Origin of the sequence: Shewanella sp. AC34-MNA-CIBAN-0136 (genome assembly GCF_040309945.1) — a bacterium.
Taxonomy (GTDB): domain Bacteria; phylum Pseudomonadota; class Gammaproteobacteria; order Enterobacterales; family Shewanellaceae; genus Shewanella.
On sequence record NZ_JBEOPJ010000026.1, the window covers coordinates 1 to 46437 of the forward strand.

55 protein-coding genes and 4 tRNA genes are annotated in these 46437 nt (G+C 42.8%); 52 read left to right on the forward strand and 7 right to left on the reverse strand.

Translation table 11 applies throughout. The features are described from left to right. Positions 1 to 540 precede the first annotated feature (540 nt). Together murB and birA are read left to right on the forward strand one after the other, a co-directional pair. On the forward strand, positions 541 to 1557 hold the full coding sequence (gene murB / locus AAEY94_RS19145) for a UDP-N-acetylmuramate dehydrogenase (RefSeq protein WP_101084796.1): 1017 nt from the start codon (positions 541 to 543) through the stop codon (positions 1555 to 1557). Continuing rightward, positions 1554 to 2516 carry a bifunctional biotin--[acetyl-CoA-carboxylase] ligase/biotin operon repressor BirA gene (gene birA / locus AAEY94_RS19150; RefSeq protein ID WP_350979671.1) on the forward strand — a complete coding sequence of 321 codons (963 nt, stop codon included), beginning with the start codon at positions 1554 to 1556 and terminating at the stop codon, positions 2514 to 2516. Before murB ends, birA begins: the two co-directional genes overlap by 4 nt. A gap of 37 nt (positions 2517 to 2553) precedes the next feature. Here the strand turns inward: birA and coaA are convergent, their stop codons facing one another. Next, positions 2554 to 3504: a type I pantothenate kinase gene (gene coaA, locus AAEY94_RS19155; protein WP_101084798.1), complete on the reverse strand. Its 951-nt coding sequence runs from the start codon at positions 3502 to 3504 to the stop codon at positions 2554 to 2556. 223 nt (positions 3505 to 3727) lie between these two features. Between coaA and AAEY94_RS19160 the strand changes: the two genes are divergently transcribed. The 45 genes from AAEY94_RS19160 (at position 3728) to rplQ (ending at position 36130) form a co-directional block, all read left to right on the forward strand. Beyond that, positions 3728 to 3803: transfer RNA gene (locus tag AAEY94_RS19160), tRNA-Thr, on the forward strand. Positions 3804 to 3810: 7 nt separating this feature from the next. Beyond that, positions 3811 to 3895 (forward strand) — tRNA-Tyr (locus tag AAEY94_RS19165). Positions 3896 to 3930: 35 nt separating this feature from the next. Beyond that, a tRNA-Gly gene (locus AAEY94_RS19170) sits at positions 3931 to 4004 on the forward strand. A gap of 9 nt (positions 4005 to 4013) precedes the next feature. Next, positions 4014 to 4086: transfer RNA gene (locus AAEY94_RS19175), tRNA-Ile, on the forward strand. 116 nt (positions 4087 to 4202) lie between these two features. Continuing rightward, a complete protein-coding gene (tuf, locus tag AAEY94_RS19180; RefSeq protein WP_101084799.1) occupies positions 4203 to 5387 on the forward strand; it encodes an elongation factor Tu in 1185 nt (394 codons plus the stop codon). Positions 5388 to 5654: 267 nt separating this feature from the next. Next, positions 5655 to 6026, forward strand: a complete 372-nt coding sequence (gene secE, locus AAEY94_RS19185) for a preprotein translocase subunit SecE (RefSeq protein WP_011635627.1) — start codon at positions 5655 to 5657, stop codon at positions 6024 to 6026. A 10-nt stretch (positions 6027 to 6036) separates the two neighbouring features. Further along, the gene (nusG, locus tag AAEY94_RS19190; protein ID WP_011635628.1) at positions 6037 to 6588 is read left to right on the forward strand and encodes a transcription termination/antitermination protein NusG; all 552 of its coding nucleotides are present in this window, start codon (positions 6037 to 6039) and stop codon (positions 6586 to 6588) included. Between the two features lie 129 nt (positions 6589 to 6717). Beyond that, complete coding sequence (gene rplK / locus AAEY94_RS19195; RefSeq protein WP_011635629.1) at positions 6718 to 7146, forward strand: 50S ribosomal protein L11; 429 nt, start codon at positions 6718 to 6720, stop codon at positions 7144 to 7146. 4 nt (positions 7147 to 7150) lie between these two features. Continuing rightward, a complete protein-coding gene (rplA, locus tag AAEY94_RS19200) occupies positions 7151 to 7852 on the forward strand; it encodes a 50S ribosomal protein L1 (protein ID WP_059746618.1) in 702 nt (233 codons plus the stop codon). 276 nt (positions 7853 to 8128) lie between these two features. After that, entirely contained in the window at positions 8129 to 8629 is a 501-nt protein-coding gene (rplJ, locus tag AAEY94_RS19205) for a 50S ribosomal protein L10 (protein ID WP_011635631.1), read from the forward strand. A 54-nt stretch (positions 8630 to 8683) separates the two neighbouring features. Then, a complete protein-coding gene (rplL, locus tag AAEY94_RS19210) occupies positions 8684 to 9049 on the forward strand; it encodes a 50S ribosomal protein L7/L12 (RefSeq protein ID WP_101084800.1) in 366 nt (121 codons plus the stop codon). A gap of 235 nt (positions 9050 to 9284) precedes the next feature. Next, positions 9285 to 13316, forward strand: a complete 4032-nt coding sequence (gene rpoB, locus AAEY94_RS19215) for a DNA-directed RNA polymerase subunit beta (protein ID WP_101084801.1) — start codon at positions 9285 to 9287, stop codon at positions 13314 to 13316. Positions 13317 to 13398: 82 nt separating this feature from the next. Beyond that, the gene (rpoC, locus tag AAEY94_RS19220) at positions 13399 to 17625 is read left to right on the forward strand and encodes a DNA-directed RNA polymerase subunit beta' (protein ID WP_101084802.1); all 4227 of its coding nucleotides are present in this window, start codon (positions 13399 to 13401) and stop codon (positions 17623 to 17625) included. 177 nt (positions 17626 to 17802) lie between these two features. Then, on the forward strand, positions 17803 to 18177 hold the full coding sequence (gene rpsL / locus AAEY94_RS19225; RefSeq protein WP_059746616.1) for a 30S ribosomal protein S12: 375 nt from the start codon (positions 17803 to 17805) through the stop codon (positions 18175 to 18177). Positions 18178 to 18259: 82 nt separating this feature from the next. Further along, the gene (rpsG, locus tag AAEY94_RS19230; protein ID WP_011635636.1) at positions 18260 to 18730 is read left to right on the forward strand and encodes a 30S ribosomal protein S7; all 471 of its coding nucleotides are present in this window, start codon (positions 18260 to 18262) and stop codon (positions 18728 to 18730) included. 79 nt (positions 18731 to 18809) lie between these two features. Continuing rightward, positions 18810 to 20906 (forward strand): elongation factor G, encoded by a 2097-nt coding sequence (gene fusA, locus AAEY94_RS19235; protein ID WP_101084803.1) that lies wholly within the window; start codon positions 18810 to 18812, stop codon positions 20904 to 20906. A gap of 69 nt (positions 20907 to 20975) precedes the next feature. Continuing rightward, complete coding sequence (gene tuf, locus AAEY94_RS19240) at positions 20976 to 22160, forward strand: elongation factor Tu (protein WP_011635638.1); 1185 nt, start codon at positions 20976 to 20978, stop codon at positions 22158 to 22160. 353 nt (positions 22161 to 22513) lie between these two features. Further along, positions 22514 to 22825 carry a 30S ribosomal protein S10 gene (gene rpsJ, locus AAEY94_RS19245; protein ID WP_011635639.1) on the forward strand — a complete coding sequence of 104 codons (312 nt, stop codon included), beginning with the start codon at positions 22514 to 22516 and terminating at the stop codon, positions 22823 to 22825. Between the two features lie 27 nt (positions 22826 to 22852). After that, the gene (gene rplC / locus AAEY94_RS19250) at positions 22853 to 23491 is read left to right on the forward strand and encodes a 50S ribosomal protein L3 (protein ID WP_101033710.1); all 639 of its coding nucleotides are present in this window, start codon (positions 22853 to 22855) and stop codon (positions 23489 to 23491) included. A 17-nt stretch (positions 23492 to 23508) separates the two neighbouring features. Beyond that, the gene (gene rplD, locus AAEY94_RS19255; RefSeq protein WP_011635641.1) at positions 23509 to 24114 is read left to right on the forward strand and encodes a 50S ribosomal protein L4; all 606 of its coding nucleotides are present in this window, start codon (positions 23509 to 23511) and stop codon (positions 24112 to 24114) included. Then, the gene (rplW, locus tag AAEY94_RS19260) at positions 24111 to 24413 is read left to right on the forward strand and encodes a 50S ribosomal protein L23 (RefSeq protein WP_011635642.1); all 303 of its coding nucleotides are present in this window, start codon (positions 24111 to 24113) and stop codon (positions 24411 to 24413) included. The genes rplD and rplW overlap by 4 nt, the downstream gene beginning before the upstream one ends. 16 nt (positions 24414 to 24429) lie before the next feature. Continuing rightward, the gene (rplB, locus tag AAEY94_RS19265; RefSeq protein WP_011635643.1) at positions 24430 to 25254 is read left to right on the forward strand and encodes a 50S ribosomal protein L2; all 825 of its coding nucleotides are present in this window, start codon (positions 24430 to 24432) and stop codon (positions 25252 to 25254) included. 14 nt (positions 25255 to 25268) lie between these two features. Beyond that, positions 25269 to 25547 (forward strand): 30S ribosomal protein S19, encoded by a 279-nt coding sequence (gene rpsS, locus AAEY94_RS19270; RefSeq protein WP_006083596.1) that lies wholly within the window; start codon positions 25269 to 25271, stop codon positions 25545 to 25547. 15 nt (positions 25548 to 25562) lie between these two features. After that, a complete protein-coding gene (gene rplV, locus AAEY94_RS19275) occupies positions 25563 to 25895 on the forward strand; it encodes a 50S ribosomal protein L22 (RefSeq protein WP_011635644.1) in 333 nt (110 codons plus the stop codon). 12 nt (positions 25896 to 25907) lie between these two features. Then, positions 25908 to 26597, forward strand: coding sequence for a 30S ribosomal protein S3 (rpsC, locus tag AAEY94_RS19280; RefSeq protein ID WP_011635645.1), 690 nt, complete (start codon positions 25908 to 25910; stop codon positions 26595 to 26597). 11 nt (positions 26598 to 26608) lie between these two features. Then, positions 26609 to 27019 (forward strand): 50S ribosomal protein L16, encoded by a 411-nt coding sequence (rplP, locus tag AAEY94_RS19285; RefSeq protein ID WP_011635646.1) that lies wholly within the window; start codon positions 26609 to 26611, stop codon positions 27017 to 27019. Then, positions 27019 to 27210, forward strand: coding sequence for a 50S ribosomal protein L29 (gene rpmC, locus AAEY94_RS19290; RefSeq protein ID WP_011635647.1), 192 nt, complete (start codon positions 27019 to 27021; stop codon positions 27208 to 27210). Before rplP ends, rpmC begins: the two co-directional genes overlap by 1 nt. Next, positions 27210 to 27458: a 30S ribosomal protein S17 gene (rpsQ, locus tag AAEY94_RS19295; RefSeq protein WP_011635648.1), complete on the forward strand. Its 249-nt coding sequence runs from the start codon at positions 27210 to 27212 to the stop codon at positions 27456 to 27458. The genes rpmC and rpsQ overlap by 1 nt, the downstream gene beginning before the upstream one ends. Before the next feature lie 176 nt (positions 27459 to 27634). Further along, a complete protein-coding gene (gene rplN, locus AAEY94_RS19300; protein WP_011635649.1) occupies positions 27635 to 28003 on the forward strand; it encodes a 50S ribosomal protein L14 in 369 nt (122 codons plus the stop codon). Between the two features lie 10 nt (positions 28004 to 28013). After that, the gene (gene rplX / locus AAEY94_RS19305) at positions 28014 to 28328 is read left to right on the forward strand and encodes a 50S ribosomal protein L24 (protein ID WP_101084804.1); all 315 of its coding nucleotides are present in this window, start codon (positions 28014 to 28016) and stop codon (positions 28326 to 28328) included. A gap of 13 nt (positions 28329 to 28341) precedes the next feature. After that, the gene (gene rplE, locus AAEY94_RS19310) at positions 28342 to 28881 is read left to right on the forward strand and encodes a 50S ribosomal protein L5 (RefSeq protein ID WP_011635651.1); all 540 of its coding nucleotides are present in this window, start codon (positions 28342 to 28344) and stop codon (positions 28879 to 28881) included. A gap of 10 nt (positions 28882 to 28891) precedes the next feature. Continuing rightward, a complete protein-coding gene (rpsN, locus tag AAEY94_RS19315) occupies positions 28892 to 29197 on the forward strand; it encodes a 30S ribosomal protein S14 (RefSeq protein WP_011635652.1) in 306 nt (101 codons plus the stop codon). Positions 29198 to 29221: 24 nt separating this feature from the next. After that, positions 29222 to 29614 (forward strand): 30S ribosomal protein S8, encoded by a 393-nt coding sequence (gene rpsH / locus AAEY94_RS19320; RefSeq protein ID WP_124017686.1) that lies wholly within the window; start codon positions 29222 to 29224, stop codon positions 29612 to 29614. Between the two features lie 10 nt (positions 29615 to 29624). Further along, on the forward strand, positions 29625 to 30158 hold the full coding sequence (gene rplF, locus AAEY94_RS19325; protein ID WP_011635654.1) for a 50S ribosomal protein L6: 534 nt from the start codon (positions 29625 to 29627) through the stop codon (positions 30156 to 30158). A 10-nt stretch (positions 30159 to 30168) separates the two neighbouring features. Then, positions 30169 to 30519, forward strand: a complete 351-nt coding sequence (gene rplR, locus AAEY94_RS19330; RefSeq protein ID WP_011635655.1) for a 50S ribosomal protein L18 — start codon at positions 30169 to 30171, stop codon at positions 30517 to 30519. 12 nt (positions 30520 to 30531) lie between these two features. After that, complete coding sequence (rpsE, locus tag AAEY94_RS19335) at positions 30532 to 31035, forward strand: 30S ribosomal protein S5 (protein WP_011494651.1); 504 nt, start codon at positions 30532 to 30534, stop codon at positions 31033 to 31035. Between the two features lie 6 nt (positions 31036 to 31041). Next, positions 31042 to 31230, forward strand: coding sequence for a 50S ribosomal protein L30 (gene rpmD / locus AAEY94_RS19340; protein WP_011635656.1), 189 nt, complete (start codon positions 31042 to 31044; stop codon positions 31228 to 31230). Continuing rightward, positions 31230 to 31664 (forward strand): 50S ribosomal protein L15, encoded by a 435-nt coding sequence (gene rplO / locus AAEY94_RS19345; RefSeq protein ID WP_011635657.1) that lies wholly within the window; start codon positions 31230 to 31232, stop codon positions 31662 to 31664. The genes rpmD and rplO overlap by 1 nt, the downstream gene beginning before the upstream one ends. Before the next feature lie 7 nt (positions 31665 to 31671). Next, positions 31672 to 33012 carry a preprotein translocase subunit SecY gene (gene secY / locus AAEY94_RS19350; protein WP_101084805.1) on the forward strand — a complete coding sequence of 447 codons (1341 nt, stop codon included), beginning with the start codon at positions 31672 to 31674 and terminating at the stop codon, positions 33010 to 33012. Between the two features lie 23 nt (positions 33013 to 33035). Next, the gene (gene rpmJ / locus AAEY94_RS19355; protein ID WP_006083579.1) at positions 33036 to 33149 is read left to right on the forward strand and encodes a 50S ribosomal protein L36; all 114 of its coding nucleotides are present in this window, start codon (positions 33036 to 33038) and stop codon (positions 33147 to 33149) included. Between the two features lie 117 nt (positions 33150 to 33266). Next, a complete protein-coding gene (rpsM, locus tag AAEY94_RS19360) occupies positions 33267 to 33623 on the forward strand; it encodes a 30S ribosomal protein S13 (RefSeq protein WP_011635660.1) in 357 nt (118 codons plus the stop codon). 17 nt (positions 33624 to 33640) lie between these two features. Next, positions 33641 to 34033: a 30S ribosomal protein S11 gene (gene rpsK, locus AAEY94_RS19365; RefSeq protein WP_011635661.1), complete on the forward strand. Its 393-nt coding sequence runs from the start codon at positions 33641 to 33643 to the stop codon at positions 34031 to 34033. Between the two features lie 32 nt (positions 34034 to 34065). Continuing rightward, on the forward strand, positions 34066 to 34686 hold the full coding sequence (gene rpsD, locus AAEY94_RS19370; RefSeq protein WP_011635662.1) for a 30S ribosomal protein S4: 621 nt from the start codon (positions 34066 to 34068) through the stop codon (positions 34684 to 34686). A gap of 24 nt (positions 34687 to 34710) precedes the next feature. Continuing rightward, positions 34711 to 35694 (forward strand): DNA-directed RNA polymerase subunit alpha, encoded by a 984-nt coding sequence (locus tag AAEY94_RS19375; protein WP_350979692.1) that lies wholly within the window; start codon positions 34711 to 34713, stop codon positions 35692 to 35694. A 40-nt stretch (positions 35695 to 35734) separates the two neighbouring features. After that, entirely contained in the window at positions 35735 to 36130 is a 396-nt protein-coding gene (gene rplQ, locus AAEY94_RS19380) for a 50S ribosomal protein L17 (RefSeq protein ID WP_011635664.1), read from the forward strand. A gap of 1326 nt (positions 36131 to 37456) precedes the next feature. Here rplQ and ccmE read toward each other — a convergent pair. The 5 genes from ccmE to ccmA are packed head-to-tail and all read right to left on the reverse strand — an operon-like array spanning position 37457 to position 40230. Beyond that, positions 37457 to 37942 (reverse strand): cytochrome c maturation protein CcmE, encoded by a 486-nt coding sequence (ccmE, locus tag AAEY94_RS19385; RefSeq protein WP_101084806.1) that lies wholly within the window; start codon positions 37940 to 37942, stop codon positions 37457 to 37459. Further along, positions 37926 to 38138, reverse strand: coding sequence for a heme exporter protein CcmD (ccmD, locus tag AAEY94_RS19390; RefSeq protein ID WP_011635666.1), 213 nt, complete (start codon positions 38136 to 38138; stop codon positions 37926 to 37928). Before ccmD ends, ccmE begins: the two co-directional genes overlap by 17 nt. Next, positions 38138 to 38884 carry a heme ABC transporter permease gene (locus AAEY94_RS19395; protein WP_101084807.1) on the reverse strand — a complete coding sequence of 249 codons (747 nt, stop codon included), beginning with the start codon at positions 38882 to 38884 and terminating at the stop codon, positions 38138 to 38140. The genes ccmD and AAEY94_RS19395 overlap by 1 nt, the downstream gene beginning before the upstream one ends. Next, complete coding sequence (gene ccmB, locus AAEY94_RS19400) at positions 38884 to 39570, reverse strand: heme exporter protein CcmB (RefSeq protein ID WP_011635668.1); 687 nt, start codon at positions 39568 to 39570, stop codon at positions 38884 to 38886. Before ccmB ends, AAEY94_RS19395 begins: the two co-directional genes overlap by 1 nt. 9 nt (positions 39571 to 39579) lie before the next feature. Beyond that, positions 39580 to 40230, reverse strand: a complete 651-nt coding sequence (gene ccmA, locus AAEY94_RS19405) for a cytochrome c biogenesis heme-transporting ATPase CcmA (RefSeq protein WP_101084808.1) — start codon at positions 40228 to 40230, stop codon at positions 39580 to 39582. Positions 40231 to 40554: 324 nt separating this feature from the next. Here ccmA and AAEY94_RS19410 point away from each other — a divergent pair, with 324 nt between their 5' ends. After that, positions 40555 to 40848 (forward strand): c-type cytochrome, encoded by a 294-nt coding sequence (locus AAEY94_RS19410; protein ID WP_101084809.1) that lies wholly within the window; start codon positions 40555 to 40557, stop codon positions 40846 to 40848. 96 nt (positions 40849 to 40944) lie between these two features. On the opposite strand, the gene ccmI is transcribed toward AAEY94_RS19410, so the two are convergent. Then, on the reverse strand, positions 40945 to 42198 hold the full coding sequence (gene ccmI, locus AAEY94_RS19415; protein WP_101084810.1) for a c-type cytochrome biogenesis protein CcmI: 1254 nt from the start codon (positions 42196 to 42198) through the stop codon (positions 40945 to 40947). A gap of 418 nt (positions 42199 to 42616) precedes the next feature. Between ccmI and AAEY94_RS19420 the strand changes: the two genes are divergently transcribed. From AAEY94_RS19420 to AAEY94_RS19435, 4 genes are read left to right on the forward strand one after another with little or no spacing between them, the layout of a single operon-like run. Then, the gene (locus AAEY94_RS19420) at positions 42617 to 44587 is read left to right on the forward strand and encodes a heme lyase CcmF/NrfE family subunit (protein WP_101084811.1); all 1971 of its coding nucleotides are present in this window, start codon (positions 42617 to 42619) and stop codon (positions 44585 to 44587) included. A gap of 16 nt (positions 44588 to 44603) precedes the next feature. After that, a complete protein-coding gene (locus AAEY94_RS19425; RefSeq protein ID WP_011635673.1) occupies positions 44604 to 45158 on the forward strand; it encodes a DsbE family thiol:disulfide interchange protein in 555 nt (184 codons plus the stop codon). After that, the gene (gene nrfF / locus AAEY94_RS19430) at positions 45158 to 45640 is read left to right on the forward strand and encodes a heme lyase NrfEFG subunit NrfF (RefSeq protein ID WP_350979697.1); all 483 of its coding nucleotides are present in this window, start codon (positions 45158 to 45160) and stop codon (positions 45638 to 45640) included. Before AAEY94_RS19425 ends, nrfF begins: the two co-directional genes overlap by 1 nt. A gap of 60 nt (positions 45641 to 45700) precedes the next feature. Further along, positions 45701 to 46240, forward strand: a complete 540-nt coding sequence (locus tag AAEY94_RS19435; RefSeq protein WP_182745079.1) for a TlpA family protein disulfide reductase — start codon at positions 45701 to 45703, stop codon at positions 46238 to 46240. The last annotated feature ends 197 nt before the right edge of the window (positions 46241 to 46437 follow it).

Genomic DNA, 46437 nt, shown 5'->3' on the forward strand with positions numbered 1-46437 from the left:
TGGCCAAAACATGACAGCAGTTTGTCGAATATGCCCATGCGTCCCCTTCGGGGATAAAAGAGTAGGTCATTTCCAGGGGCCTGATGGACTTGCAATAGTCGCGAAACAGCCGGTTATCATATAGCGGTTTTTTTTGTTCAAAATTTGAGGGTATGGTGATTGATAGCATCCATCATAATGCAAACGATATACCCATGCGTCACCTTCGGGGATAATCAAGAGTAGGTCATTTCCAGACGCCTAATTGACTCGAAAGAATAGTGATAAGCCCGTTACTAACGTAACGGTTTTTTTTACGTCTATAATTTGTGGCCAAATTGGTAGAATCAGTCGAGCGAGGCTTGATAAAATAAGCTGGATTTTTACGTAAGCAATTAGCACTGTATCAGTTAATTTCGACTGATGTATCTCAGAGTATGTAGCGGCATTAATCGATACAACGTTTTAGATTGTGATCTTTTTTAGCGGTAATCATGCTAATTTGTTAGCTATTCCCTGCTACAATAACAATATATTTCTGAATACGATGCCTTTCTATCTATGCCTATTTTGCTTACTTCATTAAACACATTTGGCCTTAATCAGTATTGCGACTCTTTAGTTGAAGTGACTAGCAAAGAGGAGTTAATAAAGATAAGTTTTGAGTTGTATCAACAACAAAAGAACATGCTTATTCTCGGAGGAGGCAGTAACGTCGTATTTACTGACAATTTTCAGGGAACTGTGGTTAAAGTGAGTACCAAGGGCATTACGATTATTGAAGATGATGATTTTTATTATCTCACGGTTCAAGCCGGTGAAAATTGGCATCAATTAGTTAAATATTGCTTAACTAAACATATTTATGGTTTAGAAAATATGGCTCTGATCCCTGGAACTGTAGGCGCAGCGCCAATACAAAATATCGGTGCTTATGGTGTTGAGTTTAATCGTTATTGTCACAAGATTGAATTTTTACAACTCGATACTGGTAACTTGGTACATTATAATAACGAACAATGTCACTTTGGTTATCGTGAATCCATTTTTAAACAACAACTTATGAACTTAGTCGTTATTACTGAGGTGACCCTAAAATTGGCTAAAAAGTGGGTGCCGGTGATAAGTTATGGACCTCTTCAACACTTAGACGCTATAGATGTATCGGCGCAACAAATATTTGATTGTGTTTGTATGGTTCGTCAATCCAAGCTGCCTGATCCTAAAATATTGGGTAATGTAGGAAGTTTCTTTAAGAACCCAGTTGTATCAATAGATGACTATGACTCACTTAAAAGTCGTTATGGATCCTTAGTGGGTTATCGACAGGTTGATAACCATTACAAACTTGCTGCAGGTTGGCTAATTGAACATGCTGGCTTGAAGGGCGTTAATATCGGTGGTGCAGCAGTCCATCAAGATCAAGCTTTGGTTTTAGTTAACCTAGGTTATGCAACTGGTAATGAAGTATGCCAATTAGCGAAACATATTATTCAGATGGTTTTTGATAAATTTGCGGTTACATTACAACCTGAGCCTAGGATTATTGGCTCTGTTGGGGAGATTGAAATAAAATGAATGAGCATTGGTCACGTAAACGCCAAATTTTAGCGTGTTTACATCATGAACGTTTTGTTTCTGGTGAGGTAATTGCGCAATCTTTATCGCTTACTCGCGCGGCAATTAATCAGCATATAGATGCATTAAAAGATTATGGTATCGAAATTTATAGTGTGAAAGGAAGAGGCTACAAATTAGCAAATCCAGTGTCGTTGATAAATGAGTCTCATCTTGTTAATGGAATTGATGGCCGTTGTTTTTATTTTGATGAAACGACCAGTACTAATGCTTTTATGCTTGGACATGCCTCTGAATTAAAATCAGGAGATATTTGCATTGCTGAATATCAATCCGCTGGTCGAGGTCGAAGAGGGCGTCAGTGGTTGTCTCCTTATGCTCATCATATTTATGCTTCAATGTTTTGGCGTTTAAATAATGATATTAGTCATGCCAGTGGTTTAAGTTTAGTTGTTGGTTGTTCCATTGTTAAATCTCTAGCTGACTTTGGGGTTGAGGGGTTAGGGCTGAAATGGCCAAATGATATCTACCTTGATCATAAAAAATTGGCTGGAATTTTAGTTGAGGTTTGTAATTCATCCGCTAATAAAACAGAATTAGTCATTGGTTTTGGTATCAATATGAGTATGTCTGTAGAGCAGGGGGAGCTAATAGACCAGCCATGGAACGATCTATCTAGTTTGGTGAATATGCCAGATAAAACGGAGCTATTAATTAAATTACATCAAACCCTTAAGAGTGATTTACAGCTGTTTGAGCTGAAAGGGTTGGGTGCATTCTTAGAACGTTGGAATGAATTTGATTTATTTATTGGCCGTGAAGTATCACTGCTAATGGCACCTAATTCAGTTAACGGTACTTGTCGAGGTATTGATGAGCAAGGGGCTTTATTGCTTGAAAACGAGCAAGGGCTTACACGTTATCTTGGCGGTGAAATTAGCCTTAGAGCAGTAATGTAGATGCCAGAAATGAGCCTAGGAATAGGCTCATATGTTATTATTTTCTAAGTAAAACTCGGTCCATTAAATGGTTGGGACCTTTTTGCAAAATGAGGTGGGCCCGCTCTCGTGTTGGTTGAATGTTTAATGATAAATTTGGGCCATTAATGGTATCCCAAATATTAGCAGCAATCACATTCGCCTCATCATCGGTTAAAGATGAATAGTGATGAAAAAATGAGTTTGGATCACTAAATGCACCAGTTCTAAATTGCAAAAACCGCTGTTTATACCAATCTTTTAACAACGACTCATCAGCATCGACGTAAATTGAAAAATCAACAAAATCTGATACAAATGGCCTTCTTGTGTCTATTGGGGTATCTAAACCCGTTTGCAGCACATTTAGCCCTTCTAAAATTAAAATATCAGGCTGACGGATGGCTTGATGCTCGTCGTGACATCTATCGTATGTAACATGTGAATAAAGCGGTGCAAGAATCTCTTTCTGTCCCGCTTTAACTGCCGAAATGAATTCTACCAACATTTTCATGTCGTAACTTTCAGGAAAACCTTTACGTTGGAGTAACCCTTTACGTTTAAGGTCTGCCAAGGGATATAAAAAACCATCTGTGGTGACTAAATCAACTTTAGGATGCTCAGGCCAACGTTGCAATAACGTTTGTAATATACGCGCTGTGGTACTCTTACCAACGGCGACACTTCCTGCGATACTAATGATATAAGGACCAGGGGAAGCTTTTTGCTCCAGAAACTTATCAAGAACAAGTCCACGCTGTTGTTTTGAGCCGACAAATAAATTCAGTAAACGGCTGAGAGGAAGGTAAATGTCAGTGACTTCGTCTAAAGACAGCTTTTCATTCATACCACGCAGGTTTTCTAATTCAGCCTGACTCAATGTGAGCGGCACTGATTTACGTAATTCAGCCCAATGCTCGCGCTGAAAAGCAAAGTAGAGTGCATCTTGTATTGAGTTAATTGGATTCATAACCATTCCTCTAGGTTGGTCAGGCACATTACACTATCGAATAAATGGCGACAATAGTTTGCTCCTCATTTGTCTTCATCGCCCATTACATTTGCTTATAAATCACACTTTCTAAGTGAAACGAGTGTAAAAAAACGTCATTTGAAACTTTTTTTTGGTTTTTTATCATTTTCCTATTGCACTCCGAGGCACATTTACCTAATATCCGAACCCGAAATGACACGCCGGCATAGCTCAGTTGGTAGAGCAACTGACTTGTAATCAGTAGGTCCCGAGTTCGACTCTTGGTGCCGGCACCATTTTTCTGGAGGGGTTCCCGAGTGGCCAAAGGGATCAGACTGTAAATCTGACGGCTCAGCCTTCGAAGGTTCGAATCCTTCTCCCTCCACCACTTTCTAGGTAGTTAGGTAGCCTAAAATAGGTTGCGCGGATGTCGTATAATGGTATTACTCCAGCCTTCCAAGCTGATAACGCGGGTTCGATTCCCGCCATCCGCTCCAAATTTGTTCGCTGATATGGCTCAGTTGGTAGAGCGCACCCTTAATGAGGGTGAGGTCGGCAGTACGAATCTGCCTATCAACATCCCATGTCATGAATAAACTTCCTAACCCTAAATAATCGATTCGATGTCATTTTTATGCATCGGATTTTTACTATATGTGTTTTCATCACCAAGATAATTGGACTGAGGCAATACCATGGCAAAAGCTAAATTTGAACGTAAAAAGCCCCATGTAAACGTGGGCACCATCGGTCACGTTGACCATGGTAAAACAACTTTAACAGCAGCAATCTCTGCCGTTTTGTCTAAAACTTATGGTGGTGAAGTTAAAAACTTCGCTCAAATCGATAACGCTCCAGAAGAGCGTGAGCGCGGTATTACAATTAATACTTCTCACATCGAATATGACACACCAATTCGTCACTACGCACACGTAGATTGTCCAGGTCACGCGGATTATGTTAAAAACATGATTACCGGTGCTGCACAGATGGACGGCGCAATCTTAGTAGTTGCTGCTACAGACGGCCCAATGCCACAGACACGTGAGCACATCTTGCTTTCACGTCAAGTAGGCGTACCTTTCATCATCGTATTCATGAACAAATGTGACATGGTAGATGACGAAGAATTACTAGAATTAGTAGAAATGGAAGTGCGTGAGCTTCTTTCAGAATACGACTTCCCAGGTGATGATTTACCAGTAATTCAAGGTTCAGCTCTTAAGGCACTAGAAGGCCAGCCAGAGTGGGAAGCAAAAATTCTTGAGCTTGCAGAAGCACTAGATACTTATATTCCAGAACCAGCTCGTGACATCGATAAGCCATTCCTACTACCAATCGAAGATGTATTCTCGATTTCAGGTCGTGGTACAGTGGTAACAGGTCGTGTTGAACGTGGTATCGTTCGCGTATCAGACGAAGTTGAAATTGTTGGTGTTCGTCCAACAACTAAAACAACGTGTACTGGTGTAGAAATGTTCCGCAAGCTACTTGACGAAGGTCGTGCTGGCGAAAACTGTGGTGTGTTATTACGTGGTACTAAGCGTGATGACGTAGAACGTGGTCAAGTACTAGCTAAGCCTGGTTCAATTAACCCACACACAACTTTCGAATCAGAAGTTTACGTGTTGTCAAAAGAAGAAGGCGGACGTCATACTCCATTCTTCAAAGGCTACCGTCCACAGTTCTTCTTCCGTACAACAGACGTAACAGGCACAATTGAGTTACCAGAAGGCGTAGAAATGGTTATGCCTGGTGATAACATCAAGATGGTCGTTACTCTGATTTACCCAATCGCGATGGACGACGGTTTACGTTTCGCTATCCGTGAAGGTGGCCGTACAGTTGGTGCAGGTGTTGTAGCTAAAATTATCGCGTAATAGCGAGTTTAGTGAACACTTAAAAAGGAAGCTTAGGCTTCCTTTTTTATTTTTAGGGTGAGGTTAGTAACAAAAATCGATTTTTGATTGATTTATTGCTCTTACTTTGCCTGTATTGTTGCGAATAAAGCTGAATAAGAATACAATCTATGGCCGATTTTTGACCCTGTGCTTATGCATTTTCTGGGAAAGTTCGGAAATGCGGATTTGGTAAATATGTTGTTTACCAAGCTAAGCCCAGGTCGTAGTGAGTAACGGAATTAACCGATGACAACAAATACTGAAAACCAGAGTAATTCTTTGGATATCGTTAAGTGGGGCATAGCTGCATTGCTAATTGCTACTGCTGTTATAGGCAATCAATTTTATGCAGACGCTAATGTTGTAGCTCGTGTTGCTGGGGTAATTATTGCCTTCGCTATTGCAGGCATCATTGCACTGCAGACAAGCAAGGGTAAGCAGGCACAATCTTTTGCTAGAGAAGCCCATATTGAAGTGCGTAAAGTCGTTTGGCCAACTCGCCAAGAGGCGCTAAACACTACCTTTATAGTACTTGCAGCTACTGCAGTAATGGCATTAATCCTTTGGGGATTAGATGCTATATTGTTACGAGTAGTCAATTTAATTACTGGCGTATAGGCATCTGAAAATGACTGAAGTTACAGAAGCGAAAAAAAGATGGTATGTGATCCAAGCCTTTTCGGGCTATGAAGGCCGTGTACTTAAAACACTGCTTGAACATATCAAAATGCACAATATGGAAGAATACTTCGGTGAGATTTTAGTTCCTACCGAAGAAGTTGTTGAAATGCGTGCAGGTCAACGTCGTAAGAGTGAGCGTAAGTTTTTCCCTGGTTATGTATTAGTCCAGATGGAAATGAACGACGATAGCTGGCACTTAGTCAAAAGTATTCCACGTGTAATGGGCTTTATTGGTGGTACATCAGATCGCCCTGCACCGATTTCTGACAAGGAAGCTGACGCTATTCTTCAACGCCTTCAAGACACTGTTGAATCACCAACTCATCGTATTATGTACGAGCCAGGTGAAGTTGTCCGTGTTTGTGACGGTCCATTTGCTGACTTTAACGGTACTATTGAAGAAGTCGATTATGAAAAGAACCGTATTAAAGTTTCGGTGATGATTTTCGGTCGTTCAACACCAGTAGAATTAGATTTTAATCAAGTTGAAAAAAGCTGATTAAAATAACTACAAAATAAACATTGTTTGCGGGTGCGTATTTTTATATAATTCGCACCCGTTGTTTTCAGGGGAGCGTATTGGCATGTCGCCAACATGCGTTTGAACCCAAATTGAGGAAATGTCGACATGGCAAAGAAAATTGAAGCTTATATTAAGCTACAAGTAGCAGCTGGCGCTGCAAACCCGTCTCCACCAGTTGGACCTGCTTTAGGTCAAAAAGGTGTGAACATCATGGAATTCTGTAAAGCATTCAACGCTCGTACTGAAAAGTTCGAAAAAGGTATGCCAATTCCTGTTGTTATCACTGTATATAATGACCGTTCTTTCACTTTTGAAACTAAGACTCCACCTGCATCTTTCTTACTGCTTAAAGCAGTTGGTCTGAAATCAGGTTCTGGCCGTCCTAATACTCAAAAAGTAGGTACTATCAAGCGTAGCGCAGTTCAGGAAATTGCTGAAACTAAAGCTGCTGATATGACTGGTGCTGATATTGAAGCGATGACTCGCTCAATTGAAGGTACTGCACGTTCAATGGGTTTGGTAGTAGAGGATTAATATAATGGCAAAGCTAACTAAGCGTGCTCGCGTTATCCGCGAAAAAGTTGATGCAACAAAATTGTATGACATCAACGAAGCCGTAGTACTTTTACAAGAATTAGCGACTGCTAAATTTGTTGAGAGTGTTGACGTAGCTGTTAATCTAGGTATCGATCCTCGTAAATCAGATCAAAACGTGCGTGGTGCTACTGTACTTCCACATGGTACTGGTCGTGATGTTCGTGTTGCTGTATTCACACAAGGTGCAAACGCTGAAGCTGCTATCGCTGCTGGCGCTGAACTAGTGGGTATGGAAGATTTAGCTGAAAAAGTTAAAGCTGGCGAAATGAACTTTGACGTTGTTATCGCATCTCCAGATGCAATGCGCGTTGTTGGTATGTTAGGTCAAATCTTAGGCCCACGTGGTTTAATGCCTAACCCTAAAACTGGTACAGTAACGCCAAACGTTGCTGAAGCAGTTAAGAATGCCAAAGCGGGTCAAGTTCGTTACAGAAACGACAAAAACGGTATTATTCATACAACTATCGGTAAAGTAACTTTTACAACTGAGCAGTTGAGAGAAAACTTAGAATCGTTAGTGTCAGCACTGAAAAAGGCTAAGCCTGCAGTTGCTAAAGGCATTTACGTGAAAAAGATTAGCATCTCTACCACTATGGGTGCAGGTGTTGCTATCGACCAGAGTTCTCTGGAAGAAGCGAAGTAATATACAAAGCGCGCGTATTAGTCTATAATGCGCGCACTTTGTGGGTTGAAGCCGCTTTTATGCATTAGTTTTTAAATTTTTGCATATTAGAGTCGGTTTCCGTCCAAGACCGCAGGTGTTAATCGTAAGATTAACTTAATTTCCAGCGTAGACGGTGTCAGGCCCCAGCTAAATTTTTTTACTGGAAAATCTGCACCGTAAGTAATTAAACACATAAGTGTTTAATTTGGTAAATACTAGGGAAAATTCCCTAGGTAGAATCCAGGAGTAAAGCCAATGGCATTAAGACTCGAAGACAAACAGGCAATTGTTGCTGAAGTCAACGAAGCTGCCAAAGGTGCACTTTCTGCAGTTGTTGCCGATTCACGTGGCGTAACTGTAGGTGCTATGACCGGTCTGCGTAAAGCTGCTCGCGAAAATGGTGTGTTTGTACGTGTAGTACGTAACACCCTTGCTCGTCGTGCAGTTCAAGGTACAGCTTTTGAGTGCCTAGCAGAAACGTTCACTGGCCCAACTTTAATAGCTTTCTCTAACGAGCACCCAGGTGCTGCAGCGCGTCTTTTAAAAGACTTCGCTAAGGGTCAAGCAAAATTTGAAGTTAAAGGTGCAGCTTTCGAAGGGATGTTTATCCCTGCAGCTGATATTGATCGTTTAGCGAAACTACCAACATACGAAGAAGCACTAGCTCAGTTGATGATGACTATGAAAGAAGCATCTGCTGGCAAGTTCGTTCGTACATTGGCCGCCCTTCGCGATCAAAAACAAGACGCCGCTTAATTTTAGGCTGGCAGCTTAATAAAATTGAATTCAGAACAATAGGAAATATTTCTAATGTCTATCACTAAAGACCAAATGTTAGAAGCTTTTGCAGCAATGTCTGTAATGGAAGTAGTTGAACTAATCGAAGCTATGGAAGAGAAATTCGGCGTTTCTGCTGCTGCTGCAGTAGTTTCAGGCGGCGGCGATGCTGTTGTTGCTGAAGAGCAAACAGAATTTGACGTAGTACTTACTTCATTCGGCGAAAACAAAGTAGCTGTTATTAAAGCTCTTCGTAGCGCTACAGGTTTAGGCCTGAAAGAAGCTAAGACTATGGCTGAATCTTCTCCAATCGCAGTTAAAGAAGCTGTGTCTAAAGAAGAAGCTGCAACTCTTAAAGCTGATCTAGAAGCCGCTGGTGCTTCTGTTGAAGTTAAGTAAGCTATAATTTAGCTTGCATCACCCAAGTGATTGGGTGAAGGCTGACGGTTTTTTAACCGTTGGCCTTTTTTGCGCTTTATGCGCAGGCGATTTTTTTCACCTTTTGTCGCCAGTTTTAACAGTCCCTAGCAGAGATTACTGGTTAGGTTCTTGTCAACAAGGGTGATAGGCAAACGTGCTGATTTAATTAATATTAATTTCAGTCTTGGTCACATCTCGTAAGCAGAGGAAACCCATGGTTTACTCCTATTCTGAAAAGAAGCGTATTCGCAAAGACTTTGGTAAGCGTCCAAAAGTTTTGGACATCCCTTATTTATTGTCTATCCAGTTAGACTCTTTTAAGAAGTTCACCGATCATGACCCTACGGGTGAGCGTGGCTTAGAAGCCGCATTCCGTAGCGTTTTTCCTATCAAGAGCTTTTCTGGCTATTCTGAGCTGCAATATGTCAGCTACAAGCTAGGTGAGCCAGTTTTTGATGTGAAAGAATGTCAGATCCGCGGTGTAACTTATTCGGCACCACTACGCGTTAAATTACGCATGGTGTTGTTTGACCGTGAAGCTGCTGCTGGCACTGTTAAAGACATTAAAGAGCAAGAAGTCTACATGGGTGATATTCCTATGATGACGAATAACGGTACTTTCGTTATTAACGGTACTGAGCGTGTAATCGTGTCTCAGTTACACCGTTCTCCAGGTGTGTTCTTTGATCATGACCGTGGTAAAACCCACTCTTCTGGTAAGGTGCTGTATAACGCACGTATTATTCCTTACCGTGGTTCATGGCTTGACTTTGAATTTGATCCTAAAGATGCTCTATTCGTTCGTATCGACCGTCGTCGTAAATTACCGGCAACGATCATTTTACGTGCGCTTGAATATTCTACTCAAGATATCCTCGATTTATTCTTCGAGCGTATTGAGTTTAAGATTAAAAAAGAATCATTAGTCATGGCACTTGTGCCTGACCGCCTACGTGGTGAAACTGCTGGCTATGACATTAAAGATGCTGAAGGCGCTTTATTGGTTGAAGCTGGTCGTCGCATTACTGCACGTCACATTAAGCAACTTGAAAAAACCAACACTACTGAACTAGAAGTGCCAGTAGATTATATTGTTGGTAAGTATGCTGCTCAAGACTACATCGATGAAGATACCGGTGAAGTGTTAGTGACTGCAAACAGCGAGATTACCTTAGAAGATTTAGCTAAGCTATCACTTGCTGGTATTAAGAATATTGATACATTATTTATCAATGATCTTGATCACGGTGCTTACATTGCTGACACATTACGAATTGATTCAACAACTAACCGCTTAGAAGCGCTAGTTGAAATCTATCGTATGATGCGTCCTGGTGAGCCACCAACCAAAGATGCAGCTGAAGGTTTATTCCAAAACCTATTCTTTAGTGAAGAACGTTATGACTTATCTAAAGTAGGTCGTATGAAGTTCAACCGTCGTCTTGAGATTGCTGAAGACGAAGGTAACGGTGTGTTGTCTAAAGAAGACATCGTATCTGTTATGAAGAAAATCATCGAAATCCGTAACGGTTATGATGAAGTCGACGATATTGACCACTTAGGTAACCGTCGTATTCGTAGCGTTGGTGAAATGGCTGAAAACCAGTTCCGTGTTGGTTTAGTCCGTGTTGAGCGTGCTGTTCGTGAACGTCTATCTTTAGGCGATTTAAACGAGCTTATGCCACAAGACTTAATTAACGCTAAGCCAATTTCTGCGGCAGTGAAAGAATTCTTTGGTTCTTCACAGTTGTCACAGTTTATGGATCAAAACAACCCGCTATCAGAAGTAACGCATAAGCGTCGTATTTCTGCGCTTGGCCCAGGTGGTTTGACTCGTGAGCGTGCTGGTTTCGAAGTTCGTGACGTACATCCAACTCACTACGGTCGTTTATGTCCAATTGAGACCCCTGAAGGTCCAAACATTGGTCTAATCAACTCGTTAGCAAGTTTTGCACGTACTAACTCTTACGGCTTCTTAGAAACACCTTACCGCAAAGTGGTTGATGGTGTGATTACTGATGATGTTGAATACTTATCAGCAATCGAAGAAGGTCGTTACGTTATTGCTCAGGCTAACATCGAAGTTGATGCTGATGGCCGTATGGCAGAAGAACAAATTGCTTGTCGTCACAAAGGTGAATCTACCTTTATGCGCGCAGCTGATGTTCAGTATATGGACGTATCTCCACAACAGATTATTTCTGTTGCAGCATCATTAATTCCGTTCTTAGAACACGATGATGCTAACCGCGCATTGATGGGTGCAAACATGCAACGTCAAGCAGTACCAACTTTACGTGCTGATAAGCCGTTAGTCGGAACGGGTATTGAACGTACTCTTGCTGTTGACTCTGGTGTGGTTGTAGCTGCTAAACGTGGCGGTGTGGTTGATTATGTTGATGCTAGCCGTATCGTAGTTAAAGTAAATGAAGATGAGCTACACGCAGGTGAAGCCGGCATCGACATTTATAACCTAACTAAATATACCCGTTCAAACCAAAACACTTGTATTAACCAACGTCCTTGTTGTTCTGTTGGTGAGCCAGTGGTTCGTGGTGACGTATTGGCAGATGGTCCATCTACCGATTTAGGTGATTTGGCTCTTGGTCAGAACATGCGTATCGCGTTCATGCCTTGGAACGGTTATAACTTCGAAGATTCGATCTTAATTTCTGAGCGCGTAGCGCAAGAAGATCGTTTCACTACTATCCATATCCAAGAGCTTTCTTGTATTGCTCGTGATACTAAATTGGGTAGCGAAGAAATCACTGCTGATATTCCAAACGTAGGTGAGTCTGCTTTATCTAAATTAGATGAATCAGGTATCGTTTATATTGGTGCAGAAGTGAAGGGTGGCGACATTCTAGTGGGTAAAGTGACACCTAAGGGTGAAACACAGTTAACCCCTGAAGAGAAACTACTCCGAGCTATTTTTGGTGAAAAAGCGTCTGACGTTAAGGACAGCTCATTACGTGTTCCTAACTCAGTTAAAGGCACCATCATCGACGTACAGGTATTTACCCGTGACGGCGTTGAGAAAGACAAACGTGCGCTTGAAATTGAAGACATGCATGTTCGCCAAGCTCGTAAAGACTTAGGCGAAGAGTTCAAGATCCTTGAAGAAGGCGTATTGGGCCGTGCACGTAACTTGTTACTGTCTGTGGGTTATTCTGAAGCTAAGTTAGCTGAGATACCACGTAAAGACGTATTGATTCAAGTTATCGACGATGAAACCAAACAAACTGAATTAGAGCAGTTAGCTGAACAGCACGAAGAGCTAAAAGCTGACTTTGATAAGACATTTGAAATCAAGCGTCGTAAGATCACCCAAGGTGATGACTTGGCTCCTGGTGTATTGAAGATTGTTAAGGTTTACCTTGCAGTTAAACGTACTATCCAGCCTGGTGACAAGATGGCAGGTCGTCATGGTAACAAAGGTGTTATCTCGAAGATTTGTCCTGTTGAAGACATGCCATACGATGAAGAAGGTAACCCTGTAGACATCGTACTTAACCCATTGGGCGTACCATCGCGTATGAACATCGGTCAGGTACTTGAAGTCCACATGGGCGCAGCAGCTAAGGGTATCGGTAATAAGATTACTGCTATGCTTGAAGAGCAGCGTGAAATTGCCGAACTTCGTGGTTACATCAAGCAAGTGTACGAATTAGGTGATGACGTGCTTCAGCGCGTTGATATCGATTCGTTTACTGATGATGAAGTTGTGCGCTTGGCGACCAACCTTAAAGGTGGTATTCCAATTGCTACACCAGCATTCGACGGTGCTAAAGAGAAAGAGATCAAGCAAATGCTTGCTCTTGCAGGCTTACCTGAGTCTGGTCAGTTGACATTATGTGACGGCCGTACCGGTAACGAATTTGAGCGTAAAGTAACCGTTGGTTACATGTATATGCTTAAATTGAACCACTTAGTTGATGACAAGATGCATGCTCGTTCTACGGGTTCATACAGCTTAGTGACTCAACAACCATTGGGCGGTAAAGCTCAATTCGGTGGTCAGCGTTTCGGTGAGATGGAAGTGTGGGCACTTGAAGCATATGGTGCTGCTTATACTCTACAAGAAATGCTAACAGTTAAGTCAGATGACGTTAACGGTCGTACTCAGATGTATAAAAACATCGTCGACGGTAACCATCAGATGCAACCAGGCATGCCTGAGTCTTTCAACGTATTGTTGAAGGAAATTCGTTCACTTGGTATTAATATCGAGTTGGACCAAGAGTAAGCATCGCACTTAAGCAATGTTTGGTAACCAAGGGTGCTTTGCAGCAGCAAAGCACCTGGTTTAACTCCTTCAGGAGAGAAACGTGAAAGACTTATTAAAGTTTCTTAAACAGCAAAGTAAGACTGAAGAATTTAACGGTATAAAAATTGGTTTGGCCTCGCCAGACCTAATCCGTTCTTGGTCTTTTGGTGAAGTAAAGAAGCCAGAAACCATTAACTACCGTACATTCAAGCCTGAACGTGAAGGTTTGTTCTGTGCGCGTATCTTTGGTCCAGTTAAAGATTACGAATGTTTGTGTGGTAAATACAAGCGTTTGAAGCATCGTGGTGTTATTTGTGAAAAGTGTGGCGTAGAAGTTACCCAGACTAAAGTGCGTCGTGAGCGCATGGGTCACATTGATCTGGCTAGCCCAGTTGCCCACATTTGGTTCTTAAAATCACTTCCGTCACGTATCGGCTTAATGCTAGATATGACGTTACGTGATATTGAACGCGTACTGTATTTCGAATCATTTGTTGTGATCGAGCCTGGCATGACCACGCTTGAACGCGGCCAAATGCTAACCGAAGAAACGTATCTTGATGCGTTAGAAGAATACGGTGACGAGTTTGAAGCTAAGATGGGTGCTGAAGCAGTTCTTGAATTGCTACGTGCTATCAACTTAGCTGAACAGATCGAGCAAATGCGTGAAGAGTTGCCTTCAATTAACTCTGAAACCCGTCGCAAGAAGGTCACTAAGCGCCTTAAGCTGATGGAAGCATTCTTCACATCTGGCAACAAGCCAGAGTGGATGATCTTAAAAGTATTACCGGTTCTTCCACCTGATCTACGTCCATTAGTGCCGTTAGATGGTGGTCGTTTCGCGACATCTGATCTTAACGATCTTTATCGTCGTGTGATTAACCGTAACAACCGCTTAAAGCGTCTGTTAGATTTAGCTGCGCCTGACATTATCGTACGTAACGAAAAACGTATGTTACAAGAGTCAGTTGATGCGCTATTAGACAACGGTCGTCGCGGTCGTGCTATTACCGGTTCTAACAAGCGTCCGCTTAAATCTCTTGCTGATATGATCAAGGGTAAGCAAGGTCGTTTCCGTCAGAACTTACTTGGTAAGCGTGTTGACTATTCAGGCCGTTCGGTAATTACCGTAGGTCCTACTTTACGTCTGCATCAGTGTGGTCTTCCTAAGAAGATGGCGCTTGAGCTATTCAAACCATTCATTTACGGTAAATTAGAAGCGCGTGGTTTAGCGACTACTATTAAAGCTGCTAAGAAAATGGTTGAACGCGAACAGGCTGAAGTATGGGATGTGTTAGACGAAGTAATTCGTGAACATCCAGTCATGCTTAACCGTGCACCAACACTTCACAGACTGGGTATTCAAGCATTTGAACCTGTACTGATTGAAGGTAAAGCAATTCAATTGCATCCGTTAGTTTGTGCGGCATACAACGCCGACTTCGACGGTGACCAAATGGCGGTTCACGTACCATTAACGCTTGAAGCTCAGTTAGAAGCTCGTGCGCTAATGATGTCTACCAACAACATTTTGTCACCAGCTAACGGTGAGCCAGTAATTACTCCGTCTCAGGACGTTGTATTAGGCTTGTACTACACCAGCCGTGAATGTATTAACGGTCGCGGTGAAGGTATGGCATTCGCTGATGTGTCAGAAGTAGAAAAAGCTTACGCTACTGGTGTTGCTGAACTACATGCTCGCGTTAAAGTGCGTATTACTGAAACGAACATCGCAGAAGATGGCGAAAGAACGAAAGCAACTCGTATCATTGATACGACTGTGGGTCGTGCTCTTTTATCATTAATTTTGCCTGAAGGCTTATCGTATGATTTGGTTAACCAAAACATGGGTAAGAAACAGATTTCTAAGCTGTTGAACACTTGTTATCGTCAACTAGGTCTTAAAGATACCGTTATCTTTGCTGACCAATTGATGTATACAGGTTTCCGTTTTGCAACCATTTCTGGTGCCTCTGTTGGTATCGATGACATGGTTATTCCAGACGAGAAATACACCTTAGTAGCAGACGCTGAAGCTGAAGTACTTGAAATTCAAGAGCAGTTCCAGTCAGGTCTTGTTACTGCCGGTGAGCGTTACAACAAAGTTATCGATATCTGGGCAAGCGCGAACGAAAAAGTTTCAAAAGCGATGATGGAAAACCTGTCAACTGAGACAGTGATTAACCGTGATGGCGTACCTGAGCAACAAGCTTCGTTTAACAGCATCTATATGATGGCTGACTCGGGCGCTCGTGGTAGTGCTGCACAGATCCGTCAGTTAGCGGGTATGCGTGGTTTGATGGCTAAGCCAGATGGCTCAATCATCGAAACCCCAATTACGGCTAACTTCCGTGAAGGTCTAAACGTACTTCAGTACTTTATTTCTACTCACGGTGCGCGTAAAGGTCTTGCCGATACAGCATTGAAGACAGCTAACTCGGGTTATCTAACTCGTCGTTTAGTAGACGTTGCACAAGACTTAGTGGTTATCGAAGATGACTGTGGTGTTGAGCATGGTCTTACAATGAAACCGCTTATTGAAGGTGGTGATGTTGTTGAGCCATTACGTGAACGTGTTCTAGGTCGTGTGGTTGCTCTTGACGTAATGAAGCCTGGTACTGATGAAGTGCTTGCTCCACGCAACACACTTCTTGATGAAGCATGGTGTAATACGTTAGAAGAACACAGTATTGATGAAGTGATTGTACGTTCTGTAATTACCTGTGACACAGACTTCGGTGTGTGTGCAGCGTGTTATGGTCGTGACTTGGCGCGTGGTCATATTATTAACCACGGTGAAGCTATTGGTGTTGTTGCAGCACAGTCTATCGGTGAGCCTGGTACACAGTTAACCATGCGTACCTTCCACATTGGTGGTGCGGCATCTCGAGCTTCTGCAGAAAACAACGTTCAAGTTAAGAACGCCGGTTCTCTGAAGTTACACAATGCTAAGCATGTTTCTAACATCGACGGTAAGCTCGTTATCGTATCGCGTTCTTCTGAGTTAGCCATCATCGATGAGCTAGGTCGTGAGAAAGAGCGTTATAAAGTGCCTTACGGTACAGTTTTAGAGAAGTTGGAAGAGAGTGAAGTTGCAGCTGGCGAAATCATCGCTAACTGGGATCCACATACTCACCCAATTATTTCTGAAGTTGCTGGTAGTGTGAAGTTCGTTGACATGATTGACGGTGTCACTATGACGCGTCAAACAGATGAGTTAACGGGTCTATCTTCTGTCGTTGTGCTCGATGTTGGTGCGCGTACTTCAGCCGGTAAAGAATTGCGTCCAGCAATTCGCTTAGTTGATGCCGATGGTAATGACTTAATGATCCCTGGTACTGAAGTACCAGCTCAATACTTCTTACCGGGTAACGCGATTGTATCGAAAGATGATAACGCGAAAATCAACGTTGGTGACCCATTAGCACGTATTCCACAAGAATCGTCTAAAACTCGCGACATCACCGGTGGTCTACCACGTGTTGCTGACCTATTCGAAGCGCGTAAACCAAAAGAGCCTGCAATTCTTGCAGAAATCTCTGGTACTATCTCGTTCGGTAAGGAAACTAAGGGTAAACGTCGTCTAGTGATCACTCCTGCAGATGGTAGTGAACATTATGAAGAGATGATCCCTAAGTGGCGTAACTTGAACGTGTTCGAAGGTGAAAAAGTCGAACGTGGTGAAGTTATTGCAGACGGTCCAGAAGCGGCTCATGATATCTTGCGTCTTCGTGGTATCCACAACGTAGCAAACTACATTGTGAACGAAGTACAGGACGTTTACCGTCTACAGGGCGTTAAGATCAACGATAAGCACATCGAAGTTATCATTCGTCAAATGTTACGTAAGTGTCTAATCACTTCAACAGGCGACACTGAGTTCTTAGAAGGTGAGCAAGCAGAAGTATCACGCGTGAAGATTGCTAACCGTGAGCTAATCGCTCAAGGTAAAACACCTGCAACGTTTGAACGTGAATTACTCGGTATTACCAAAGCTTCTTTGGCAACTGAATCATTCATCTCTGCTGCATCGTTCCAGGAAACCACTCGTGTGTTAACTGAAGCGGCCGTTGGCGGTAAGAGCGATCCACTACGTGGTTTGAAAGAAAACGTAATCGTAGGTCGTTTGATCCCAGCAGGTACAGGTTATGCTTATCACAAAACCCGTAACGAAGAACGTGCTAAAGTATTAAGCTCTCGTGGCAAAGTGGAAACTACTACAGTAACCGCAAGCGAAGCTGAAAAGAACCTAGCAGATCTACTAAATCTGGCCGGTAGCCAAGATTAAGTTAGTATTTTGTTAAAAAAAGGCGCCAATGGCGCCTTTTTTATTGGAATTTGCACGAAAAGTTGTCTATTTCTTGACAGGCAGCCATTACCTTTCTAAAATTCCGCGTCCCACCATTGTGGGATATAGATTTTTCACACCTAATTGTTGAGCTTAAATCAACTTTCGGAGCTATACATGGCAACTGTTAACCAGTTGGTACGTAAGCCACGCTCGCCAAAAGTCGAAAAGACTAATGTGCCTGCGTTGAATGCGTGTCCACAAAAACGTGGTGTTTGTACTCGTGTGTACACTACAACACCTAAAAAACCTAACTCTGCACTACGTAAAGTAGCTCGTGTGCGTCTAACTAACGGTTTCGAAGTAACTTCGTATATCGGTGGTGAAGGCCATAACTTGCAAGAGCACAGTGTAATCCTAATCCGTGGTGGTCGTGTTAAAGACTTACCTGGTGTGCGTTACCACACTGTTCGTGGCGCATTAGACTGTGCTGGCGTGACTTCACGTCGCCAAGGCCGTTCTAAGTACGGTGCTAAGCGTCCTAAGTCTTAACGTATCCCGTTTAAGTAAGGCCAAGCTAGTATTTATTTGACATTCCAGTTTTGGAAATACCTGAAGCATACGGAGAATTAATATGCCAAGACGTCGCGTTGTAGGACAACGTAAAATCCTACCAGATCCAAAGTTTCACAGTGAGTTGTTGGCTAAGTTCATCAACGTCATTATGCAGGACGGCAAAAAGTCGACTGCAGAAAAAATTATCTACAAGGCACTAGATGTTGTCGCTGAAAAGAAAAGCGAAAATCATTTAAGTATCCTTGAAGCAGCCCTTGATAACGTTCGCCCATCAGTCGAAGTTAAATCTCGTCGTGTTGGTGGTTCTACTTATCAAGTACCATGTGAAGTTCGTCCAGTGCGTCGTAACGCACTAGCGATGCGCTGGTTAGTTGAAGCTGCTCGCAAGCGTGGTGAAAAATCTATGGCTCTACGTCTAGCAGGTGAAATGCTAGATGCGTCTGAAAACAAAGGTACTGCGGTTAAGAAGCGTGAAGACGTGCATCGCATGGCTGAAGCTAACAAAGCCTTTGCCCATTACCGTTGGTAATATGATGGAGCGGACTTCGGTCCGCTCCATATTGTTGATATTGCTAAAGCCAAAAGCTTTAGTTGAGAGGGTATAAATAGTGGCTCGTACAACCCCAATTGAGCGTTATCGTAATATCGGTATTGTAGCTCATGTGGATGCAGGTAAAACTACCACAACAGAACGTGTTCTGTTCTATACCGGTATGTCTCATAAAATCGGTGAGGTGCATGACGGCGCCGCCACGACAGATTGGATGGTACAAGAGCAAGAGCGTGGTATTACTATCACCTCAGCTGCTGTAACCACATTTTGGCGCGGAATGGAGGCTCAATTCGCTGAACACCGAATTAATATCATCGATACCCCAGGTCACGTAGACTTCACTATTGAAGTCGAGCGTTCATTACGCGTACTCGATGGCGCTGTAGTAGTTTTTTGCGGCTCGTCAGGCGTTGAACCACAATCTGAAACAGTATGGCGTCAAGCTGACAAATACCACGTTCCGCGTTTGGTGTTTGTTAATAAGATGGACCGTGCAGGTGCAGATTTTGACCGTGTAATAAATCAAATTCGTAACCGCCTTGGCGCGACTTGTGTGCCGATTCAATTGAACATTGGTACAGAAGAAAACTTCAAGGGTGTTATTGATTTAATTAAGATGAAAGCCATTAACTGGTCTGAAACAGATCAGGGTATGACCTTCACTTATGAAGACATTCCTGCAAATCTAGCGGCAAAAGCTGCAGAAATGCATGAGTATCTCGTGGAAGCAGCAGCTGAAGCCTCAGATGAACTGATGAACAAATACCTTGAAGAAGGTGAGTTGTCAGAAGTCGAGATCAAAACAGCGTTGCGTCAGCGCACAATTAACAATGAGATCGTGTTAGCCACTTGCGGTTCTGCATTTAAGAACAAAGGTGTGCAAGCGGTACTCGATGCGGTAGTTGACTTCTTACCCGCGCCTATTGATGTTCCTGCAATTACAGGTATCGATGAAAGCGAAAATGAAGTAAAACGCCCACCAGATGACAATGCCCCTTTTGCGGCTTTAGCATTTAAAATTGCGACTGATCCATTTGTTGGTACACTGACCTTTATCCGCGTGTATTCAGGTGTACTTGAATCAGGTGCTGGTGTTTATAATTCTGTTAAACAGAAACGTGAACGAGTAGGTCGAATTGTGCAAATGCACGCAAATGACCGAACAGAACTGAAAGAAGTACGTGCTGGCGATATTGCAGCTGCTATCGGTCTTAAAGATGTAACAACCGGTGATACTCTTTGCGATAATAATCACAGAGTGATTCTTGAGCGCATGGATTTCCCTGAACCCGTAATTACCATAGCCGTTGAGCCACGTTCAAAAGCAGACCAAGATAAAATGGGAATTGCGCTGCAAAAATTAGCAGCAGAAGATCCATCATTCAAAGTTGAGACTGATGAAGAGTCGGCACAAACACTAATATCTGGTATGGGCGAATTGCATCTAGACATTATCGTTGACCGTATGCGTCGCGAATTTGGTGTAGAGTGTAACGTAGGTAAACCTCAGGTTGCTTACCGTGAAACAATTCGTTCTAAAGTAGAAGTGGAAGGTAAATTCGTACGTCAATCTGGCGGACGTGGCCAATTTGGTCATGTTTGGTTAAGAATTGAACCACTCGAAGAGGGTGCGGGCTACGAATTTGTTAACGAGATTGTAGGTGGTGTAGTTCCTCGTGAATTCATTCCTGCCGTTGACAAAGGTATTCAAGAACAGATGAAGAATGGCGTATTAGCCGGCTATCCTGTACTTGATGTGAGAGTCAGTTTGTTTGATGGTTCATATCATGATGTGGACTCGAACGAAATGGCGTTCAAAATTGCAGGTTCTATGGGCTTCAAAAAGGGTGCGCTAGAAGCGACCCCTGTGTTGCTCGAACCTTGTATGAAAGTAGAAGTAACTACACCTGAAGATTATATGGGCGATGTTGTGGGTGATTTAAACCGCCGTCGTGGCATAATTGAAGGTATGGACGATGGCATCGCAGGTGTTAAACTTGTCCATGCAGTAGTGCCTCTATCTGAAATGTTTGGTTATGCGACTGATTTGCGCTCTGCATCTCAGGGTCGTGCCTCATACTCTATGGAGTTTTTGAAGTACGCAGATGCACCGCAAAACATTGCAAAAGCGATTATAGAATCTCGTAACTAATATTGGTTACGGCATCAATGTTATATTGCTCGAATTAATCGAGCACTTCTGAAAAGAAAGGAATATATCGTGGCAAAAGCTAAATTTGAACGTATTAAGCCTCACGTAAACGTGGGCACCATTGGTCACGTTGACCATGGTAAAACAACTTTAACAGCAGCAATCTCTGCCGTTTTGTCTAAAACTTATGGTGGTGAAGTTAAAAACTTCGCTCAAATCGATAACGCTCCAGAAGAGCGTGAGCGCGGTATTACAATTAATACTTCTCACATCGAATATGACACACCAATTCGTCACTACGCACACGTAGATTGTCCAGGTCACGCGGATTATGTTAAAAACATGATTACCGGTGCTGCACAGATGGACGGCGCAATCTTAGTAGTTGCTGCTACAGACGGCCCAATGCCACAGACACGTGAGCACATCTTGCTTTCACGTCAAGTAGGCGTACCTTTCATCATCGTATTCATGAACAAATGTGACATGGTAGATGACGAAGAATTACTAGAATTAGTAGAAATGGAAGTGCGTGAGCTTCTTTCAGAATACGACTTCCCAGGTGATGATTTACCAGTAATTCAAGGTTCAGCTCTTAAGGCACTAGAAGGCCAGCCAGAGTGGGAAGCAAAAATTCTTGAGCTTGCAGAAGCACTAGATACTTATATTCCAGAACCAGCTCGTGACATCGATAAGCCATTCCTACTACCAATCGAAGATGTATTCTCGATTTCAGGTCGTGGTACAGTGGTAACAGGTCGTGTTGAACGTGGTATCGTTCGCGTATCAGACGAAGTTGAAATTGTTGGTGTTCGTCCAACAACTAAAACAACGTGTACTGGTGTAGAAATGTTCCGCAAGCTACTTGACGAAGGTCGTGCTGGCGAAAACTGTGGTGTGTTATTACGTGGTACTAAGCGTGATGACGTAGAACGTGGTCAAGTACTAGCTAAGCCTGGTTCAATTAACCCACACACAACTTTCGAATCAGAAGTTTACGTGTTGTCAAAAGAAGAAGGCGGACGTCATACTCCATTCTTCAAAGGCTACCGTCCACAGTTCTTCTTCCGTACAACAGACGTAACAGGCACAATTGAGTTACCAGAAGGCGTAGAAATGGTTATGCCTGGTGATAACATCAAGATGGTCGTTACTCTGATTTACCCAATCGCGATGGACGACGGTTTACGTTTCGCTATCCGTGAAGGTGGCCGTACAGTTGGTGCAGGTGTTGTAGCTAAAATTATCGCGTAATAGCGAGTTTAGTGAACACTGAAAAAGGAAGCTTAGGCTTCCTTTTTTATTTCCAAAAAGTAGCAATCATTAGTAGCATTAACACATAAAATGTGTAAAATGCGCGGCAGTTGATTGTAAGAAGACTTTTAGAAGACTATTTACACAATGGGCTTGATCTTAGAAAGAAGATCTGTATAATTGCCCACTCGCTGACTAGTGCAGCGTAAATTATAATGTTTAACCAAGTAGGTTACTCATTTTCACAGCGACTCCGATTGGGAGTCGAACGGTTAAATCATCTCGCTCTGCTTTTCCATTAGGAAGAAGCTAGAGGGTGATTTTTTATATGTCCATTTTAGGAGCTCTGGTCAATGCAGAACCAAAGAATCCGTATCCGCTTGAAAGGCTTTGATCATCGTTTAATTGATCAGTCTACAGCGGAAATCGTTGAAACTGCTAAGCGTACAGGCGCGCAGGTTCGTGGTCCAATTCCACTACCTACTCGCAAAGAGCGTTATACCGTTTTGATCTCTCCGCACGTTAATAAAGATGCTCGTGATCAGTACGAAATTCGTACCCACAAGCGTTTAGTTGACATCGTAGAGCCAACAGAAAAGACTGTAGACGCATTAATGCGTTTAGATCTTGCGGCTGGTGTCGACGTTCAGATTAGCTTAGGTTAATTGAGATCCTTAGAAGAGGTTTGAGAGATGGCTATCGGTCTTATTGGTCGTAAAGTGGGTATGACTCGCATCTTCACTGAAGATGGTACGTCAATCCCTGTAACAGTAATCGAGATTGCAGGCAACCGCGTTACTCAAGTGAAAACTTTAGAAACAGACGGTTATCGTGCACTTCAAGTGACTACTGGTACCAAAAAAGCCAATCGCATCACTAAAGCAGAAGCAGGTCACTTTGCCAAGGGCGGCGTAGAAGCTGGTCGTGGTTTGTGGGAAATGCGTTTAGCAGATGGTGAAGGCGAAGGCATTGAAGTTGGTGCTGAAATTAATGTTGATATTTTCGCTGAGACAGTGAAAGTAGATGTTACTGGTCAATCAAAGGGTAAAGGTTTCCAAGGCGGCGTTAAGCGTTGGAACTTCCGTACTCAAGATATGACACATGGTAACTCTTTGGCACACCGTTCGAATGGTTCTATCGGTCAGAACCAAACGCCTGGTCGTGTATTCAAAGGCAAGAAAATGTCAGGCCATATGGGTGCTGAGCAAGTAACAACTCAAAATCTACACGTAGTACGTGTTGATGCAGAGCGTAACTTGTTGTTAGTACGCGGCGCAGTTCCAGGCGCTACCAATGGTGACTTGATTATCAAGCCAGCAGTTAAAGCTTAAGGTCTGAGGAGATAGTAATGGAATTGGTATTGAAAGACGCCCAGAGCGCTCTTGAAGTTTCCGAAACTACCTTCGGCCGTGACTTTAACGAGGCATTGGTTCATCAGGTAGTTGTAGCATATGCTGCAAACGCGCGTCAGGGCACTCGTGCTCAAAAGACTCGTGCGGAAGTAACTGGCTCAGGCAAAAAGCCTTGGCGCCAGAAAGGCACAGGCCGCGCTCGTGCCGGTAGTGTTAAAGGCCCAATCTGGCGTGGCGGTGGCGTAACATTCGCTGCTAAAACACAAGATCACAGCCAAAAAGTTAACAAGAAGATGTACCGTGGTGCTCTAAAGAGCATATTCTCTGAATTGGTACGTCAAGAGCGTCTAGTTGTTGTTGAATCGTTTGGTGTTGAAGCTCCTAAAACTAAAGAGCTGAAAGCTAAATTAAAAGCAATGAACTTAGAAGATGTTCTAATTGTTACAGCTGAAGTTGATGAGAATTTATTCTTAGCAGCTCGCAACTTATACAAAGTTGACGTGCGTGACGTAGCGGGTCTTGACCCAGTTAGTCTAATTGCGTTCAACACTGTTCTTGTTACTGCTGATGCAGTGAAGCAAATCGAGGAGATGCTAGCATGATCCGCGAAGAACGTTTGCTAAAAGTTATTCTTGGTCCACATATCTCTGAAAAGAGTACTGTGCTTGCTGAGAAAAACAACACTGTAGTTTTCCGCGTAGCCATCGATGCAACTAAAGCAGAGATTAAAGCTGCAGTAGCGAAGCTATTTGAAGTTGAAGTTGATTCTGTTCGCACTTTAGTTAATAAAGGCAAAACCAAGCGTACCGGTGGCCGTGTAGGTCGTCGTATCGATTGGAAAAAAGCTTATGTTACTTTAGCTGCTGGTGCTGAAATCGATTTCGTCGGCGGCGCTGAATAAGCAAAGGAGAATTATCATGGCAGTTATTAAGTGTAAGCCAACCTCTCCAGGTCGTCGCCACGTAGTTAAAGTGGTGAATACGGACCTGCATAAGGGTAAACCTTTTGCTGGCCTGTTGGCGAAAAAAACTAAAAGTGGTGGCCGTAATAATACTGGCCGTATCACTGTACGCCACGTAGGTGGTGGACATAAGCAGCACTATCGTATTGTTGACTTCAAACGCAACAAAGATGGTATCCCTGCGAAAGTTGAACGTCTTGAATACGATCCAAACCGTACAGCGCACATCGCGCTAGTACTGTATGCAGATGGTGAGCGTCGTTATATTCTTGCTGCAAAAGGCATGAAAGCTGGCGACCCAATCCAATCTGGCTTGGATGCAGAAATCAAGACTGGTAACGCTAGACCGTTACGCAACATTCCAGTAGGTAGTGTTGTACACGCTGTCGAAATGAAGCCTGGTAAAGGCGCTCAAATCGCACGTTCAGCTGGTGCTTATGTACAAGTTGTTGCTCGTGATGGTGCTTATGCAACTCTACGTCTTCGCTCTGGCGAAATGCGTAAAGTTCCAGTAGATTGCCGCGCGACATTTGGTGAAGTTGGTAATGCCGAGCACATGCTACGCCAGTTAGGCAAAGCAGGTGCTAAGCGCTGGAGAGGCGTACGCCCTACAGTTCGAGGTGTTGCAATGAACCCAGTAGACCATCCACATGGTGGTGGTGAAGGCCGTACTTCTGGTGGACGTCATCCAGTGAGTCCATGGGGTGTGCCGACTAAGGGTTATAAAACTCGTAGCAACAAGCGCACTGATAAGTACATCGTACGTCGTCGTAATAAATAGTAAGAGGATTCGCCATGCCACGTTCTCTCAAGAAAGGTCCCTTCATTGACCTGCACTTGCTGAAGAAGGTAGAGAAAGCGATGGAAGCGGGAGACAAAAAGCCAATTAAGACTTGGTCTCGTCGCTCAATGATCATCCCTAATATGATTGGGTTGACCATCGCTGTCCATAATGGTCGTCAGCACGTACCTGTGTTCGTAACTGACGAAATGATCGGCCACAAGCTTGGTGAATTTTCACCAACTCGCACTTATCGCGGCCATGCTGCAGATAAGAAAGCGAAGAAGCGTTAATACGGGAGGAATAAGATGGAAGTTTTAGCTAAACATCGTTTTGCTCGTACGTCTGCGCAGAAGGCCCGTCTAGTTGCTGATCAAATTCGCGGATTGCCTGTTTCTAAGGCACTCGAGATTTTGACATTCAGCCCCAAGAAAGCCGCCGTACTAGTAAAAAAAGTACTTGACTCAGCTATCGCAAACGCCGAACACAACGAAGGTGCTGACATTGATGAGCTTAAAGTTGGAGCCGTCTTCGTAGATGAAGGCCCAACAATGAAGCGTATCATGCCACGTGCTAAAGGCCGCGCTGATCGTATCATGAAGCGTACCAGTCACATCACTGTGGTTGTAGCAGATCGCTAGGAGAAGAGAGCAATGGGACAGAAAGTACATCCTAATGGTATCCGTCTGGGTATCACTAAGCCTTGGATCTCTACCTGGTACGCAGATAAGTCAGACTATGCAAATAATCTGAACAGCGACTGGGAAGTGCGTCAATATTTAACTGAAAAGTTAAAGGCCGCATCAGTATCTAAGATTGTTATTGAACGCCCAGCGAAAAGCATCCGCGTTACTATTCACACTGCCCGTCCAGGTATTGTGATTGGTAAGAAAGGTGAAGACGTTGAAGTATTACGTGCCTATGTGTCTAAAATCACTGGTACTACTGCTCAAATCAACATCGCTGAGATCCGTAAGCCTGAATTAGACGCTAAGCTCGTTGCTGACTCTATTGCTCAGCAGTTAGAGCGTCGTGTTATGTTCCGTCGTGCTATGAAGCGCGCTGTACAAAACGCAATGCGCATTGGTGCTCAAGGTATCAAAGTTCAAGTGAGCGGCCGTTTAGGCGGCGCTGAAATTGCGCGTGCAGAATGGTATCGTGAAGGTCGTGTACCTTTGCATACTTTGCGTGCTGATATCGACTATTCAACCGCAGAAAGTCACACTCAATACGGTGTGATTGGTATTAAAGTTTGGATCTTCAAAGGCGAAGTTCTAGACGGTTTAGTACCTGCTATTGAAGAGCCTAAGCAGCAACCTAAGCGTAAGCCTCGTGGTAAATAGGAGAAACTTTTATGCTGCAACCTAAACGTATGAAGTTTCGCAAGATGTTCAAGGGCCGCAACCGTGGTCTAGCGAACGGTACTGAAGTTAGCTTTGGTACTTTCGGTTTGAAAGCAGTCGGCCGTGGCCGTTTAACTGCACGTCAAATTGAATCTGCACGTCGTGCCATGACACGTCATGTTAAACGTCAAGGACAAATTTGGATTCGAGTTTTCCCTGACAAGCCAATTACCTCTAAGCCTCTTGAAGTGCGTATGGGTAAAGGTAAAGGTAACGTTGAATACTGGGTATGTCAGATTCAACCTGGTAAGGTTCTTTACGAGATGGATGGTGTTCCTGAGTCGTTGGCTCGTGAAGCCTTCGCTTTGGCTTCTGCCAAACTTCCTCTGAAGACTACCTTCGTAACTAAGACGGTGATGTAATGAAAGCGAGCGAACTAAGAGAAAAGAGCGTTGAAGAACTTAACGCTGAATTACTTGGTCTGCTGCGTGAGCAGTTTAACCTGCGTATGCAACACGCTACTGGTCAGTTGACTCAAACGAATCAGTTGAAACTAGTGCGTCGTAACATTGCACGTGTTAAGACCATTATTACTTCTAAGGCAGGTGTGTAATGTCTGATAAAGCCCGTACTTTGCAAGGTAAAGTAATTAGCAACAAAATGGATAAGTCTATTACTGTTGCTATTGAGCGCCAAGTGAAACATCCTATTTATGGGAAGTACATTAAGCGTACAACTAAGATCCATGCACATGACGAAACTAATCAGTGTAATGAAGGGGATTTCGTGGCTATTAGCCAGTGTCGTCCTCTATCTAAGACTAAGTCTTGGACACTAGCTGAAGTAGTAACAAAAGCCTAATCTCGATTAGGTTAACGTAAACGGCCCCAGTATTTGGGGCCGTTTGTTTTTTTTGCTATGCATTCCAAAAATGTGTGTTATACTTGCGCGCCAATTTTGAGTAAATTATTACTTGAATTTGGTTCAAATATACTCCCATAGTGGGATTGTGTAGTAACGATAGCGGAGCACTTGAAATGATCCAAATGCAATCGACTCTAGACGTCGCATGTAACAGCGGCGCACGCAGAGTTCAGTGTATTAAGGTCTTGGGTGGCTCTCATCGTCGTTATGCCGGTATCGGCGACATTATCAAAGTTTCTGTTAAAGAAGCGATTCCTCGCGCTAAAGCGAAGAAAGGTGATGTATATAACGCGGTGGTAGTCCGTACTAAGAAAGGCGTACGTCGTCCAGACGGTTCTGTCATTCGCTTCGATCGGAATGCAGCGGTATTGCTTAACGCAAACCTTGCACCGATTGGTACTCGTATCTTTGGCCCAGTGACACGTGAATTGCGTAATGATAAATTCATGAAAATTGTCTCGCTGGCACCAGAAGTACTGTAAGGAGCTTCAAATGGCAGCTAAAATCCGTCGTGAAGACGAAGTAATTATATTAGCAGGTAAAGACAAGGGTAGCCGCGGTAAGGTTTCTCAAGTTCTACCTACTGGTAAGTTAATTGTTGAAGGCTTTAATCTTGTTAAAAAGCACCAGAAACCTAACCCTCAATTGGGTGTGACTGGCGGCGTTATCGAGAAAGAAGCACCGATGCAAGCATCAAACGTTGCGATCTTTAACCAAGCCACAGGCAAGGCAGATCGTGTTGGTTTCCGATTTGAAGACGGCAAAAAAGTCCGTTTCTTTAAATCGAACAGCGAACTCGTTAAGTAATTTGGAGTAAACGATGGCGAAACTGCATGATAAATATCAAGAGACTGTAGTTGCTGAACTAGCTAAAAAGTTCGGCTACAGCAGTGTCATGCAAGTCCCTCGGATTGAAAAAATCACCCTAAACATGGGTGTGGGCGAAGCTGTTGCAGATAAGAAAGTTATGGAGCATGCGCTCCGTGACATGACTGCAATCGCTGGCCAGAAGCCAATTGTAACTGTTGCTCGTAAATCAGTTGCTGGTTTTAAAATCCGTGAAGGCTACCCTATTGGCTGTAAAGTTACCCTACGCGGTGAGCGTATGTGGGAATTTTTAGAGCGTTTAGTTGACATTGCAATACCACGTATTCGTGATTTCCGAGGCTTAAGCGCTAAAGCGTTTGACGGCCGTGGTAATTACGCAATGGGCGTGCGTGAGCAGATCATCTTCCCAGAAATCGATTATGATAAAATCGATAAAATTCGTGGTATGGATATTGTTATCACTACTACTGCGAAGAATGATGAAGAAGGTCGTGCTTTGTTAGACGCTTTTAACTTCCCATTCAAGAAATAAGGGTAGCATAATGGCAAAAACATCTATGAAAGCACGTGAAGCAAAACGTGCGCAGCTCGTAGCTAAATATGCTGAAAAGCGTTTAGCACTTAAGGCTATAATCAGCAGCCCTGCAACTTCTGAAGAAGATCGCTGGGATGCCGTACTTAAGTTACAAGCTCTACCACGTGATTCTAGCGCTGCGCGTCAACGCAACCGCTGTAATCAAACTGGTCGCCCACATGGTTTTCTACGTAAATTCGGCTTAAGCCGTATTAAATTACGTGAAGCAACCATGCGTGGTGAAGTTCCTGGTCTGCGTAAGGCCAGCTGGTAAGCACTTGTCACGGAGTAAGCTAATATGAGCATGCAAGATCCTATTGCGGATATGTTAACCCGTATTCGTAACGGCCAAGCTGCTAACCACGTATCTGTTAAGATGCCTTCAGCTAAGTTAAAAGTAGCAATTGCGAAATTACTTAAAGATGAAGGTTTCATTACTGAATACGCCGTAGCAGATGAAGCTAAGCCTGAATTAGAAATTACGTTAAAGTACTTTCAAGGCAAACCAGTCGTTGAGACTATCCAGCGTGTAAGTCGCCCTGGTCTTCGTATTTACAAAGGTAAAGACGAGTTACCAAAGGTGATGGGCGGTCTGGGTATCGCAATTGTGTCCACTTCTAAAGGCTTGATGACTGATCGCGCCGCCCGCCAAAATGGCACGGGTGGCGAGGTTATCTGCTACGTAGCGTAAGGAGCTAGAAATGTCTCGTGTTGCAAAAGCACCAGTCACTGTTCCTGCTGGCGTAGAGGTGACTTTAAACGAACAGACCTTAACTGTTAAAGGCAGTAAAGGAAGTCTGACTCGAGTAATCAACAATGCGGTAAATGTTGTTATCGAAGATGCACAAGTAAAGTTTCTTCCTGTCGATGGCGTTTCTAACGCTTGGGCTCAGGCTGGTACTGCACGTGCACTAGTAAACAACATGGTTGTTGGTGTATCTCAAGGTTTTGTGAAAAAACTTAAATTAGTTGGTGTAGGTTACCGTGCAAAGATTGCTGGTAGTGACTTAGATTTAACATTAGGTTTCTCACATCCATTAGTACACAAACTGCCCGCAGGCGTTACTGCAGAGTGTCCTAGCCAAACTGAAATCGTGCTTTCGGGCGTTGATAAACAAGTTGTTGGTCAGGTTGCTGCTGAAATTCGCGGATATCGTCCACCAGAGCCTTATAAAGGCAAAGGTGTTCGTTATGATGACGAAATAGTACGCCGTAAAGAGGCTAAGAAGAAGTAGGTAACGCGATATGGATAAGAAAACATCTCGCTTACGTCGCGCGTTACGTGCACGTAAGAAGATCCAAGAGCTGGGCGTGAATCGTCTGGTTGTACATCGTACACCGCGTCACATTTATGCTCAGGTGATCAATCCTGAAGCTCAGGTGTTGGCAGTTGCTTCAACCGTTGAAAAAGCGGTTAAAGAGCTACTAAAGAGTACCGGTAACGTTGATGCGGCTAAAGCAGTAGGTAAAATTGTTGCTGAGCGTGCGATCGAGAAGGGCGTAGCAACAGTTGCGTTCGACCGTTCTGGTTTCAAGTATCATGGTCGTGTAGCTGCACTAGCAGATGCCGCTCGTGAAGCTGGCCTGAAGTTCTAAGGGGTTATAAAAATGGCTAAATTAGAAGCTCAGCAAAAAGACGATCTGCAAGAGAAATTGATTGCAGTTAATCGTGTTTCTAAAGTAGTTAAGGGCGGTCGTATCTTTAGCTTCACAGCACTAACAGTAGTGGGTGACGGTAACGGTAAGATTGGCTATGGCTATGGTAAAGCGCGTGAAGTTCCAGCTGCTATTCAAAAAGCAATGGAAAAAGCCCGTCGTAATATGGTAACAGTGGAGTTGAATGCAGGTACTTTGCATCACCCAGTTAAAGGTCGCCATACTGGTTCAAAAGTTTATATGCAACCAGCATCACAGGGTACCGGTATTATTGCCGGTGGCGCAATGCGTGCCGTATTGGAAGTAGCAGGCGTTCATAACGTTCTGTCAAAAGCATACGGTTCTACTAACCCGATCAACATCGTTCGCGCAACTGTCGATGCGTTGGTGCACATGAAGTCACCAGCTCAAATCGCAGCAAAACGTGGCCTGAATGTTGATGAGATTCGGGGGTAATGCACCATGGCTACTAAAACTTTAAAAGTCACACAGACTAAAAGCAGCATTGGTCGTTTACCAAAACACCGTGCAACCTTAACCGGTTTAGGCCTACGCCGCATTAATCACACTGTTGAAGTTGAAGATACACCTTCAGTTCGCGGTATGATTAACAAGGTGTACTACATGGTTTCGGTGGAGGAATTAGGATAATGCGTCTAAATACTCTATCTCCAGCAGCAGGTTCTAAATCTGCTCCTAAGCGTGTAGGCCGTGGTATCGGTTCAGGTTTAGGTAAAACAGCGGGACGTGGCCATAAAGGTCAGAAGTCTCGTTCAGGCGGCGGTGTTCGCGTCGGTTTCGAAGGTGGTCAAATGCCACTTAAGATTCGTTTACCTAAGTTTGGCTTTACTTCGCGTCGCGCTTTGGTAACAGCTGAAGTTCGTTTACTCGAACTAGCAAAAGTTAACGGTGATGTTGTCGATTTGAATGCACTGAAAGATGCGAACGTTATTACTCGCAACATCCAGTTTGCGAAAATCGTTCTTTCAGGTACCATTGACCGCCCAGTGACTGTAAAAGGTCTCAAGGTAACCAAAGGTGCTCGTGCAGCTATTGAAGCTGCCGGTGGCAAGATCGAGGAATAATACGTCGATGGCAAAACCAGGACTTGATTTAAAAAGCGCGAAAGGCGGTTTATCTGAACTGAAAACTCGTCTTCTGTTCGTGATTGGTGCGATTATCGTCTTTAGAGCCGGTTCGTTCGTGCCAATTCCTGGTATTGACGCAGCTGTATTGGCAGAGCTATTTGCTCAGCAAAAAGATACCATCCTTGGCATGTTTAACATGTTCTCGGGTGGTGCCTTAGAGCGTGCTTCTATCTTCGCATTGGGTATTATGCCGTATATTTCGGCATCTATCATTATGCAGTTATTGACTGTTGTGCATCCTGCACTCGCTGAATTGAAAAAGGAAGGCGAATCAGGACGTAAGAAAATCAGTCAATATACTAGATATGGCACACTCGTGTTGGGTACGCTGCAATCTGTCGGTATTGCAACGGGTTTACCAAATCTGATGCCTGGTCTTGTGGCCAATCCTGGATTTGGTTTCTACTTTGTTGCAGTTGTGAGCTTAGTAACAGGAACAATGTTCCTTATGTGGCTAGGTGAGCAAATTACCGAACGTGGTATTGGTAATGGTATCTCGATTTTAATTTTCGCAGGTATTGTTGCTGGTCTACCATCGGCCATCGGCTCAACGGCTGAGCAGGCGCGTCAAGGTGACATGAATGTATTAGTACTACTGTTGCTCGCAGTGATTGTATTTGCTGTAACTTATTTAGTGGTATTTGTGGAACGTGGTCAACGTCGTATCGTCGTTAACTACGCTAAACGTCAACAAGGCCGTAAGGTCTTTGCAGCGCAAAGCACACATTTACCATTAAAAATAAATATGGCAGGTGTGATTCCACCAATCTTTGCTTCCAGCATTATTTTGTTTCCAGGTACACTGGCTCAGTGGTTTGGACAAAATGAGTCTATGTCATGGTTAAGCGATTTCGCTTTAGCTGTGTCACCAGGACAACCGCTGTATTCATTATTGTATGCGACAGCAATCATCTTTTTCTGTTTCTTCTATACTGCGTTGGTTTTTAACCCTCGTGAAACAGCAGATAACTTGAAAAAGAGTGGTGCATTCATTCCTGGGATCCGTCCCGGAGAACAGACTTCGCGTTACATTGATAAAGTAATGACACGTTTAACCTTAGCGGGTGCGTTGTATATTACCTTTATCTGCTTAATTCCGGAGTTCATGTTAATTGCGTGGAAAGTACAGTTCTATTTTGGCGGTACTTCGCTACTAATTATAGTAGTCGTAATCATGGACTTCATGGCTCAGGTTCAGACCCATATGATGTCCCATCAATATGAGTCTGTGATGAAGAAAGCTAATCTTGTTAACAAAGCCAATTTAGACCGCTTTGGAAAATAAGATTGCTTTTACGGAGTGATGAAATGAAAGTTCGAGCTTCCGTGAAGAAGATCTGCCGTAATTGCAAGATCGTCAAGCGTAGTGGTGTTGTACGCGTTATATGTGTTGAACCAAAACACAAACAGCGTCAAGGCTAAGAAAGAAGTTTGGTCAGCTCAATAATGGGCTGACCAAAATATTGTTTGCAAATCTGTCGTCTGTCGAGTATCCTTTCGGGCTTTTCGCAGATGGCCTTTAACTTTAAGGAGTGCATAGTGGCCCGTATCGCTGGCATTAACATTCCTGATCAAAAGCATACAGTCATTGCGTTGACTGCTATTTTTGGTATTGGACGTACACGCGCTAGAGCAATCTGCGCATCTACTTCAATTGCTGAAGATGCTAAGATCAAGGAATTGAGCGAAGCTCAAATAGATATCCTACGCGAAGAAGTCGCCAAATACACTGTAGAAGGTGACTTGCGTCGTGAGATTTCAATGAACATCAAGCGTCTTATGGATCTTGGTTGTTATCGTGGTCTCCGCCATCGTCGTAGCCTGCCCCTTCGTGGGCAACGTACTAAGACCAATGCGCGTACGCGTAAAGGTCCACGTAAGCCAATAAGAAAGTAACGGGAAGGTAAACCAAAATGGCTAAAGTTCCGTCACGTTCTCCGCGTAAGCGCGTACGTAAACAGGTTGCAGATGGCATGGCTCATATCCATGCGTCTTTCAACAACACAATTGTCACCATTACGGATCGTCAAGGTAATGCGTTGTCATGGGCTACCTCAGGTGGTTCTGGTTTCCGTGGTTCACGTAAATCAACACCATTCGCTGCGCAGGTTGCTGCTGAGCGTGCAGGTATTGCTGCTCAAGACTACGGTGTTAAAAACCTTGAAGTTTTCGTGAAGGGTCCTGGTCCAGGTCGTGAATCAGCCATTCGTGCGCTGAACGCTGTTGGTTATAAAATTACCAACATTACCGATGTGACGCCTATCCCTCATAATGGCTGTCGTCCACCTAAAAAGCGTCGTGTATAACACTGCGTATATAGGATAGTTGGAGAAAGATCATGGCAAGATACTTGGGTCCCAAGCTCAAGCTCAGCCGCAGAGAAGGTACAGACCTTTTCCTAAAAAGCGGTGTGAGAGCAATCGATTCGAAGTGTAAGCTAGAAACTGCACCTGGACAACATGGCGCACGTAAGCCACGTTTGTCTGAGTATGGTATTCAGTTACGCGAGAAACAAAAAGTTCGTCGTATTTATGGTGTGCTAGAAAAGCAATTCCGTAACTACTACAAAGAAGCTGCACGTCTAAAAGGCAATACTGGTGAAAACCTTTTGCAACTTTTAGAAGTCCGCCTAGATAACGTCGTTTATCGTATGGGTTTCGGTTCTACTCGTGCAGAATCACGTCAGCTAGTAAGCCATAAATCTGTTATGGTTAACGGTCGTGTTGTTAACATTCCGTCATTCAAAGTGTCTGCGAATGATGTTGTAAGCATCCGTGAAAAGTCACGTACTCAAGCTCGTATTAAAGCGGCTTTAGAAGTGGCTGGTCAACGCGAAAAGCCTACATGGGTAGAAGTCGACAATGCGAAAATGGAAGGTGCTTTCAAGCGCGTTCCAGAACGTAGCGATTTGTCTGCGGATATTAACGAACAGCTGATCGTCGAGCTTTACTCTAAGTAAAGCTAACAAACAAGAGAGGACACAATGCAGGGTTCTGTTACAGAATTTCTTAAACCGCGTCTCGTTGATATTGAGCAGGTTAATTCAACTCGCGCCAAAGTTACACTAGAGCCACTAGAACGTGGTTTTGGCCATACCTTAGGTAACGCGTTGCGTCGCATCCTATTGTCGTCTATGCCTGGCTGTGCAGTTACTGAAGTCGAAATTGACGGCGTACTGCATGAATACAGCAGTAAGGAAGGCGTACAAGAAGATATCCTTGAGATATTGCTTAATCTTAAGGGATTAGCAGTGACCATCGAGGGTAAAGACGAGGCTTTGCTTACATTAAGCAAGTCCGGCACAGGCCCTGTTACAGCAGCAGATATCACACATGATGGTGATGTTACCATCGTGAATCCTGATCATGTTATCTGTCACTTGACTGGTAACAATGATATCAGCATGCGTATCCGCGTTGAGCGTGGTTATGTGCCAGCTTCGGCTCGTGCACAGACTGAAGACGATGATCGCCCAATCGGTCGTTTGCTGGTTGATGCTTCTTTTTCACCTGTTGCTCGCATTGCTTATAATGTTGAAGCCGCTCGTGTTGAACAGCGTACTGACTTAGACAAACTTGTGATAGATATGACCACAAACGGTACTATCGATCCTGAGGAAGCAATTCGTCGTTCTGCAACAATTTTAGCTGAACAGCTAGATGCGTTTGTTGAACTACGTGATGTTACTGAGCAGGCTGTTGTAGAAGAGAAACCGGAGTTTGATCCGATTTTGCTGCGTCCTGTCGACGATTTAGAGCTAACTGTACGTTCGGCTAACTGTTTAAAAGCCGAAGCGATTCATTACATCGGAGATCTGGTACAACGCACTGAAGTTGAGTTGCTTAAGACCCCTAACTTAGGTAAGAAATCTCTTACTGAAATTAAGGATGTTTTAGCGTCTCGCGGACTGTCGTTAGGTATGCGTCTAGAAAACTGGCCTCCGGCTAGTTTAGCTGACGACCTATAAGTCTCAGGTTAGTACAGATTTAGGTTATAAGGATTAGGTCATGCGCCATCGTAAGAGTGGTCGTCAACTAAACCGCAACAGCAGTCATCGCCAAGCTATGTTCCGTAACATGGCTTGTTCAATAGTTCGTCATGAGATTATCAAGACAACTGTAGCTAAAGCGAAAGAACTGCGTCGCGTTGTTGAACCTCTAATAACACTTGCTAAAGTTGACAGCGTTGCAAATCGCCGTTTAGCTTTCGCTCGTACCCGCGACGCTGAAGTTGTAGGTAAGTTATTTACTGAATTGGGTCCACGCTTCCAGGAACGTCCTGGTGGTTACACTCGTATTCTTAAGTGCGGTCTACGTACCGGTGATAAAGCCCCAATGGCTTACATCGAGTTAGTAGGTCGTCCTGAAGCTGCTGAAGCTGTTGAAGTTGAAGCTGCTGAGTAATTAATTACTCACCGAAAAACCGAGCCTAGGCTCGGTTTTTTTTTATCTTTTTTTAACTTCGACTTTGTTTCAAACATCATATCTTTTTAGCTGCAATCCATATCCATTTATTGTACAACTTGGTAAATGTCTACTATTTATGCGTAATCTTCTATCTGATTATTTTCACAATCGCTCTCAGCTCGGTCAACGAGATGAACCCAATACTCATTTTCTTGATTCTCTGATCCGATATGTGTCGTACAACTCTGTTTAGTAAAATCGTATTATTGTGTTTGTATTAAGGACATATTAGCAACGTTAACCATGTCTAAGCTTAAGTCGATAATACCAAGTACAAGACGCTAAAGTTGTTCTTATGTTTGCAACAATGGCTATTCCGTTTAAGCCAATGTTCACAGGTTTTGAGCTGCAAACGAACCTTCAACAGAGTTGGTCGAAACCACTTACTGTATGTGTAATATTTTACTGATGTAGGAATATGGCTGACGGCGGGAATGCAATACTGGATCTGTTACTTAACATCACGTTAAGGCTGCGTATTCGACTTGATTAACGTACTTTGAAGTTATACTCAATGACTAGGTTATATGATGCCATTATTGTTAACCGTGGCGTGTAGACATGCTACATAGGTCTTACCATAACTAACTATTATCTATTTGGCCTCAGCTTGGAATCATAAATGGTCATCAAATTCTCTTTTGTATTGCCAACTGTATTGCATTACTTGCAATAGGCTAGTAATGACGCACCGCTGCGCTTAGTTAAAAAAAATGACAAGTTTGATATGAAATAGGCCGAATATTGTCATTTTGCCTTACCTATCTCACTTATTAACCTGAATTGAGGTTATTTAGCATTATTGAGCTGATGCCAAAAATAGAAAATATGGATTAGTCTATAGGTTAAAGCCGTTGTGCTGTGGTTCAAAATCATTGAATCAAAACTGGAATCACAATAAATAGAAGGGTTTTATTGAAACCAGAGTTGTTCATAATTCGATAGGCTTTCATTATAGGTATGACTTACTGTGACTGGCATTGTTCAGTACGCGGAAAATAAGCAGACTTTTAATAGAGACACAACATTTTCAGTTAAGCAGTATTTTACCTTAAATGGATATAATGGTTTTTGCACCGTCACACCATTGTTTCTTATCCTTGCTGAAAATCTTAATGTAAAACTGACAATAGGTTACAAACCTATGTTCAAACTATCCTCTCCGTAATGAGTAGCTAAAATAATAGCAACTATTTGTCGATAACAATTGAAATTTCATTCATAAAAAAAGCCTCCGAAGAGGCTTTTTATTACAAATAGACTTTATTTTTCTTCAAGAGCTTTTTGATTATAGGTCGGTTTTTCATGCGTTTGACCCATAGCTTCAGCAACTTCAGGTGGCATGTAATTTTCATCATGCTTAGCGAGTACTTCAGTGGCCTCTAGTTTTCCTGACTCAACCAGTACACCCTGGGCAACGATACCTTGACCTTCTCTAAATAAGTCTGGTAATAAATCGTCGTATGTAACGGATACAGTCCCACCCGCTGAATCATGTACAGCAAATTCAACGTGTAAGCTGTCTGGATCGCGTTTCATCGATCCCATTGTTACCATGCCACCGATTCGGATACGTTGTCCAAGCTCTGGCTTTACACCCGTATCGTTTTTACCGTGGGTAATTTCATACGGTGTATAGAATAAATTCAAATTTGAATTTAGTGCGTACAATAGTAATGATGCAACAGCAGCAACGCCCGCAATCAATGCAACGGCAAGGGTTAATCTCTTTTTACGTCTTGGATTCACGGTTATTACCTCTTGTTTCTTTCAGGCGTTGTTCACGCGTTATCTTTTTAGCAATTTCGATCAGGACTTTACGTTTTTGTCTGATACTCAGGGTTATTAATGTGGCTAGACAGCCGAACGTTACACCATAGGATAGCCAAACATAAAATGCGTAACCGCCCATATCAAGAAAATCTTTAAATGAATCAAATTGCATTATTTTGCCTCCTCTGCTGTTGCTAAGTCTCTCACCCAAGGGCGCATGCCATTGCGAGCAAGGATCTCTGTTCTATAGCGGATCAAGGTTATCGCTCCAATCATCATCCCAAACCCGAAAATATTAATTAACAGTGGGTATAACATATCGGTCGACATCGTCGATTTTTCTGTGATTCTAATGGTTGATGGCTGATGTAAACTACTCCACCAATCAACGGAATATTTAATAATGGGTATATTAATTACGCCGACAATCGCCAGAATTCCAGAAGCTCTAGCCGCGAGGACTTTATCTTCAAATGATGCATACAGTGATATAACCCCAAGGTAGAGAAACAGTAATACCAGTTCAGAGGTTAAGCGTGCATCCCATACCCACCAAGTTCCCCACATAGGTTTACCCCATGCAGCACCTGTTAGTAAGGCAATAAAGGTAATGACTGCACCAATAGGTGCGATAGCTGCCGCGGCCCAGTCTGCCGATTTTATTTGCCAAACTAAGCCAATAAATGAAGCCACTGCCATACCCATATATGCAGCCATTGACATCGATGCAGCAGGTACATGGATAAAGATGATTCGGTAACTGTCACCTTGTTGGTAATCTGTCGGGGCAAATAATAAACCCCAAATACTGCCTGTTCCAACGAGTAATATTGCTAGAATACTAAACCAAGGCAACAAAGTGCCTGACAGTTTATATGCCCGTTCAGGGTCTGCGTAAGAATGTAACCATTTCCACATTAGTTTGTGCTCACACGTAAAGAGGCGCCAATTGCGAAAGGTGCCAAGATTAAAGAACCGACCAACATTGCGGCAAGAATCGCAAGTTGACCATCATAAGCCATATTCAGTCCTGCAGCATCAATCGCACTAGTGGCAAAAATAAGTACAGGTATATATAAAGGTAGAATAAGTAAACTTAGCAGGACTCCTCCTTTTCGAAGTCCTACAGTCAGTGCAACACCTATCGCACCAAGTAACGACAATATCGGTGTACCTAATGCTAAAGTCGACATCAATGCACCGTAACTATTGTCTTCTAAATGCAACAGTACAGCGAGTAATGGTGCGACTAGAATTAATGGCACACCAGTAAGTATCCAATGTGCTAGAACTTTGGCCAGAACCATTAATGCTAACGGTTGTGGGCTCAGTAGCATTTGTTCTAAGCTGCCATCGTTGTAATCTGCTTTAAATAAACGTTCTAATGACAGCATAGATGCAAGTAAGGCTGCTACCCAGATAATACCAGGTGCTACTCTAGTCAACACTTGAGGTTCTGGTCCAATTCCTAAAGGAAAAAGAGTGACCACTAAAATAAAGAATAACAGCGGGTTAAAAATATCACCTCGATGTCTAATGGCAATTCTTAAATCACGTTGCAAAAGCGTCATGAATGCTGTGGTGTAACTGATTCCTCGTTTCATTCAAATACCTTATACAAAGCGATAGTCGAGAGTGATTTTACGTAGTATGGCATCACTAATAATGCTCATATCCTGATGTGTGGTTAATATTACACATCCACCCGATTCAGCATGTTGAATAAAAAGTTGTTCTAATTCTTCTACACCTTTTTTATCAATTGCGGTAAAAGGTTCGTCGAGGATCCATATTTTACAATTACTGTGTTGTAATCTTGCTAATGCAGTACGTCGATGTTGTCCCGCAGATAAATGACCTGCTAGTGCTTCTTCAAAACCGGTTAAATTGACTTTCGCCAAAATTTCAGTGGTATCGAAATTATCATAGCCACTAATTCTTAAATTGAAGTTAAGATTTTCTTCTGCTGTTAGCTCGCTTTTCACACCCGCTAAATGCCCGAGATAGAGTAAGTCGTGATTAAATTCGTCTCTACAGCGATTGATGTTTTCACCATTATATTCAACTTCACCGGCATAGGGACGTGACAAACCAGCAATAATACGTAAAAGACTGGTTTTACCGGCACCATTAGGACCTTCAACCTGGACAATATCCCCTGCATTGATATTAAAACTCAGTCCATCAAATAGAATGCGCTCTTCCCTAATACAGGTTAATTCGTTGGCACTTAATAGCACTTGTGATTGGTTTGATATGGTCACTTATCCCTCTTATTTTACTTGAGGATGAATTCGAAAAGATATTAACACAAACACTTTTATCGGTTTAGCTTTGTCACTGATTAAGTGCTAGCAATTTGATATGGTTCCAAAATTATGAATTTAGTTTGAACTTTTTCATCGATTACTAATATATTACCTGAACTACACAGATTGTCTCGATTTAGAGGCTAAGCTGAGATTGTTATCACAAAAAGATGAGTTTTTTTGCTAATTGTAGTAATCTATCGTTGCTAAAAATGAGTCTGCCTTCTAAATCAAAGGGCAGCGTTAAGCTTTGTATATTTGCAATTAGGAACGATGAATATGAAAAAATTGTTAGCAATGACTGCAGTAGCTGCCTTAACTTTGTCTGCAAATGTATTTGCTCAAGAAGGTGAAGCTATTTACAATAAAGCGTGTCAAGTATGTCACAGCATGGGTGTGGCCGGAGCGCCTAAAGTTCATGACGCTGCGGCATGGGAACCACGTCTAGCAAAAGGTTTAGATGCCTTAGTTGGTTCGGTTAAGTCTGGTTTAAACGCAATGCCACCAGGTGGTATGTGTACTGACTGTACCGATGAAGATTACAAAAACGCAATTCAGTTTATGTCTAAGTAGTTTTCAACTAAATCAAAAAACCGGCTTTTATAGCCGGTTTTTTTATGGGTTAATTTCAGTGATGCTAACTGAGAACATCACTAATATTACACAATGCTATTGCACTAAGGTATCCAGAGTTAGTGCAGCATTATCACCCACTTTAATGGCTTTAATGGTACCCTTTAGGTCTCCAGGTTGCGGTTTCACGCTGCCATTTTTTGACAGTACCGCAATTATTTCGACTTCTTGTACTGAGCTCAGTGTGACATCGCCACCCATTGAAGTACTATCATCTAATGTGATTGTTGCAGGTAAACTGCTAGCACTGATTTTAGTTGCCGCTAACGGTACTTTTGGACCTTGCGTTGCTCGTGCGAAAATAAACACAGTATCGCTATCGGCCACTTTGTCTGCTAATTCTGGAGCAATAGAAACTTCAATTGCGACTGTCTTCGCATTGCTCGTAACTACTGGCTTTTGAGTTGAATCACCATTAGGCATTGCCGAACCTTCATTAAGGCGCATGTTTGCAGATTCAATTGCATTCATTAATGCTGTTCTATCAACATCATCTCGATCGCTGTCTAAGATCATCTGCCAAGCATTGATAGCTTTGTTGTAGTCAGCGGTAAAGAATGCATCCATGCCAACAAGAAGTAGTGTAGAGGGGTCTTGTGGGTCTAACGCTAAAGATTGATCAATCACAGCTTGAATCGCCGGCGACATCTGCTGATTTGCTTTATAGTATAGCGCAGTCGCTTTAGGCCCAAGGAGTTCAGCTTGCGTGCCGACGAGTTCCATTACCTTATCAAATGCGCCAATGGCTTTATCATATTGGTTGGCAGATATATAAGCATGACCAAGGCTAAACCAAGCTTGGCTATCGTCTGGCTGTGCCTGCACTTTTGCTTCCATCATTTGTACCCGTTGCGACATTATTTGCGCCGGATCCATGCCTTGATGAGGATTGCTTGCTTGAGGAGGATTGGCTAATTCGTTATAAGCACCTAAGTGTTGATATAGGTAACCGGAAACAGCCAATAAGCACAAGGTCATAAAAGCAGGCCATAATGCGTTTTTTGATTTAATTTCTACATCAAGGGAGTCATCACCTTTTTGTTGCATGTCCTGAAGTAGATTTATCTCTAATTCTTTCTTTAATGCTTCGAATTCGACTTGATCCAAAAGCTCGTCATGTAATTCTTTTTCAAGAATTGTTAACCGCTCAGCAAAAAGTTCAAGGTTAGTTTGTCTACGAACGCCAGACTCTTCGGCTTGTAACAGTTTTGTTTGGCGAAAGTGTGGAACCCAAATCATGATTAGGCCGATGAGTACGACAAGCGCAATAAAAATCCAAAATGTGGTCATTATGTCAATATTCACTTTTAGGTTAACAGAGAAAGCGGCATTTACCGCAGTGCTTGGAACTTCGATTATACGTAAAGATTATTAATTGAATAGTAATATAAGGAAGATATGAATCCAAATCCTGATAGTTGCGTACTGGTTCACAGATTGAATGGTTTGACTAACTAATAGCGAAACTTTATATCAGTAATACTGTCAGACAAGTTGCCAAAAAAATTCGTTTTGGTTGAATCGGTGTTCATAATGAGACTGGTGACCCAATTTTGTACGAAAATGGCAGACATATGTCATAGCAAGTTCTAAAATGCGTTAAAATTCGTTTAAGCTAATGTGCGTATATTAGTTTCATCGCATTAATTAGTACTGTCGTGATTTGTTTGTTTCAGATCCGCTAATTTTTTTAGACTAAGGAATACCCATGATTCCAGAACTTGGACATTTCTCGCTAATTCTCGGTTTGGCTTTTGCCTTACTGCTAGCTAGCGTGCCGTTATATGGTTCCGCACGTAAAGACCAGTATCTTGTTCGATATGCCTGGCCACTGACATACGGAATGTTTTTTTTCATCAGTCTCTCCGTTATAGCACTAGGGTACAGCTTTGCTGTTGATGATTTCTCTGTGGCTTATGTCGCCCATCACTCTAATTCTCAACTACCAATATTCTTTAAAATTGCGGCGGTATGGGGTGGTCATGAAGGTTCATTATTATTCTGGGTATTCGCGTTGTCTGTATGGACTGCATCAGTAGCACTATTTAGTAAGGGCTTAGAAGAAGTCTTTACCGCAAGGGTGTTATCTGTTTTAGCGATGATTGTTGTTGGCTTCAGTTTATTTATGATCCTTACATCAAGTCCATTTGAACGGATATTTCCTATTCCTCTAGAAGGGCGAGATTTAAATCCAATGTTGCAAGATGTTGGCTTAATCTTCCACCCACCAATGTTGTATCTAGGGTATGTGGGTTTTTCAGTCTGTTTTGCCTTTGCTATTGCAGCCCTCATGAGTGGCAGACTTGATTCTGCTTGGGCACGCTGGAGTCGTCCATGGACATTAGCGGCATGGATATTTCTAACTGGCGGTATTTCACTTGGTTCTTGGTGGGCTTACTACGAATTAGGTTGGGGCGGCTGGTGGTTCTGGGACCCAGTTGAAAATGCATCATTTATGCCTTGGTTAGTCGGTACTGCTTTAGTGCACTCATTAATTGTGACGGAAAAGCGTGGGGCATTCCGTAACTGGACTGTATTGCTGTCTATCTTTGCCTTCTCATTAAGTTTACTCGGCACCTTTATTGTACGTTCTGGTGTGCTTACGTCAGTGCATTCATTTGCAGCAGATCCAAGTCGTGGTTTGTTTATCTTGCTGTTGTTAGGTATTGCCATTGGTGGTTCGTTAACTCTGTTTGCTTTCCGAGCCAGTGAAATGAGCAGTCCAGCACGATTTGAGCTTAAATCGAAAGAAACCATGTTGCTAATCTGTAATGTGTTACTCACTGTTGCTGCAGGTACTGTGTTGCTGGGTACGCTTTATCCTTTATTGATAGATGCATTAGGCATGGGCAAGATTTCCGTCGGACCTCCATATTTTAATGCTGTATTTGTACCTATCGTATTAGTGCTATTTGGCTTTATGGGTATTGGTCCAATTATTCGCTGGAAGAAATCTAAAGCAGGCGAAATTAAAAAACAGTTACTTATTCCAGCTATTATTGCATTAGTTACCGGTGTCGCTGCTCCATTTATTGCTGGTGGCCAATTTAATGCTTGGGTGATGTGTGGTGTGGCTGCTACAGCATGGATCATGCTATCCACTTTTCGCGCTGCTTATAATATGGTGAGCGATAAAGAAGGTGGTATTAGTCTTAATCGAATTGGCCGTAGTCAATTGGGAATGCTCTTCGCTCACTTTGGTATTGCTGTGTCGGTAATGGGGGCTACTATTGTCTCTAACTATTCGATTGAAAAAAGCGTCCGTATGGGCCCAGGTATCAGCCAAGAACTAGCAGGTTACACATTTAAGTATTTAGAAACTAAAAATGTTGTCGGTCCTAACTATACCGCTCAACAAGGTCAGATTGAGATTTACAAAGATGATGAATTTATCACTTTACTCAAACCTGACCGTCGTCAATACAATGTACGGACTATGGATATGACTGAAGCGGGTATTGATTGGGGATTATTCCGCGATTTATATGTCACTATGGGTGATCCCATTAGTTTAACCGAGTTTGCGGTGCGTCTTAATTACAAACCGTTTGTACGTTGGTTGTGGTTTGGATCAATCTTTATGATGATTGGTGGCTTCCTGGCAGCATCCGATAAGCGTTATCGTGTAAAGCAAGCTGCGACAGATGAAGCAGTAAAAGCAAAATTAGCGACTGCTTAATATACTCGGAGACATTATGAAGAAGTTTGTACTGTTTATACCTTTGGTTATATTTTTGGGTATGGGCGTGTTTTTATACAAAGGATTATTTCTCAATCCTAAGGTGCTTGATTCTGCATTAGAAGGAAAGCCAGTTCCGGCTTTCCAACTTGAGCGCTTAGAAGTGCCTAGTGAAGTGTTAACTGAGAAAGATCTTCCAGCAAAAGTGTCTATGTTGAACTTTTGGGCAACTTGGTGTCCAGCATGTAAGTATGAGCATCCTTATTTGATGATGCTGTCTAAACGTAACTTGTTACCTATATATGGTATCAACTATCGTGACGAGAGAGCATTAGCTGTTAAGGAGTTAACTACTCAAGGTGATCCATACACAGTGAACATCTTTGACAAAGATGGCCGCTTAGGTCTTGATCTTGGCGTATATGGAGCACCGGAAACTTTTATAGTCGACCATAACGGTATTATTCGTTATCGCTATGCCGGTCCTATAGATCAAACGGTATGGACACAAACCTTGTATCCAATGATCCAGCAATTACAAGCTGAAGCTAAAGTCGATGGAGCATCGTAATGAAATTCATATTTAAAATGATGGTGGCTTGTACGAGTTTACTTTTTACTCTGACGGTAATGGCGACACCTGTTGATACTTATGAATTTCAATCGGTAGATAATCAACAAAGAGCATTGTCACTAGCACACCAATTGCGTTGCCCACAGTGTCAGAATCAAAACTTAGTCGATTCAAACTCTCCAGTTGCGCAAGATTTACGTCTTGAAGTGTATACGATGGTCGATAATGGTAAGTCAGATTCAGAGATTATTGAATTTATGACCAGCCGCTATGGCGATTTTGTTTTATACAATCCAAAGTTAGACTCGAAAACTTATATTCTATGGCTTGGTCCATTTGGGTTACTTGTTTTAGGTCTCTTTATTGGTTTTATCTTTGTGCGTAAGCAACGTATACAGGCATCTGAATCGACAACCTTGTCAACAGAGCAACAAGCTGAGTTAGATGCGTTATTAAATCGTAGTAAGACAACTAAGTAACCGATTGGAGTATTAACTTTGAAACAGTGGTTTGCGTTTATTTTCACTAGTCTCATTCTTATGGGGACAGCAGGTCCGGTAAATGCATACCCAGGCATGCAAGCAGCGGCCAAGCAAACCACTGAATCAACACTCGATCGCATAAACATATTGCCGCAACCATTCCCAATTGCGCTAGTCGATTTTACTGATCTTGTTGGTCAGTCGGTTAACTTTGAACAATATAAAGGTAAAGTGGTTGTTGTGAATCTTTGGGCTACTTGGTGTCCACCTTGTGTTAGAGAACTTCCAGCACTCGATCGATTAAATCAAACTCTAAATGCACAACATTTTGCACTACTGCCTATTTCTATTGATGCTGAAGCTGTGACTATTGTGCAACCATTTTTAGAGTCTCTTGGATTAGGCCGGTTTAATTCGTATTTCGATCCGCAACAACAACTACGTGATGTCTTCCCGCTTGATACGATACCTGCAACATTTATCTTAAATGAACAAGGTGAGCTGGTGGCTTATGTTCGTTCGTATGTCGATTGGGACGATTCAAATGTGGTGACTTTCCTTGAACAGTTCCGCCAGAACGCTAAAGAAGTACAATAAACCGTCATAAAGTCGCTTAAAATACGAAAAAGGATCGCTTTTGGTGAAAAGATCGCCAAGCGATCCTTTTTTATTAAAAAAGGCCTTGCGCAAAAACGTGAGCTGCCTATAATGCGCATTCACTGACACGGCAGACAGCGCAAGCGGTTACTGAGTCAGGTTGAATTAAGTGCTTCAAAACACTGAGTTCAAGGCGA

Bases quoted from the DNA above. Each gene is read 5' to 3' on its own strand.
- rplO (WP_011635657.1), top strand. From the start codon at position 31,230: ATGCGTCTAAATACTCTATCTCCAGCAGCAGGTTCTAAATCTGCTCCT.
- nusG (WP_011635628.1), top strand. From the start codon at position 6,037: ATGACTGAAGTTACAGAAGCGAAAAAAAGATGGTATGTGATCCAAGCC.
- rplK (WP_011635629.1), top strand. From the start codon at position 6,718: ATGGCAAAGAAAATTGAAGCTTATATTAAGCTACAAGTAGCAGCTGGC.
- coaA (WP_101084798.1), bottom strand. From the start codon at position 3,504: ATGAATCCAATTAACTCAATACAAGATGCACTCTACTTTGCTTTTCAG.
- rpmD (WP_011635656.1), top strand. From the start codon at position 31,042: ATGGCTACTAAAACTTTAAAAGTCACACAGACTAAAAGCAGCATTGGT.
- rpsL (WP_059746616.1), top strand. From the start codon at position 17,803: ATGGCAACTGTTAACCAGTTGGTACGTAAGCCACGCTCGCCAAAAGTC.
- rpsS (WP_006083596.1), top strand. From the start codon at position 25,269: ATGCCACGTTCTCTCAAGAAAGGTCCCTTCATTGACCTGCACTTGCTG.
- rpsE (WP_011494651.1), top strand. From the start codon at position 30,532: ATGGCTAAATTAGAAGCTCAGCAAAAAGACGATCTGCAAGAGAAATTG.
- AAEY94_RS19425 (WP_011635673.1), top strand. From the start codon at position 44,604: ATGAAGAAGTTTGTACTGTTTATACCTTTGGTTATATTTTTGGGTATG.
- ccmD (WP_011635666.1), bottom strand. From the start codon at position 38,138: ATGCAATTTGATTCATTTAAAGATTTTCTTGATATGGGCGGTTACGCA.
- ccmB (WP_011635668.1), bottom strand. From the start codon at position 39,570: ATGAAACGAGGAATCAGTTACACCACAGCATTCATGACGCTTTTGCAA.
- AAEY94_RS19375 (WP_350979692.1), top strand. From the start codon at position 34,711: ATGCAGGGTTCTGTTACAGAATTTCTTAAACCGCGTCTCGTTGATATT.
- rpsC (WP_011635645.1), top strand. From the start codon at position 25,908: ATGGGACAGAAAGTACATCCTAATGGTATCCGTCTGGGTATCACTAAG.
- nrfF (WP_350979697.1), top strand. From the start codon at position 45,158: ATGAAATTCATATTTAAAATGATGGTGGCTTGTACGAGTTTACTTTTT.
- rpsG (WP_011635636.1), top strand. From the start codon at position 18,260: ATGCCAAGACGTCGCGTTGTAGGACAACGTAAAATCCTACCAGATCCA.
- rplX (WP_101084804.1), top strand. From the start codon at position 28,014: ATGGCAGCTAAAATCCGTCGTGAAGACGAAGTAATTATATTAGCAGGT.
- AAEY94_RS19395 (WP_101084807.1), bottom strand. From the start codon at position 38,884: ATGTGGAAATGGTTACATTCTTACGCAGACCCTGAACGGGCATATAAA.
- murB (WP_101084796.1), top strand. From the start codon at position 541: ATGCCTATTTTGCTTACTTCATTAAACACATTTGGCCTTAATCAGTAT.
- AAEY94_RS19420 (WP_101084811.1), top strand. From the start codon at position 42,617: ATGATTCCAGAACTTGGACATTTCTCGCTAATTCTCGGTTTGGCTTTT.
- rplN (WP_011635649.1), top strand. From the start codon at position 27,635: ATGATCCAAATGCAATCGACTCTAGACGTCGCATGTAACAGCGGCGCA.
- secY (WP_101084805.1), top strand. From the start codon at position 31,672: ATGGCAAAACCAGGACTTGATTTAAAAAGCGCGAAAGGCGGTTTATCT.
- rplE (WP_011635651.1), top strand. From the start codon at position 28,342: ATGGCGAAACTGCATGATAAATATCAAGAGACTGTAGTTGCTGAACTA.
- rpmC (WP_011635647.1), top strand. From the start codon at position 27,019: ATGAAAGCGAGCGAACTAAGAGAAAAGAGCGTTGAAGAACTTAACGCT.
- ccmI (WP_101084810.1), bottom strand. From the start codon at position 42,198: ATGACCACATTTTGGATTTTTATTGCGCTTGTCGTACTCATCGGCCTA.
- rpoB (WP_101084801.1), top strand. From the start codon at position 9,285: ATGGTTTACTCCTATTCTGAAAAGAAGCGTATTCGCAAAGACTTTGGT.
- rpsH (WP_124017686.1), top strand. From the start codon at position 29,222: ATGAGCATGCAAGATCCTATTGCGGATATGTTAACCCGTATTCGTAAC.
- rplJ (WP_011635631.1), top strand. From the start codon at position 8,129: ATGGCATTAAGACTCGAAGACAAACAGGCAATTGTTGCTGAAGTCAAC.
- rplC (WP_101033710.1), top strand. From the start codon at position 22,853: ATGGCTATCGGTCTTATTGGTCGTAAAGTGGGTATGACTCGCATCTTC.
- rplW (WP_011635642.1), top strand. From the start codon at position 24,111: ATGATCCGCGAAGAACGTTTGCTAAAAGTTATTCTTGGTCCACATATC.
- rplB (WP_011635643.1), top strand. From the start codon at position 24,430: ATGGCAGTTATTAAGTGTAAGCCAACCTCTCCAGGTCGTCGCCACGTA.
- rplV (WP_011635644.1), top strand. From the start codon at position 25,563: ATGGAAGTTTTAGCTAAACATCGTTTTGCTCGTACGTCTGCGCAGAAG.
- rplR (WP_011635655.1), top strand. From the start codon at position 30,169: ATGGATAAGAAAACATCTCGCTTACGTCGCGCGTTACGTGCACGTAAG.
- rplA (WP_059746618.1), top strand. From the start codon at position 7,151: ATGGCAAAGCTAACTAAGCGTGCTCGCGTTATCCGCGAAAAAGTTGAT.
- rplD (WP_011635641.1), top strand. From the start codon at position 23,509: ATGGAATTGGTATTGAAAGACGCCCAGAGCGCTCTTGAAGTTTCCGAA.
- rplQ (WP_011635664.1), top strand. From the start codon at position 35,735: ATGCGCCATCGTAAGAGTGGTCGTCAACTAAACCGCAACAGCAGTCAT.
- rpsK (WP_011635661.1), top strand. From the start codon at position 33,641: ATGGCTAAAGTTCCGTCACGTTCTCCGCGTAAGCGCGTACGTAAACAG.
- rplL (WP_101084800.1), top strand. From the start codon at position 8,684: ATGTCTATCACTAAAGACCAAATGTTAGAAGCTTTTGCAGCAATGTCT.
- rpsD (WP_011635662.1), top strand. From the start codon at position 34,066: ATGGCAAGATACTTGGGTCCCAAGCTCAAGCTCAGCCGCAGAGAAGGT.
- rpsN (WP_011635652.1), top strand. From the start codon at position 28,892: ATGGCAAAAACATCTATGAAAGCACGTGAAGCAAAACGTGCGCAGCTC.
- birA (WP_350979671.1), top strand. From the start codon at position 1,554: ATGAATGAGCATTGGTCACGTAAACGCCAAATTTTAGCGTGTTTACAT.
- AAEY94_RS19435 (WP_182745079.1), top strand. From the start codon at position 45,701: ATGGGGACAGCAGGTCCGGTAAATGCATACCCAGGCATGCAAGCAGCG.
- secE (WP_011635627.1), top strand. From the start codon at position 5,655: ATGACAACAAATACTGAAAACCAGAGTAATTCTTTGGATATCGTTAAG.
- rpmJ (WP_006083579.1), top strand. From the start codon at position 33,036: ATGAAAGTTCGAGCTTCCGTGAAGAAGATCTGCCGTAATTGCAAGATC.
- rpsJ (WP_011635639.1), top strand. From the start codon at position 22,514: ATGCAGAACCAAAGAATCCGTATCCGCTTGAAAGGCTTTGATCATCGT.
- rplF (WP_011635654.1), top strand. From the start codon at position 29,625: ATGTCTCGTGTTGCAAAAGCACCAGTCACTGTTCCTGCTGGCGTAGAG.
- rpsQ (WP_011635648.1), top strand. From the start codon at position 27,210: ATGTCTGATAAAGCCCGTACTTTGCAAGGTAAAGTAATTAGCAACAAA.
- rplP (WP_011635646.1), top strand. From the start codon at position 26,609: ATGCTGCAACCTAAACGTATGAAGTTTCGCAAGATGTTCAAGGGCCGC.
- AAEY94_RS19410 (WP_101084809.1), top strand. From the start codon at position 40,555: ATGAAAAAATTGTTAGCAATGACTGCAGTAGCTGCCTTAACTTTGTCT.
- tuf (WP_101084799.1), top strand. From the start codon at position 4,203: ATGGCAAAAGCTAAATTTGAACGTAAAAAGCCCCATGTAAACGTGGGC.